At 56.9% G+C, this 56362-nt stretch carries 43 protein-coding genes and 1 pseudogene; 19 read left to right on the forward strand and 25 right to left on the reverse strand.

Annotated elements, in window-relative coordinates; genetic code table 11:
* A partial coding sequence (locus tag ACRDD5_RS05935; protein WP_438676183.1) for a LysR family transcriptional regulator occupies positions 1-784 on the reverse strand: 784 nt, incomplete at its 3' end.
* A 146-nt stretch (positions 785-930) separates the two neighbouring features.
* Here ACRDD5_RS05935 and ACRDD5_RS05940 point away from each other — a divergent pair.
* From ACRDD5_RS05940 to ACRDD5_RS05950, 3 genes are all read left to right on the forward strand, one after another.
* On the forward strand, positions 931-2049 hold the full coding sequence (locus ACRDD5_RS05940) for a metallophosphoesterase (RefSeq protein WP_438676184.1): 1119 nt from the start codon (positions 931-933) through the stop codon (positions 2047-2049).
* Between the two features lie 245 nt (positions 2050-2294).
* Positions 2295-3497 (forward strand): MFS transporter, encoded by a 1203-nt coding sequence (locus ACRDD5_RS05945; RefSeq protein WP_438676185.1) that lies wholly within the window; start codon positions 2295-2297, stop codon positions 3495-3497.
* Complete coding sequence (locus tag ACRDD5_RS05950; protein ID WP_438676186.1) at positions 3494-4333, forward strand: SDR family NAD(P)-dependent oxidoreductase; 840 nt, start codon at positions 3494-3496, stop codon at positions 4331-4333. Before ACRDD5_RS05945 ends, ACRDD5_RS05950 begins: the two co-directional genes overlap by 4 nt.
* Positions 4334-4660: 327 nt before the next feature.
* Here the strand turns inward: ACRDD5_RS05950 and ACRDD5_RS05955 are convergent, their stop codons facing one another.
* Positions 4661-5371: a class I SAM-dependent methyltransferase gene (locus ACRDD5_RS05955; protein WP_438676187.1), complete on the reverse strand. Its 711-nt coding sequence runs from the start codon at positions 5369-5371 to the stop codon at positions 4661-4663.
* Positions 5372-5453: 82 nt separating this feature from the next.
* Here ACRDD5_RS05955 and ACRDD5_RS05960 point away from each other — a divergent pair, with 82 nt between their 5' ends.
* Entirely contained in the window at positions 5454-6257 is an 804-nt protein-coding gene (locus tag ACRDD5_RS05960) for an AraC family transcriptional regulator (RefSeq protein WP_438676188.1), read from the forward strand.
* Between the two features lie 166 nt (positions 6258-6423).
* On the opposite strand, the gene ACRDD5_RS05965 is transcribed toward ACRDD5_RS05960, so the two are convergent.
* Positions 6424-7296, reverse strand: coding sequence for a LysR family transcriptional regulator (locus tag ACRDD5_RS05965; protein WP_438676189.1), 873 nt, complete (start codon positions 7294-7296; stop codon positions 6424-6426).
* Positions 7297-7470: 174 nt separating this feature from the next.
* Between ACRDD5_RS05965 and ACRDD5_RS05970 the strand changes: the two genes are divergently transcribed.
* Positions 7471-8568, forward strand: a complete 1098-nt coding sequence (locus ACRDD5_RS05970; protein WP_438676190.1) for an oxidoreductase — start codon at positions 7471-7473, stop codon at positions 8566-8568.
* Between the two features lie 299 nt (positions 8569-8867).
* On the opposite strand, the gene ACRDD5_RS05975 is transcribed toward ACRDD5_RS05970, so the two are convergent.
* Positions 8868-9086: a DUF7661 family protein gene (locus ACRDD5_RS05975; protein ID WP_438676191.1), complete on the reverse strand. Its 219-nt coding sequence runs from the start codon at positions 9084-9086 to the stop codon at positions 8868-8870.
* A gap of 321 nt (positions 9087-9407) precedes the next feature.
* On the opposite strand from ACRDD5_RS05975, the gene ACRDD5_RS05980 reads away from it, so the two are divergent.
* From ACRDD5_RS05980 to ACRDD5_RS05990, 3 genes are all read left to right on the forward strand, one after another.
* Complete coding sequence (locus tag ACRDD5_RS05980; RefSeq protein ID WP_438676192.1) at positions 9408-10790, forward strand: glycoside hydrolase family 28 protein; 1383 nt, start codon at positions 9408-9410, stop codon at positions 10788-10790.
* Between the two features lie 127 nt (positions 10791-10917).
* On the forward strand, positions 10918-11769 hold the full coding sequence (locus ACRDD5_RS05985; protein ID WP_438676193.1) for a hypothetical protein: 852 nt from the start codon (positions 10918-10920) through the stop codon (positions 11767-11769).
* A gap of 38 nt (positions 11770-11807) precedes the next feature.
* Positions 11808-12014, forward strand: coding sequence for a hypothetical protein (locus tag ACRDD5_RS05990; RefSeq protein WP_438676194.1), 207 nt, complete (start codon positions 11808-11810; stop codon positions 12012-12014).
* Positions 12015-12053: 39 nt separating this feature from the next.
* Here ACRDD5_RS05990 and ACRDD5_RS05995 read toward each other — a convergent pair whose 3' ends face one another.
* The 7 genes from ACRDD5_RS05995 to ACRDD5_RS06025 all read right to left on the reverse strand — a co-directional run bounded on the left by ACRDD5_RS05995 (position 12054) and on the right by ACRDD5_RS06025 (position 29016).
* On the reverse strand, positions 12054-13241 hold the full coding sequence (locus ACRDD5_RS05995; protein WP_438676195.1) for an OmpP1/FadL family transporter: 1188 nt from the start codon (positions 13239-13241) through the stop codon (positions 12054-12056).
* 58 nt (positions 13242-13299) lie between these two features.
* Complete coding sequence (locus ACRDD5_RS06000) at positions 13300-14406, reverse strand: DUF4056 domain-containing protein (protein WP_438676196.1); 1107 nt, start codon at positions 14404-14406, stop codon at positions 13300-13302.
* The gene (locus tag ACRDD5_RS06005; protein ID WP_438676197.1) at positions 14407-15537 is read right to left on the reverse strand and encodes a BamA/TamA family outer membrane protein; all 1131 of its coding nucleotides are present in this window, start codon (positions 15535-15537) and stop codon (positions 14407-14409) included.
* Positions 15537-16475, reverse strand: coding sequence for a hypothetical protein (locus ACRDD5_RS06010; RefSeq protein ID WP_438676198.1), 939 nt, complete (start codon positions 16473-16475; stop codon positions 15537-15539). The genes ACRDD5_RS06005 and ACRDD5_RS06010 overlap by 1 nt, the downstream gene beginning before the upstream one ends.
* Before the next feature lie 28 nt (positions 16476-16503).
* Entirely contained in the window at positions 16504-17601 is a 1098-nt protein-coding gene (locus ACRDD5_RS06015) for a BamA/TamA family outer membrane protein (RefSeq protein ID WP_438676219.1), read from the reverse strand.
* A gap of 14 nt (positions 17602-17615) precedes the next feature.
* On the reverse strand, positions 17616-19232 hold the full coding sequence (locus ACRDD5_RS06020) for a mechanosensitive ion channel family protein (RefSeq protein WP_438676199.1): 1617 nt from the start codon (positions 19230-19232) through the stop codon (positions 17616-17618).
* A gap of 106 nt (positions 19233-19338) precedes the next feature.
* Positions 19339-29016 carry an autotransporter-associated beta strand repeat-containing protein gene (locus ACRDD5_RS06025; RefSeq protein WP_438676200.1) on the reverse strand — a complete coding sequence of 3226 codons (9678 nt, stop codon included), beginning with the start codon at positions 29014-29016 and terminating at the stop codon, positions 19339-19341.
* A gap of 351 nt (positions 29017-29367) precedes the next feature.
* On the opposite strand from ACRDD5_RS06025, the gene ACRDD5_RS06030 reads away from it, so the two are divergent.
* Complete coding sequence (locus tag ACRDD5_RS06030; RefSeq protein WP_438676201.1) at positions 29368-31344, forward strand: alkyl/aryl-sulfatase; 1977 nt, start codon at positions 29368-29370, stop codon at positions 31342-31344.
* Positions 31345-31448: 104 nt separating this feature from the next.
* Complete coding sequence (locus ACRDD5_RS06035) at positions 31449-32357, forward strand: hypothetical protein (RefSeq protein ID WP_438676220.1); 909 nt, start codon at positions 31449-31451, stop codon at positions 32355-32357.
* Here ACRDD5_RS06035 and ACRDD5_RS06040 read toward each other — a convergent pair.
* From ACRDD5_RS06040 to arsH, 10 genes are all read right to left on the reverse strand, one after another.
* Positions 32354-33361, reverse strand: a complete 1008-nt coding sequence (locus ACRDD5_RS06040) for an HAD family hydrolase (protein WP_438676202.1) — start codon at positions 33359-33361, stop codon at positions 32354-32356. The two genes, ACRDD5_RS06035 and ACRDD5_RS06040, sit on opposite strands and share 4 nt — an antisense overlap.
* A complete protein-coding gene (locus ACRDD5_RS06045) occupies positions 33358-34374 on the reverse strand; it encodes an oxygen tolerance domain protein (protein WP_438676203.1) in 1017 nt (338 codons plus the stop codon). Before ACRDD5_RS06045 ends, ACRDD5_RS06040 begins: the two co-directional genes overlap by 4 nt.
* Positions 34371-35894 carry a tetratricopeptide repeat protein gene (locus tag ACRDD5_RS06050; RefSeq protein WP_438676204.1) on the reverse strand — a complete coding sequence of 508 codons (1524 nt, stop codon included), beginning with the start codon at positions 35892-35894 and terminating at the stop codon, positions 34371-34373. Before ACRDD5_RS06050 ends, ACRDD5_RS06045 begins: the two co-directional genes overlap by 4 nt.
* Positions 35891-36868, reverse strand: coding sequence for a VWA domain-containing protein (locus ACRDD5_RS06055; protein WP_438676205.1), 978 nt, complete (start codon positions 36866-36868; stop codon positions 35891-35893). Before ACRDD5_RS06055 ends, ACRDD5_RS06050 begins: the two co-directional genes overlap by 4 nt.
* On the reverse strand, positions 36861-37301 hold the full coding sequence (locus ACRDD5_RS06060) for a DUF4381 family protein (RefSeq protein ID WP_438676206.1): 441 nt from the start codon (positions 37299-37301) through the stop codon (positions 36861-36863). The genes ACRDD5_RS06055 and ACRDD5_RS06060 overlap by 8 nt, the downstream gene beginning before the upstream one ends.
* Positions 37302-38207 carry a DUF58 domain-containing protein gene (locus tag ACRDD5_RS06065; RefSeq protein ID WP_438676207.1) on the reverse strand — a complete coding sequence of 302 codons (906 nt, stop codon included), beginning with the start codon at positions 38205-38207 and terminating at the stop codon, positions 37302-37304.
* Positions 38207-39205 (reverse strand): AAA family ATPase, encoded by a 999-nt coding sequence (locus ACRDD5_RS06070; protein ID WP_438676208.1) that lies wholly within the window; start codon positions 39203-39205, stop codon positions 38207-38209. Before ACRDD5_RS06070 ends, ACRDD5_RS06065 begins: the two co-directional genes overlap by 1 nt.
* Entirely contained in the window at positions 39202-40497 is a 1296-nt protein-coding gene (locus tag ACRDD5_RS06075; protein WP_438676209.1) for an anaerobic sulfatase maturase, read from the reverse strand. Before ACRDD5_RS06075 ends, ACRDD5_RS06070 begins: the two co-directional genes overlap by 4 nt.
* A 49-nt stretch (positions 40498-40546) precedes the next feature.
* Entirely contained in the window at positions 40547-42130 is a 1584-nt protein-coding gene (locus ACRDD5_RS06080; RefSeq protein WP_438676210.1) for an arylsulfatase, read from the reverse strand.
* A gap of 449 nt (positions 42131-42579) precedes the next feature.
* Complete coding sequence (gene arsH, locus ACRDD5_RS06085) at positions 42580-43278, reverse strand: arsenical resistance protein ArsH (RefSeq protein ID WP_271284274.1); 699 nt, start codon at positions 43276-43278, stop codon at positions 42580-42582.
* Positions 43279-43363: 85 nt separating this feature from the next.
* Here arsH and ACRDD5_RS06090 point away from each other — a divergent pair, with 85 nt between their 5' ends.
* Genes ACRDD5_RS06090 through arsC form a run of 3 tightly spaced genes read left to right on the forward strand, consistent with a single transcriptional unit; the run spans position 43364 to position 45462 of the window.
* Positions 43364-43684 (forward strand): transcriptional regulator, encoded by a 321-nt coding sequence (locus ACRDD5_RS06090; protein WP_271284273.1) that lies wholly within the window; start codon positions 43364-43366, stop codon positions 43682-43684.
* Positions 43685-43728: 44 nt separating this feature from the next.
* Positions 43729-45018: an arsenic transporter gene (locus ACRDD5_RS06095; RefSeq protein ID WP_438676211.1), complete on the forward strand. Its 1290-nt coding sequence runs from the start codon at positions 43729-43731 to the stop codon at positions 45016-45018.
* Between the two features lie 12 nt (positions 45019-45030).
* Entirely contained in the window at positions 45031-45462 is a 432-nt protein-coding gene (gene arsC / locus ACRDD5_RS06100; RefSeq protein WP_438676212.1) for a glutaredoxin-dependent arsenate reductase, read from the forward strand.
* Positions 45463-45495: 33 nt separating this feature from the next.
* Here arsC and ACRDD5_RS06105 read toward each other — a convergent pair whose 3' ends face one another.
* Entirely contained in the window at positions 45496-47025 is a 1530-nt protein-coding gene (locus tag ACRDD5_RS06105) for a DUF1593 domain-containing protein (RefSeq protein WP_438676213.1), read from the reverse strand.
* 376 nt (positions 47026-47401) lie between these two features.
* Here ACRDD5_RS06105 and ACRDD5_RS06110 point away from each other — a divergent pair, with 376 nt between their 5' ends.
* Complete coding sequence (locus ACRDD5_RS06110) at positions 47402-47584, forward strand: general stress protein (protein ID WP_271284269.1); 183 nt, start codon at positions 47402-47404, stop codon at positions 47582-47584.
* A gap of 166 nt (positions 47585-47750) precedes the next feature.
* Here the strand turns inward: ACRDD5_RS06110 and cybB are convergent, their stop codons facing one another.
* Complete coding sequence (gene cybB / locus ACRDD5_RS06115) at positions 47751-48278, reverse strand: cytochrome b561 (protein ID WP_438676214.1); 528 nt, start codon at positions 48276-48278, stop codon at positions 47751-47753.
* Between the two features lie 186 nt (positions 48279-48464).
* On the opposite strand from cybB, the gene gap reads away from it, so the two are divergent.
* Together gap and ACRDD5_RS06125 are read left to right on the forward strand one after the other, a co-directional pair.
* Positions 48465-49466: a type I glyceraldehyde-3-phosphate dehydrogenase gene (gap, locus tag ACRDD5_RS06120; RefSeq protein ID WP_271284267.1), complete on the forward strand. Its 1002-nt coding sequence runs from the start codon at positions 48465-48467 to the stop codon at positions 49464-49466.
* A gap of 104 nt (positions 49467-49570) precedes the next feature.
* Positions 49571-50497, forward strand: coding sequence for an alpha/beta hydrolase (locus ACRDD5_RS06125; protein WP_438676215.1), 927 nt, complete (start codon positions 49571-49573; stop codon positions 50495-50497).
* A 59-nt stretch (positions 50498-50556) separates the two neighbouring features.
* Here the strand turns inward: ACRDD5_RS06125 and aldA are convergent, their stop codons facing one another.
* Entirely contained in the window at positions 50557-51996 is a 1440-nt protein-coding gene (aldA, locus tag ACRDD5_RS06130; protein ID WP_438676216.1) for an aldehyde dehydrogenase, read from the reverse strand.
* A gap of 198 nt (positions 51997-52194) precedes the next feature.
* Positions 52195-52998: a YdcF family protein gene (locus ACRDD5_RS06135; RefSeq protein ID WP_438676221.1), complete on the reverse strand. Its 804-nt coding sequence runs from the start codon at positions 52996-52998 to the stop codon at positions 52195-52197.
* 188 nt (positions 52999-53186) lie between these two features.
* On the opposite strand from ACRDD5_RS06135, the gene ACRDD5_RS06140 reads away from it, so the two are divergent.
* The 3 genes and pseudogenes from ACRDD5_RS06140 to ACRDD5_RS06150 form a co-directional block, all read left to right on the forward strand.
* Positions 53187-54839, forward strand: a complete 1653-nt coding sequence (locus tag ACRDD5_RS06140) for an MFS transporter (protein ID WP_438676217.1) — start codon at positions 53187-53189, stop codon at positions 54837-54839.
* A gap of 44 nt (positions 54840-54883) precedes the next feature.
* Positions 54884-55963, forward strand: a complete 1080-nt coding sequence (locus tag ACRDD5_RS06145; RefSeq protein ID WP_438676218.1) for an HlyD family secretion protein — start codon at positions 54884-54886, stop codon at positions 55961-55963.
* Positions 55960-56362 (forward strand): annotated as a pseudogene (locus ACRDD5_RS06150) (efflux transporter outer membrane subunit); the annotation flags it as partial. The gene ACRDD5_RS06145 and the pseudogene ACRDD5_RS06150, both read left to right, overlap by 4 nt.

Genomic DNA, 56362 nt, shown 5'->3' on the forward strand with positions numbered 1-56362 from the left:
CTACCCTGTCTTCCAGGCAGTAAAATATACCGACACCCGCCAGAGCAAGCTCTACTCCCATTGTGGTCTCGTTTACACAAACCTGTCCCTTTACATCGACAGAGAAATACTCGTCTGCTTTCCTGAACTCCCAGTTATAAATCGTTCCCTGACCTGTCCTGATCTGGATGCAGGAATGGCTGCGAAGATCATCAGGCATGACGGGCTGGGATCGTCGGTAAAGATAGCGTGGTGATGCCACTGCGACCCATTTGAGGTCAGGCCCTAAACGCACGGCAACCAGGTCTTCCGGTACGGTTCCGCCAAATCGAATCCCCGCATCAAACCCTTCAGAGACAATGTCGACCATTTTGTCATCCACACTGATTTCCACTTCTACTTCGGGATACTGACTTAAAAACTTAGGCAGGTATTTTGCCATTATCAGGCGTGCACCATCAGAGAGAACGTTAAGCCTCAGCCGTCCCAGCGGCCGATCGCGCATCTTGTTAATTTCGTCGAGGGCATCGCCAATTTCCCTGAAGCCCACATCAAGACGCAGAGCGAGACTGGCACCGGCTTCTGTAGGGGCGACTGTTCTGCTAGTCCGGTTGAGCAACCTGACGCCAAGGCGTGCCTCAAGATTTCGGATTGCATGACTGAGCGCAGAGGTGGTAATGCCAAGTTCTACGGCTGCTTTCGTGAAACTGCGCAATCGTTCAACAATACGAAAAGCATTCAGGTCGGCAAGGTCGCTACGTGAAAGCCGGGATATGGGTCTGGCGGGCATAATGCTTTCATCCATTTGTGATTTTTATTCAATGCTTTGATGAAAAAAATTGAATTGTGGCGGTTAACTCAGATGTTAAGTTTAGATTTATTCACAAATAAGATGCAAGCGATGCTGTTTTAAACAAACTGAATTGTCTCAACTACACCGGAGATCGACGAATGTTTCATGTATGGACGCTACTGCCAGCAGTATATGTGTGCTGGCGCTTTATCAAATTACTCACCATAAGCTTTAAAGCTAAGTTGCTGCTTGGTGTAGTGGCATTAACCGCGTGCGAATATCACTTACTCAGCCGAATGATTTTCGGAACCATGTTTTCCCCTGAACTTCCCGAACCTGTCATGCTTATGCTGGGCTGGGGATTTGGCAGCGTGATCTTTCTTGCATTAATGCTGTTGCTTCAGGACATCCTGTTAGTTATCTCAGGAAAATTTTTTGGCCGTCCGCTGTCAGGCAGGAATAGCGTCAGGATGGCTATGCTTTGCATATCGACAGTCCTTTCTGCGGTAGGGGTTTATAACGCAGTGCAAGTTCCGGAAGTTCACCGCTTAGAAATAAGGCTAAAAAAACTTCCTCGTGAATTCGACGGATTTACCGTTGTCCAGCTGACAGATATCCATACAAGCCGCCTCCTGACAGGCAGGTGGGTACAGGAAGTTGTAGATAAAACCGATGCGCTTCATCCAGACCTGATCGTGGTTACCGGGGACATGGCCGATGGCACTGTTTCCGCTCGTAAAGCTGACGTATCTCCACTGGCCTCTTTGAAGGCACCTTACGGGATATATGCTGTTACCGGTAATCACGAATATTATTTCAATGCGGATGCATGGATAAAAGAATATTCACGTCTTGGCTTTCGCTTTTTGATGAATAATCAGGTCCGGCTGACAAAGGATGATGCAACCATCGTCCTGGCGGGCGTGAACGATGATATCGGATCGCAGTATGGCGGTACAGGGCCTGACCTGAGCAAAACAATGAGCGGATTGTCAGGAAATGAAGCCGTTATTCTGCTGGATCACCGCCCCGGCAATGCGGCACGAAGCGCCCAGGCTGGAGTCAGCCTGCAACTCTCTGGTCACACCCACGGTGGCATGATCCGCGGACTCGATATTGCCGCTGGCCCCGTGAATAACGGATTTGTTTCAGGCCTATACCAGATCGGTGATATGACACTTTACGTCAGTAACGGTACAGGGCTGTGGAATGGTTTCCCCCTTCGTCTCGGCAAACCTTCGGAAATAACGCTCATTACGCTGCGTTCAGAAAGTTGAGTCGTTATAGGTTGAATTAAATTCAATAAAGCACCGGATTTATCTCAACAATTATCGACAATCCCTGCTTTATAGTGCACTTGATTTCAACTATATCACTGCATTATCGCTTATTGCCTCCAAGGTAAACGATAACATCAGCTTAATTAGCTGGGGACTGCTGCTCCGAAGGTACAGCAGTTTATTTTTAATGGTTCAACGGATACCTGCAGTGATTAATTATTGTTAACGGAGATACTCAGGTAATGTCTGAACGAACTGAAAGTCAGATTCAGGAGAGAGCGAATGCTCCTTCTGGGCTGTTTCCTGCCATGCTCGCCCTGGGTGCAGGCGGACTGTGCATAGGAACAGGCGAGTTTGCGCCCATGAGCCTGCTTCCTGACCTCGCACAAGGAACTCATGTTTCGGTGCCTGCCGCAGGCGGATATATCAGTGCCTATGCGGCTGGAGTGGTTATCGGTGCGCCGATGATTGCTGTTGCGGCGGCAAGACTTCCTCGCAAGGCACTGCTTATGATATTGCTGCTGATAGCCCTGCTTGGATATGCATGTAGTGCAGCTGCCTGGAGCTACACGTCAATGCTGACGGCCAGATTCATCGCCGGTCTGCCTCACGGTGCCTGGTATGGCGTGGCCGCGCTGGTTGCAGCCTCTATGGTTCCCGCTGGACAGAAGGCACGTTATATCGGGTATGTGATGCTTGGACTGGCCGTTGCCAATGTGGCAGGCGTACCGCTGGTCACCTGGGCCGGACAGTCTCTGGGATGGCGTGTTTCATTTATGATCGTCTCTGCCGGTCTGGTGGCGACCGGTGTACTGGTATCCCTGTTTATCCCTGAGGTGGCCGCAGATAAGAAATCCTCACCATTGAAAGAACTGGGTGCACTACGTCGTCCGCAGGTGCTGATGACATTTGCAGTGGCTTCAGTAGGCTTTGCCGGGATGTTCGCCGTTTACAGTTTCATCACCCCTGCCCTGACGGAAGTAAGTGGTTTTAATATGGCTGCCGTTCCTCTGATCCTTGTACTTTGGGGAGTGGGAATGGTCACAGGTAACATTATCGGCGGAAGGCTGGCGGACCGGGCCCTGATCCCCGCGATTTACGGGATGCTGGTCTGGAACCTGATTATGCTTGTTCTTTTTGCACTCGTCGCGCAATGGAAATTCCCTGCGCTGATTGCACTCTTCTTACTCGGCAACGGCTTTGCGCTGGTTCCGGCGCTTCAGTCACACATGATGAATATTGCAGGTGATGCCCAGACACTGGCGTCATCCCTGACGCACAGCGCTTTTAATATTTCAAATGCTCTGGGCGCGGCCTTTGGCGGGCTTGCCATTGCGGCAGGCGGATCGTGGATCTCAACTGGATGGGTGGGCGCCGCCTTCGCTGTGATTGCGCTTGTCCTGATGTATCTATCAGTTCATATCACCAGAAGGAGTCAGTTTTGAGTAAATCTGTCATCAAACCAGGTCGTGTGGCGGTTATTACCGGTGCGGCAAAAGGGATTGGTGCCGCAGCGGCACGACGCTTCGCCCGTGAGGGCATGCGACTGAGTCTGTTTGACCGCGATCGTGAGGCGCTGGAGTCCTTAGCCAGGACGTTGAGGGCTGAATGTTGCATTGTCTCAGGCGACGTCACGAGTGAGCAGGACCTGTTACGTTTGCGTGATACTACGCTGACTGCCTTCGGTGAAATCTCCCTGCTGATGAATAATGCGGGGATCAAGCAAGGCGGAGGCCCCTGGGATAACCCCTCAGACTGGCGCATTCAGCTTGAAACCAATCTGCTTTCAGTGGTGAACATGCAACATCTGTTTGTGCCTGTCATGCTGGACTCAAACAATAATGCAGCCATTGTTAACCTGGGCTCAAAAGAAGGAATCACAACCCCCCCGGGTAATGCGGCATACAGCGTAGCTAAAGCCGGGATGAGGGTGCTGACGGAGCAGTTGGCGCACGACCTCAGAATGAGAGCAGGCGGCAGAGTCACGGCACACCTGCTGGTTCCGGGGTATACGTGGACTGACATGAACTTTCCCGGCATGCAGGAGAATAAGGATCAGAAACCTGATGAAGCATGGACGGCAGATCAGGTCATCGCATATTTCATTGGACGTTATGAAAGAGGCGACTTTTACATTATCTGCCCGGATAACGCCGTCACGCCGGAGATGGATGCCAGACGTATTGCCTGGTCATACCATGATATTCTCGATAACCGGCCTGCACTGTCCCGCTGGCATCCGGACTGGAAAAATGCATTCAACGAATGGATGAAAAAATAAATCCCTGATTAAGAAACGGCTTGAATAATGAGCCGTTTTTTCTGTCGCGTTTATATGATCCTGTTGAAGGAAAAAGAATGAAGATCACTCAGAATCCTTTTAACTCTTTTTGCAATCAGACTCCTTTATCAACACTACTGATATGCTGGGCTGCTATCCGTCATTTAAATCGGCATTTGTGACTGCAAATGATAAATCGCAACTTCCGCTTTTCGCTCGCAGCAGTCCTGCAGGCGGACGATGACAACTAAAACGCTCATCCGCCAAAATACCATCAGGCCCCCGCCACAAATGCATCACTAAAGCCTGTTCCTCGGGTCGATCACTTCATCCCTGCGCACGCCGGGCCAGCCAGGCTCCCCAGAACAGGCTGGAAAAGAAGCGTACGGGATCCTCAAAGCCCGCGTCGCTAAGCAAGGCAAAAACGGCATTTTCCGACAGAGGTGGCTCTGCGCCCTGCAAAATTTTGTTCATTTTAGACTGGATCTCTTCCGCCCCCGCGCCGTTCATTCGCCAGCGATTTGCCCATGCCGCCATCAGCAAAGGTTGCGAAGCATACGCGCGATAGTTTCCCGCAACGACCAGCGGTGCGCCCGGTTTGAGACGCATGGCAATCTGGGCCAGAATATCGTGCTTCGCCTCATCTCCAGGTAGATGGTGCAGGACGCCGATCATGATGGCGGCATCAAACGCGGGGGAAGCATCCAAATCTTCGAGCGCACCGAGAACGGTTTCAACCCGGTTTGCCACCCCAGCTCCGGCTACATTCGCGCGAGCAAGTTCCAGCATCGGTTGCGAGGGGTCGACGGCGACAAAAGACCAGTGCGGCTCCAGTGTCGCAGAGGCGATGATTTCACCAGCCGTTCCTCCGGCACCTACCACTAACACACGCGCAGGCTTTCCTTCTCCCACTGCAGCTGAGAGCATGCAGGCAGAAAGTTCGTGGCAGGCATCATATCCGGCCAGGGCAATCCGGCTTTGTTGTGCGTATTCCCCTGCGCGAGTAGCGTCGAATTTAGCGGCAGAATCTTGTGTCATGGCTTCTCCAGTCAATCGTTTAGGTCATCATATGGCGTTGAAGTAGAATAAAAGATTCACGGTAAGGGAGTTTGAGAAAAGCATGATTGAAAGTCTGAATATGCCACGAAGATATGACCGGTTGACCGCCTTCCTGAAAGCCTTCCCCCTGCGGGTGGAGCATTGCGATTCGACCACTTCGGCGAACCTTCTTATCATCGATACCAATGGCACGGGCGAACCGAGCCATTTGCTCTACCGTGCCAGATCGTCAGGCAGCTTGCCCCTCGGGGCAACGTTATGCGCTGCCGCCAGGGTTGATTTCGGCGGTAGCGCTAATCCCCTGGTCGGTGCATTGCCAGACGAGCTTTGCTTTTCCATGGACGAGATGCCGCAATTACGTAGCCTGGCAGAGCTCATCGTCGCGGAGATCGACGTTGCCCGTTGCGGTGGCGGCACCGTGCAGACACGCCTGTGTGAGGTCGTCGTGGTGTTAGCCATTAGGCGAGCCATAGCGAGGGGAACCGTTAATGCGGGATTATTAGCGGGGCTTGCCCACCCCAGGCTGCATATGAGTCTTGTCGCTATGCACGATGATCCAGCGCGCAAGTGGCAGATCCCCGATCTCTCCACTATCGCGGGAATTTCCCGTGCGCAGTTTATTGAAGTCTTCAAGAAAACCGTCGGAGAACCACCCGGTGCGTATTTGACCAGTTGGCGTTTAGCCCTGGGGGCAGCCAATTTGCGATCCGGCCGAAGCGTCAAATCAGCCGCCGCGATGGTTGGCTTTGGCAGTGCCGAGGCCTTTTCTCGCGCCTTTATGCGTAAATTCGGCTACTCACCGGGCAAGTGTAAATTAGGCGGAGATAATGACGAAGGAAGCAATCTAACACCCGGCATGGAGTAATAGCGTGCTCGATGGATTGGGTCAACGTCTTGCCGCACTGTCTAACACAACAGCATTAATTTGGTGAAAGCTGGTCAACTCGATAATGCCTCGAAAGGTCAGAATGGCTCAACGCCGTCCAGGTGTTAGTTAACGCTTTATGATTTTGTGATCTGGCCATTTATGCTCAGTGCAGGGATGATTTCAGTTTTTCAATAAAAACATTTACACGCATTGGAAGATGTCGATTCGTAGGCAGTAAAGCCCAGACGGAGAGATGCTGAGGCAGGACATCTGACAAGCTGACTTCCACCAGTTTTCCTTCTGCGATCTCTTTTTTCACATCCCACAAAGTTAGCTGCGCCAGACCCAGCCCCTGTATACAAAGCTCCCTGACGCCTTCCACATTACTGGAGCTGAAACGCCCGTCGACGCTCATGCTGGTACTTTGCCCTTGTGATTCAAACGTCCACTGCAGAACATTTGTCAATCGCAGACAGTTGTGAAAGGCAAGGTCATTCAACACCTGTGGCACCCCGAACTCCCTCAGGTAAACCGGTGAGGCGCAAACTACCCTCGGATTATCTGAGATCTTTCTGGCAATCAAACTGGAATCCCGCAGGGGAGCCACGCGAATGGCCACATCGATACCCCGCCCAACGATATCAACAACGTCTTCGGTCAGTTGTAAATCAATACGTAAGTCCGGATTTTCACTGAGCAGTGCCGGTACAAGAGGCAAAATATTGCGCCGGCCAAAACCCGATGGCGCAGTCACTCTCAGCAAACCCGAGGCCCCCTTTGAATCCGGTGAAAACAATGCCCTGGCCCCCTCCTCCGTTTCGATAAGTGCGCGGGCATAAGGCAGAAACTCGGTGCCTTCCTGCGTCAGTGAGACTGAACGCGTAGTTCTCTGCAGTAAACGGGTTCCGAGCTCCTGCTCCAGACTGGCCAGCCGCCGGGAGACGGCCATCGGCGAGATATCTAATCGTCGGGCAGCCTGTGTCAGACTGCTTGTTTCCGTAATAATGAGGAAGAGATGAACATCGTTCAGGTTCATATGATTTCCATAATTTTCTGTCGTTCAGTGACTGGCGTTGAGCAATGAACTGAATATTTTACAGCACCATTATAACGATTACCGATATACAGGCTTATCACCTTAACGCATTTATGCTTTTTTTCGCGCATATTATATTCACTCCTGAACTTAATTGATTATCAGGAGGAGCCAGTGAGCTCATCAACTCTGTTTAACGAATACTCTATTGGCAATATGCTGCTTAAGAACCGACTTGTCGTTGCCCCTATGACGCGCGTGACCGCTTCGGAGGACGGGATTGCCAGCCCGCGAATGAAGGTTTACTACCAGGATTTTGCCCGGGGGGGATTTGCATTAACCATTACTGAAGGTATCTACATCGACAAAGCCTGGTCTCAGACTTACGCCTTCCAGGCAGGGCTGGTCAGTAGCGAACAGGCTATTGCATGGCATGCTGTCACCGATGCGGTGCATCAGCAGGGTGGACGCATCTTTGCTCAGCTTCAGCATTCAGGCGCGTTGTCCCAGGGTAACTATTACCTGGACGGAACGGTCGCACCCTCAGCCGTACGCCCGGTCGGGAAGCAGTTGCCGTTTTATCGGGGTGAAGGGGAATACCGTATTCCGCGCGAACTGACTGAGGAAGACATTCAGGGAATTATTGGGAGTTTTGCCGAAGCAGCTTCCCGTGCTGTTTGTGAAGCCGGTTTTGATGGTGTTGAGATTCACGGTGCTAATGGCTATCTCCTGGATCAGTTCTTTACCGACTATGCCAATCATCGTACCGATAAATGGGGGGGTAGCATCGCTGGCCGCCTCAGTCTTAGCCTGGCGGTTATCAAAGCCGTGCGCGAGCGCGTGGGTAAAGACGTCCCCGTAGGGATCCGCATTTCTCAGGGTAAAGTGAATGATTTTTATCATAAATGGGCGAATGGAGAAGATGATGCACGAATCGTCTTTACGCTGCTTGCTGAATCAGGCATAGACTTCATTCACCTGACTGAGTATGAGGCCTGGCAACCGGCATTTGAAGGTAACCCGCTGTCTCTGGTCGCCCTTGCCCGCAAATATGCGCCAGAGATGACGATCATCGCCAACGGTAGCCTCCATAACGTAGTCCGTGCAGAAGACGTTATTCAGGCCGGTGCCAATTTTATCGCGCTGGGGCGTGGAGCGCTGGCTAACCATGACTGGCCGGAGCGTGTCCGCCAGGGACTGGACACACGGGAATTTGATAGTGCCATTTTGGGCCCCATTGCCGACATTAAAGATTCTGAACTCCCGGCATGAGGAGTGGGTGGACACGCTGAAGGGTGTTAAACCGAAAATCATATCAAGTAAGAAGCATCTGCCAGTTTGAATCATGTATTTAAAAAGGGGTCTTTCAGACCCCTTTAGGTGAGTCTAACTTCGCATTTACATTACTGATGTCCGCTTCGCTCAAAGCAGCTCGTCAACTCATGCCTGCAAAAAAAAAGCTTAGCGTAGGATATTTGCCGTTTCCCGGGCAGCCCCCTTTTTCTTTGGCGTGCAGGGAGAAATACAAAAATTGAGGCTCATTTGCGAGGAACTATTGATCCCTCAATGCGTTACTCAATCCTTTTCACATCAGGATGTTTCCCGGTTGCGGCTTCGTGAAAAATATCATCCAGCCAGCCGGGGATCTCGCTTTCGGTCAGATCGTCAGGAATGATGACCTCGTAAAGCCGGGAAAACTTTCGTTCGGTCAGGTCAACGCGGAAGACTAACCAGCGTTCATCGTCACGCTTAACCCCTATATATCGACCAAACACGTCGTAAATCATCATGACCTACCTCACTCAGCCAGTGCGTAATTTAATGCCTTTGATCAACCCGCCCACCCTACATACAATCGCTTACGTATAGTGACCTGTGCCGACATTAACCAGAGATATAACGGACTTAAGAGGCTACTAATGACATTTGAAGAGAAAAAAAACAAGGCGCTGCCCAGCTGGAAAAACCTTATCTAATCAGACATCCGCCCAAAAATACCGCCCAATATTTAGGCAAAATAACGACATACGGCAAAGCGTGATCCCCGCACTCACAAAATAGAAACGGCGGTGCTATTTTTACAAAACAATAAACCATAAAAGGATAACCTTATGATCTCCCGCACTCTTCCTCTGTGGGCCGCTGCTGCTGTCGTCGGTATTTTGCCGCTTCATTCTGCACAGGCGGCAAGTTCCGTGAAGTTCCCCGATAAAGTCTGTGATGTTACCCAGTACGGCGCAGAGGGGCATCGACTGCAAATTGCGCTCAATACCGAGGCCATTCAAAAGGCAATTGATGACTGCGCGGCTGCGGGGGGCGGTACTGTGCTGGTGCCCAAGGGCAACTTTTTAACCAACCCGCTGTTCCTGAAGAATAATATTCAGTTAAAGCTGGAGAAAGATGCCACCCTGGTGGCCTCCACTGAAGTCGCCGCGTATCGCGCAGATGAAAAAACCAAATACGCCGAAGCGGAAAATGGCTGGCTGCCGTTTATCAGCGTCGCCGATGCACAAAACGTCGCGATTGTCGGCGAAGGCACCATCGACGGTCAGGGTGCGGTGTGGTGGGAACGCTGGCGGGAAAACATCCGCGCCACCGGCAAAAAAGGCGGTACCGATCGGCCACGACTGATCTACATCACGCGCTCGCACAACGTGCTGATCGACGGCGTCACCCTCACCCATTCGCCGAGCTTCCACGTGGTGACCCGCTACGCCCGCGATGTGGATATCAACGGCACGCGCATTCTCTCCCCATGGCATGCGCCCAATACCGACGCCATCGATCCTATCGACAGCCAGAATATTCGCATCACCAACAACTACATCGATTGCAATGACGATCATATCGCCATCAAAGCCGAAAAAGCCGACCCTCGCTTCCCGGATGGCGTGGTAGATAACATCTATATCGCCAATAACACCCTGAAACAGGGGCGCGGGATCTCCATCGGCAGTGAAAGCGCGGGCGGGGTCAATAACGTGCTGGTGGAAAACAACACCTTTGAAGGCTCGATGTACGGCATCCGTATCAAGAGCCCGCGCGGTAAAGGCGGCGAAGTGAAAAACATCGTTTACCGCAACACCAAAATGCACAACGTCGAGGTGCCGCTGGTCTTCTCTGCCTATTACAAAGCCGCGCCGATTGTCGAGGCCGAAGTCGATCAGTTGCTGAAGGCGGGCGGATTTACCCTCGGCGAGCAGATCTATCCGCCGGACAGCGATCCAAAACAGCCGTTCGACAAATACAAAACCCCGCATTTCAGTAATATCACCGTCGAGAACTTAACCTCCACCGGCGACAGCAAAGCGGCCGCCTATATTATCGGCACGCCGGAAGCCCCGCTCAGCGGTTTCCATTTTACCAACGTCAATATTGAGGCCGCCCAGGGCCTGCGTATCCGCAACGCCGAACTGGAGACCAAAGGACTGACCTTGACCGTGAAAGAGGGGCCGGCGATTAAGAAAGATGCCGGCGCGATCGTTCACGAATAAGTGTTAACAACGGCTGCGTGCGGGCAAAACGCGCGCAGTCTGTCATACGGTCCAAATGCACTCAGCCCGACGCGATATCAAACTACACTAGATTCACACGGTTTGGTTTAACGCAGGGAACTGACTCATGAGCCTGATTAACAGGATCCAGCTATTTCTTTGGCGAAAGTATTTACCCTGGTTACAGCGCAATGGCGCGGAGAAAGGCACCCCTCACGACTACTATTCGGTTTTTATTCAGGACACGACCAACACCCGCTACCGGTATAAAACCTTACAAGACGATCAAAACACCCTGGTCTTGTCTGTTTTGCTCCAGCAGACAGAGGTGAATAAAAACATCGCTGACCTGACTGAAATGGAATCGGAGATCGTTCACTATAAAAAGAATTATTCACTCCGTTATAACAGCATTCTTCTTTTTGCCCTCGACCGCACTCTGAAAATTATTACCTTGAAAACGGCCATCGCGCGGATTAAAGGCTGGCTGGTATCGGGCTTAAAATCAGATAAAGAGACCATCAGCCGGGATCGCTTTAACCTGCTCCGCCTGCTGGTCGCGCATTATGTTAATCAACGTCCATCGCGCGCATCGTCCGGGTTTAGCCTCGATGAGGTGATCACGCTCCTGCATGGGACGCTGTGGTATACACACATTAAAAATGAACCCTTCAGACGGAAGATAACGCTGCTGCTTGAGTCCCTGGTTATCACCGGTGACTTAACCGAACGCCAGGGCAGCTATTATGTTCAGGGTCAGGCGATCACCACCCTCGTGGAGCACGAAAAAGAAGAACGTCGTGTAATACAGCAGCAGAAGATGCATAAAAATATTGTCCGCTTTATGCTGGTTATCACTGTCGCCACTCTGCTTATCATTCTTGTGCTGCTTGCCATGGCCGGGATTGTCGATCTCCATGCCATCTGGCAAAAGATCCTGCAAATTAAGCCCGTCAGATTTCTGCTAAAGTTAATTTAACATTGCTGGCCGACTGACAAACCTGAAAGGAAATAACCATGCTTTCTAAACCGATCGTTATCGTTGCCGCGTTATTATTTTCCGTTAGCGTGCAGGCCAACGCCCTTTATGCAGAAAATAAGACCGACCCACAAACTCAGATCGTCACGACGGACGCAACATTAAAAACAGAACCTAAGGGCGAGTCTGAGCACGAGAGCGTGGTGTTGTTAGCGCAGGGCATGAGCGGGTTTCTGACTTTCTAGCAAAAAGCCGCCACTCCATCACGAAGTGGCGGCTTTTCATTAAAACTGATAGCTGTAGTTCAGGCTGGCAAACCACAGATAAGGATTATCGTAGCTCCCTTTTAACAGTTCCGGCGACTGGACGCGGGACGATTGCATATGCAGATACGAAACCGCGAAGCCGACGTTACTTTGCGGCGTCACCTGATATTGTGCCCCGGTGGCAAAGCGCCACTCATCCCCGGTCGGTAAAGAGAGCGCGACGTCGCTCTGCGATTCATAGATCGAACTGTCAAACGCCACCCCGGCATTCACCCGCCACTGCTCTGTCGGGCGGTACTGCACCCCCAATGCCGTATGCCAGGTGTCCTTGAGACGGTTGGTCTTATCGAGATCCTGCCCGACCACCGAGATTTGCGGGCTGCCAAACTGGCTCCAGTCCTGCCAGCCCAGATCGCCCATTACCGACCACTGTTTATTGAGGTCATGCACCAGGCTGAGCATAATTTGCTGCGGGGCCTGCACCTGGGCCGATATCGGCAGATCGTATTCGACGTTCGGCAAATTCGGGAAGCGGGCTTTGGCATCAATATTAAAGTCATATTTGGTTCTGCTGTTCCAGGTTAATCCCGCCCGGGTCTGGTCGGTAAGTTCCATTAATAACCCTAGCCGGTAGCTCATCGCCCAGTCGTGATCTTTTTCAGTTTTATCATCCCCGGCAACGTTGCGGGTCAGTGACAGGAGACCGTAGTTAACGTTGACCGAACCGCCCAGCGAGACTTTGTCGCTCAGCTTATAGGCCAGCGACGGACTTAACGTCAGGGCGACCATGGCGCTTTTCTTGAGCAGCCGATCCCCGGCCCAGTTACCGTAGTCGGTCGCCAGGCCATAGTTACCGTACATCCCGATACCGGCATAAAAATCATCATTCAACTTTTGTGCGTAAAAGCCGCTGGCGTTCGGAAACACGTTCATGATATCGCCGGGACTTTGTCGGCCATTCTCATCATCAAGCTGATACGAAATATCCCCGTCCATCGCCTGCAGTCCGCCGGTAAACATGTGGTCCGGGAGCCGCGTCATCCCGGCCGGGTTGGTGACAATGGTAGAGGCATCCTGGGCGCGTGCCGCCTGCCCCGCCCCGGCCAGCGCGGTATCTTCGGTGCCAATTTCATAAAAATAGAGCCCGCTGGCGTAAGTTGTGGGGGATAAAAACAGACCGAGACAAACCAGTGTAGATTTATTCATTTGCCACCTGCTTGTTTGCGTTATTGATATCGTGCGCTCACCGCTGCGCTGAATTTAGCTATTTCTGAAACCGACTCAGCTGGGTTTTATCCGCCTCCTCTGCCTGAGTTGCCAGAGGCTGGAACTGAGACGGACCATAAAATGTTGTGGGTGGCGGGAGTGATTCCATCGACGCCCCCGGATAAATTTGCAGCTCGCCGAGACGCGACAATTGATATCCCGCGACTACGCTGGGCAGCGTGAGCATATACGGCGGTGTTTTTTCGTACGCCACCGGAGTCGGCAGCCGATTGTGGTCGAGATTATAGTTACGCTTCAGGACCAGGAATTTATCCGGCACCCGGCGTTTGCTGTTCCACCAGTCGCCGTCCAGCTCGCGGAACTTCCGTTCGGTTTCAGTGTGGGTAGCGACCCCAAGCTGCAGCAGCGCATGGTGTAATTCCGCATCCATCGCCGCGTTATAGGCCTCCACCGTGCCAGCCTTGCCCTGCAAAATCACGTTGATGGCGAGCCGCGCGCCTAACAGGTTGGAATACAAATCTTCCGGCGAAAACGCGGAAATCTCTTCTGAAAAGCCGGGAACCGACTGGAAACCGTACCACTGGGCTATCTCGTGCCACTGGGCCAGCTGAAACGCCAGATGCCCCGCCAGCCAGGCCGCCAGCGTGTAGCGCTCGGACATAGAAGATGGCGGTGTAAACGCATTGAGCTGTAGTCTGCGCACGCCCAACTCTTCACTGTAAAAATAGCGCCAGCGCTGGCCCAGTTCCGGCAGCAGGCGGGAGAAGATATACAGCGTGTTATCGGCGGTATCGCGCACATGGGCGATATCAATAAAGCCGCCGCGACGGGTGTAAATCAGGCCGTCTTTTTCTTCACTGAGCCCGACGATATTTTTAACCGCCCCGAGCGCGCTGTCGTTGTAGTGATGGCGGCCCAGCGTCTGCAGGGTAAGGACGTTACCAATCTGATACACCGGGATCGGAACCCCCACGGCACGAACGTGAAGGTCGTAGCCAAACGCGCAGCACGGGCGTAACGATTCCGGTGGTGCCAACTGGCTGACCACCGGGTACACCTTACCCGCGCGCTTGATGGGGAACAGATCCGCATCCGCACAGGCGAAACCCGCCACCAGCCATAACAGCATCAACCCTTTCCCCATTCAGAACGCCTCCGCAACCTGAAAATAAAACCCTGCACTCTCTTTGCCGAACCCCAGATCCAGACGTACGTTCATCGCCGGTTTGACCTCAAAGCGGTATCCCACCCCGACGGTAGGCAACAGGGGATGATCGTCCAGCGCGCGGATGTTATGCCCCAGCGCTCCCGCCCCCAGCCACAGCACATACCCGTGCCGCCAGTTCAGCTTGCGACGGTACTCCACCTGCCCGCTGACCACGTCGTTATCCCGGTAACGGCCCTGATAGTAGCCGCGCATCCGCCGATCGTCCCCGGCCATCGACAGCCGATCCCAGGGCACATCGCCGCGGGTAAAACGGCCCCACAGATCGAAGGCCAGCACCGCCTTTTCGTTCAGCGAGTGGTAATAATCGTACTGCAGCTCGGTGGCGTTGAAATGGCTGTCAGACCCCACCGACGGGTCGAACCAGGTGTATTCCACTTTTAAAAAATGCCCGCGCTGGGGCCGGGTGATCACATCCCGGGAGTCGTAATGCAGACTGATGCTGGCCCCTGATGCCAGAGGCGACGTCCCGGCGTCATAGCGCGTAAATGTGTCATCCGGTCGCGGATCGTCCACATCCGCCTGCAGGGTCGAAACGTCCCAGCCCGCCCCGAGGTACAGGTTTTGCACCACCTCCCGCAGGACGACCGGGTGCACGCGGATGGCGTTACTGGTGTACTGCTGTTCATTACCCTGCGCCGCGTCGTAACCAATTCCCCAGAACCCCGTCGGCACCCGGTTCACCGACCCGTCGATGAACAGCCGCCAGCGATCGTCGGTAAAAAAGGTGTAACTGTTCAGCCCTAACCCTAATGCGCCGCTGGAACTCACATACCCGGTAAACGACAGCGATGAGTTCTGGGTGGTGGTGTCATTCGGATCAACCCGGTAAATCCCCGCCACCGCCATTCCCAGCCCCAGCCGCAGCTCCGGGGTATAAAAGGGTCCCGGCAGCACGCTCCAGTTTATGCCCTTCTCGGGATCGTACTGATTATCGGCCCCCAGTTTACCGAGCAGTTGATCCACGGATTTTTGGTCCAGCGCCACCGCCGCAGATGGCCATGCCGTCAGCGTCAGGGACAGTGCCAGCACGACGCGGCAGGCCGCCATCAGAAACGGTACTCTCCCGCCACAAAGAAGCTGTTGCGCTGGTTAAAGCCGAACTCGGTAAGGACGTTAAAGTTCGGCGTCATTTCGAACTGGGTGCCAATCAGCATATTCCACGGCGAGGTCAGCTTCTGCTTCACGTCAAACCGCCCGTCACCACTCTGGTTGACGGAATTAATCAGCGGCTGCAGTTCGGCGGGCATATGCAGATCCGCCAGGCTGCCGCGGAACTCCTGCTGCACGTCCTGGTACATGGTGCCCAGCCACACCCCAAGGTGAGACTGTCCCGCCGGGCCCTGGAAGCTGAAGCGATACCCCACCCGTGGTGAAACTGTCAGCGCCGAGATTTTTCCATCAAGGATGTCGAAATCGGTACGGGTGTAGTTGGTATCCACCAGCGCAAACCAGTTCTGATAGCCGCCAGCAAGGGTGATCCCGGTGCCCCAGGTGGTGCCTTTGAAGTCGAGAATAAAATCGATATCCTGCAGTTCGCCGCTCTGATACAGCTGATGCACCGACGAGGCAATCACCCGGTCCACGCCGGTATAGCGCGAGGGATCCGCATCGACAGAGACGTTCGACACCGACGAACCGCGGGTATGGCCGACGATGCCGTAAATATTGAGAAACGGAAACACCCACATATCGAGGCGCAGGTTTTCCGTTTTGCTCTGCTCCCGCGTGTGCCCGGCATCAATGTTGAACATATCGGTCGGGATGGCGTGATTCCCCAACGCCAGGCCGGAAAAACCGATGCTGTCGACGTCAATGTTCTGGCGCATATTCATGTAATTAATCCCGATGCCAAAGGGCAACGGAATGGAATACCCCCGCGCCCTCGCCTCATCCCCCCAGATGGGAAAGGTGCGCTCTTCGCTCTCCGCCGCGCAGGCCACGCCCGAGACCAGCAGTAACGGCACCATCGTATTAGTCCATCTCATTGACCCTCCTCATTGATATCTCGCGCCATTACAGGCCAGAGCCCACGTTGAAATAGACCGCCTGCTCGTGATCGCTGAAGGCCACATCCACGCCGGTATGCAGCCCGTACTCACGGGCGATCAGATAGCGAAATCCGGAACCCCAGGCCACTTCGGCACGGTGATACAGATCGCCGGTACTTCCGGCGGCGCTGCCTGCGCCGACAAATCCCTGAACAATCCAGCGTGGCGCCACCTGCCAGCCAAGCTGCGCCTGAACGGTACTGACCGCATCGTCCTGATAGCGATAGCTGGAGATACCGCGCAACTTGATGTAGGGCCGCGCCATCGGCGGCAGGTGCGCATCCTGCTGAGACAACATTTGATAGTTTCCGGCCAGCGACAGGGTCCAGGTTGGGTTCAACGGCAGGAAGAACTTGCCGTCGAGCGTCAGCAAATCGTAGCGGTAATCCCCACCGAGAAACTGGCCGTAAAACTGGTATTCACCGCTCAGGGCGACGCCGTTTCCCGGCCAGAAGAAGTTATCGGTAGTGTCATATTCCGCGACGATCCCTAAGCCCGAAGTGGTGCTGCTCTCGCCCAGCACCTGCTGCCAGAGGCGGTCAATCACGGGGTTGTTCTTGGCCGAGATATCCATCTTTGCCCAGAACTGGGACGCGCCGACAAACACCGGGGAATCCCCCACCCGGAACAGCAGCTTTTGTGTGCCGCCATAGCCCTGGGTTTCGGTATTGATGGCTTTGTTGCGGCTAAAACCCGTGACATCACCGGAATAGATATCGAGATTGATATCGGCATACCCGGCTGCAATCAGATAGCGAATGTGGTCATCCTGCCAGGTGCGACGGTGCCCGCCGCCAACAAACCAGGTGCCGTTTTCGGTGCCGCCACCGCCAAAGGCGCTCATCGCCGGAGGAATAAACTGCCCGTCCACCTGCTTGCCTTTGCCGTGCAGAAACAGGCCAAACAGCCCGCCGCCATAGCCGATGGCCGGCTCGGTGATCACCACCGGGATCGGCAGAAAGCCATACGGGTTCTCCTGCAACTGACGGCTCATATCGAACATCCCGTCCTCGGGGTCGAACAGATCAACGGCCTGCACCTGGCCGCAGAGAAGCAGCAGCATCAGCAGCGTTCTGTTCAAGGCGTTTTCCCTTCAGGCGGCGTGGCAGGCGCGGTGTACCAGTTTTCTTTCGCCACCATCACCGCGCCTTCGGGCTGCATCACGAAGTTCGGCGACATGATCTGGATATTGAATTCGTTAAACACATCCTGAATATGGCTGTGAAGCTCATTGCGCGCCGCTGCCAGCGACTGCCCCGGCAGGAGCCGGACCTGCAACTCATACGAGATGTACCAGTCCATCAGCCCCAGTTGACGCACCAGCGGAGGCACGGAAAGGTCGATGCCTGCGGCCCGTTTGGCGGCCAGCTCCAGCATGGCGTGAACCTGGCGCCACGGGGTGTCGTAGCCGATGGTGACGCCCACCGTCAGGTTGATGCCCCCCTCCGGATTGAGCGCGCTCAGGTTAGTGATTTTGCCGCTCACCACCACCGCATTCGGTACCGTGACGACGTAATTTTCGCGGGTGATGATTTTGGTGGCGAGCATACCAATCTCACTCACCAGCCCTTCGTTGTCGGCCACCCGAATCACGTCGCCTTTGCGCAGCGCGCGGGAATAGATCAGCACCAGCCCGCTCATGGCGTGGTTCATCACCCCCGCCGAGCCCAGGGTCAGCATTAAGCCAAAGAAGACGCTGATGCCCTTAAAGGCCAGCGAGTTGGCACCGGGCAGGAAGGGATACGCCGCCGAAAGGGCGAACAGCCACACCACCACCGAGATCAGTTTACGCGTGGCACCGACCGTTTCAGGGTGAATGCCCGGCAGCTGCAAACGCCCGGCTTCCACCTGATTGAGCACCACTTTCAGCAGTTTGAGGATAAAGGCGGTAATCAGGAAGATGATCAGGACAATCATGATCCCCGGGAAAGCAGAGGCAATCGACAGGGCGATCCCCCGCAGGACGCGGATCGTCCAGTCGCCCAATGACGCCCCCCAGACGCGCGTCCAGGGGAACAGGCTGAACACCCAACTTAGCCAGGCGTAAAACGCGAGGATACCCAGTAAAATCATTAACAGGGCATACAGGCGCGTTTCGATGGCACCAATAAAGCGCCGCCAGCGCTGGGGCACCCAGCTACGATTCTCCAGAATGCGTCGCCGATAAAAGCGCCGCACCACGCGCCAGGAGCGCCAGGCGCCATACCAGAAGAGTACCAGTGCCAGCACACCCGCCACCGTTTTCAGCGTGGACAACGCGAGCCAGCCCGAATCATATTGATCGCGCAGGGCCGTGCGCTGGGCTTCCATCCGTGTCAGCACGCGCTGGGCAGCCTGATCGAGAGTCAGATCATCGCCTTCATCCAGATCCGCTTGCGCCAGCAGCATCACCGGTTTGCCGTTCATGACAATCAGCCTTCCCTGCTGGTTGTAGCGGGTGATCGGCACAATTTTCAGCGGTTCGCGTAAATCTGCCTCGGTGAAGTTGCGCAGCGTATTGCGGATACGCAATACCCGCTCTTCCGGGGTGGTGAGGCCAAACTTCGCCTGCAGCATCACTATCGGCTGGTGGAAGATGTAAACGGTGCGGGCGCGCTCCTGCTCAGTCGGCTGCTGGCGCGGTTCCGCCGCCTGCGGCGAAAAGGCCAGTGACGCGAGAAAACACGTTAATAAAGCGAGCAGGATCCTTTTCATCACCACCACCCAAACGCGACATTATTGTTATTTTTCAGGCCACCCACGCCACGGATGGCCTGTGCTTTTTAGAGCGTAGTCCAGCGTTTCGCTTTCGCCATCACCCTCAGAAACGGATCTTCATCCCCAGCGACGCAGAGATGTCCGCATCAAGGCTGGTTTTACCGCTGTTATCCCAGGTTTTGCCCACTTCGGTGTAGGCCTGGACGTCGTCCGTCACCGTCCAGGTGGCGCCAATTGCCGCTTCGGTGGCGGCGAACTGCTGGTTCGCTTTCAGGGTGGTTTTGCCATCGCTGTTGGCGGTATTGCGGTAAGTCACTTCGTCCTGGCCGTCGGTCAGCTCCTGCCAGTAGTTCACCCGTACGTAAGGTTTTACTTTGCCGTAGTGAGTGTCGTAGTCGGCGGTAAGACGCGCGCCGAGTCGGCCAATCACCGCGCTGTCGGCATTGACGCTGACCCGGGTTTTCGCGGCATCGTTGAGCGTCACGTCGTCAAAGTTGCTCCACTGCCAGATCAGCTGCGCCTGGGGCTCCAGCGCCCAGCCGGTGTCGCCGAAGTACCAGGGTTTGCCCACCTCCACCGACGCGGTAATGGTGTTGCCATCCGGGTGGTAGGTTTGATGATCGGTCATGTTTTTCAGATCAACCGAGTGATAGCCATACTGCAGAACGTTATCGACGTAGAAGCCGTCGGTATCGGTCCAGGTGGCATACCCGCCGAGGTATGTCGAGAAGGTAGAGTTGTACGCCGCCCCGCCGCTCATGCCGGTGTTGCCATCAATCGAACTGTCGATGTCCATAAAGGTGGTGTACAGCCCGGCGCGCCATTTATCGTTTTGCCACAGATCGAGCCCCATCTGCATCCCGCTGTACTGGCTGTGGCTGGTGCTGCTGGTCGCATCATCCAGGGTCTGATCGATGGTTTTGGTCAGGTAACGGGCCCAGAAGCGCCCCTCCTGATCCGCCGGATTGTCGGCCCGATACGGCTGCTCGTCGCCCTGACGCAGGTGCAGGGTACCGAGCACAAACAGATCGGCCTGGCGGATAATTGACGGCAGAGTGTCAAAGCCCGGCACGTCCGGGCGATAGCCCGCACGCAGGAACCAGTCCTCGCCCGCGCCGTTGAGATCCCCGGCGAAGAGCTGGTACTCCCAGGCTCCCGCCGTCAGGTAATCGGACCCGATATTAAAGGCATCTTTGGTGGTTTGCGCGGTGGTGACGCCGCCGTTAATCGCCTCGACCACCAGTATGCCGTCGCCTTCGGTCGGTTCCCCAAGCTGGCTGACGTCGATATCCAGCAGCGTGCTGCCGCTGGCAGAGCCGCCGTCGATCACCAGATGGTCCGCTACCCCTGGGCTGTTCTGCCTGGCGGCAATTTTCAGCGTCCCGTCAAGGCCAACGTAATCGCCTGCCACCGTCAGGGTCGATCCGACGTTGCCGCCGCGCAGATTGACCGTCCCCTGGTTCACCAGGTTGGCCACGGTCTGGTTATGCCCGCCGGTATCGAGTGTGCCGTTGCTGCTGACGATATGGCTGGAGGTGCTACTGAACCGGTTGATCCCCCCCGCCAGTAAGGTGCCATTTTCCACCAGTGTGTAGCCGGTCCATTTATTGAGGCCATTCAGCACCGTGGTGCCTTCGCCGCGCTGTATAAAATCACCGGTACCGGTAATGATGCCGTTAAGTTCCAGGGTATTGGCACGGTTAACGACCAGGGTGGCCAGATTCACCACGTTACCCAGCACGCTGCCGCGGGTGCCGCCGTCGCCCAACTGCAGAGTGCCGTTGCGGATGGTGGTTTCACCCTGGAAGCTGCTGTCCTGGGTCAGGGTCAACACGCCATCGCCCTGTTTGGCCAGATTGCCGCTGCCGCTCACCGCCGTCAGGAGCGAAACATCATTGCCGTTGGTATCAATCGCGCCGCCGTCACCGGCGAGCGTCACTTCACGGGCGGTATCAAACGCCGCACCGTAGCGCAGGGTACCGCCGCTCAGGACGATCGCCGTGCCCGCCGCGCCGAGGTTCGCATCGCCGGAGACCTGCAGCACACCGTCGCTGAGGGTGGTCCCGCCCTGATACGTGTTGTTGCCATTGAGTACCAGGGTGCCGAGGTCGGTTTTGTTCAGCCCGCCGCTGCCCACAATTTGCGAGTTAAGGGTGGCGGTATACCCCGCCCCGCGCAGCGTGCCGTCCCCGACGCGAATGATCGTATCGGCAGTATCGGTGGTGATCACCCCGTCGTTAATCACGTAGCCGTCGGTCATAAACTGCGCGCCGCTGATGGTCACCGCCCCGAGGCTGTTATCGACGCTAACGTTACCGGACTCGCCGCCAAACACCGCGAAGGCACCATCGCTGAACGGGGTGTTAAAGGCCCCTTCAGGGGAGGTCTGATCGGTGGTCCAGTTGTCGTTGCCGTTGCTGTTTTGCCAGATGCCGTTACCGCCATCGATTGTGTCGTTGTTTTTCAACGAACCGCCTTCGCCGCCAAAGCCGTCCCAGAAGCGCATGGTGTAGCCGCTACGGTTGACCAGGTTCACCTGCCCGTCGATCGAGGTCTGGACATACAGATCGTCCGCCGCTGCTGGCGCGGTGCCGATCTGCAGAATGTTGTTGGTCAGCGCGCCGCTATAGTCGATCACCCGATAGACGCCGACGTCAAAATTCCCGCCCGGGGTCTGGGTAATATTGAGCGTGCCATCGAGATTCAGATCGCCGTTCACCGTCAGGAGATCGTTCAGCGCCCCGCCCGGCGTACCGGATTGCCCGAACTGGAAGTCCAGCTGCGCGTTTTGCGCCAGCGTCAGACTGCCCATCGTCAGTTCCCCGACGCTGCCGAGCGTCGCGCCTGGGGTCAGATGGCCATTGTCGGCCACGCTGACGCTGCCGCCTAAGGTCCCGGCCCCGCCCAGCGTGGCTTCGGCGACTACATTGGTTGCCCCGGTAGCAGCACTCTGATCGCCGTTCACCAGCAGCACGCCCTGCTGCACCGAGGTCGCGCCGGAATAGCTGTTATCCCCGGTTAAGGTCAGCGTGCCGCTGCCAGTTTTCACCAGCCCGCCGCCGTTGCCGCTGATAAGCCCGCTGATAGTGTCTGCCAGCCCGAGGTTGCCTTCGGTCAGCGTCGCGCTGCCAAGATTGACGTTACCGGCCCCGGACAGGGAGCCGATGGCGGTGTTGCCTGCGGAATCGACCAGCGAAACGGTGCCCCCCGCGAGGTTAGCAATGCGCGCAGACGCCGCCTGGGCGTTAGCCGCAAAGGCCACGGTGCCGCTGTTGGTGGTCAGGCTGCTGCCCGCGTCGGCATTGCCTGACAGCAGCATCCGCGAACCGGCATCGACGTTAATGTTTGCCGCGCCGCCGCTGCTGATATCCCCCAGTTCAAGCGTCCCGTCAACCAGATTGATGGTGCTGCTGTCTGCCGTCGAGGCATCGTTAAAGGCCAGCGTGGACTCTGTCACCGTGAAAATATGCGACTCTGCCGCGCTGGCGTTGTTGACATTCAGGCGTGCCGCGTCGGTCAACGTGACCGTGCTGTCGGCCCGGCCCAGCGCGCCGGTGGCGTTGGCATTGACGGTCAGGGTGCCCGTGCCGTTTTTGCCGGTAATCGTGGTATCGCCCTGATAGCTGTTGGCGATATTAAGATCCAGCACCCCGTCACTGGTGCCTGTGGAGGTGTCTTTCACCGCCAGCGGGCCGTCGCCACCAATCCCGCCCTGCGGGGTAAACGTATGGCCGTAGACGTCGAAGGTGCCGCCCGCCACGCCATCAAGCACAAACAGGCGCTCGGTGGTGTAATCGGCCCCGCTCTGGAAGGTGGCACCATTTTTAATCAGCACAAAGGTGTCAGCATCGCCGAGGCTGCTGTCTTTCGACACCTGCAGGATGCCATTCCAGATTGCCGTCCCGCCGCTGTACTGATTATCGCCGTTGAGGATCAGACGACCGGGGTCGGTTTTCAGTAGGCGGATCGCACCGTCGTCATTGTTGTCCTGCACCAGATCGACATTAAGGGTAGTAGTGACATCGGCACCCGCTGCGCCGTCGCCCACGCGGATCACAAAGAAACTGTCGCCGTGGGTGCCTCCCACCGCATCGTAGCTGTTATCGGGCGCTCCCGACAGATTGGTGGCGACGATGTGCAGCTGCGAGTCCGGGTTGGCAGGATCGGCCGCCAGCACGTAGCCGTCGGTGGTGAACTGCATCCCGCTGGTAAGGACATCGCCAAAGGCATTGCTGACCAGCACGTTATCGGCCGCCCCCTGGAAGACGGCAAAGGCAGTTTGCGACCAGGGGGCATTGCCCACCCCGTTGACCTGGGTCCAGTTGTTACTGGTCCCGGAAATTAACGCGGTCCAGAAGCCAAATCCGCCGTCAACGATGCCGTTGCCGGAGGTGCCATCGCCGTGGTTGGTGGCATTAAGGTCACCGTCCCAGAACTGGAGTTGATCCGCGGGCTGCGGGAAATCCAGCACCAGATTAACCTGGTTGGCAATGTTGGTCTGAACGGCATACAGCTCGGCGTCGTTCGGCGGCAGCAAGCCAATATCCATGGTGTTGTTGACCAGCGCCCCGCCGTAGTTGAACAGACGATAAACCCCGGGCAGGAAGGTGCCGCCGGCGGTCAGGGCCACATTGACCACGCCGTCGAGGGTCAGATCCCCGGCGACGTTCACCAGATCGTTTAGCGCCCCGCCTGGGGTATAGGCTTCCCCGAGTTGGAACTGGCTGTCGGTGTCATTCGCCAGGGTCAGGTCGCCGTTGATCGTCAGCACCCCGGTGCCGTTGCCCCGGGCATCATCCCCCGGACGCAGCACGGTGCCGGTATTGAACACCACATCGCCCCCCAGCGTGCCGTAGCCGCCGAGGGTGGTGCCGGACTGTACGGTAGTCAGCCCGGTTCCGGTCTGCACACCGTTAACCAGCAAGGTGCCTTGTTCCACGGTGGTCGTTCCGGCATAGCTGTTGTTGCCACCCAGGCGCGTCACGCCGCTGCCCAACTGACGGAAGTCCCCGGATCCGGAAATCACGCCGTTAAGCGCCACATCGTCTGCACGGTTAACCGTTAACAGGCCGTTGTCGGTGATGTTGGTGGTGGTAGACAAACTGCCGGTGGTGCCGCCGTTGCCCAGCGCCAGCTCGGAATCGGGGCCGATCAGCGTATTGCCGGTGTAGGTGTTATCCCCCAGCAATGTCGTATTCCCGCCACCGATACGTTCCATGCCGCCGGAGCCCGAAATCACTCCGCTGTAGGTTTGATCCGCTGCGCCATCAAACGACACCAGGCTGGTAGCACCCGAGGTGGCGATGTTGTACTGGCGTATTGTTGCTTCGCCGCTGGTCATCGCGTTATCGCCGGAGCGTAATGTCGCCCCGTTATTGACGTTGATTTGTGCCGCGCCAGAGAGGGCCAGGTCATTCACCACGCGAATATCCGTTGGATCGCCATCCAGGGTCAGCGTGCTCCAGCCGGTACCGATGTTGGTGCCCTGCGTCAAATCATCTGCCGCCAGCGAGCCTATGTTTGCCGATCCGGAACTGCTGCGGGTGCTGTTAAAGGTCAGCGCGTTGTTGCTGCCGCCTTCGCTCAGCACATGGCCGACGCGCGACAGGCTGACGTTGCCAAAGGTGGCGCTGTCATTGCCATCCGCTCCGGTGAAGGTCACGCCCCCGGCGAATTCCCCCGCCGTAAAACCAAACTGATCATTTCCGCTGCCGAGGGTGATTTCGCCCTGGGTGGTGCCGGCGTTAATTTGCATCACGTCGTTGCCGCTGCCGGTCAACACCACTTGCGCCGTGTCGCTGGCAGCACGCAGCGTGCCGGTGTTGGTAATGGTGTTATTGGCCGTGCCGGAGGCATCGATCACCGTCGCGTCTTCGCTCTGGCTGATGACGGTCCCGGTGTTGGTGACCGTGCGCGCGGCGGCGCTGCCGTTCAGAGCAATCAGCGATTGCGCATTGCTGGTGCTGGTGCTGGTGATAGTGCCGCTGTTGCTGAACGCTGCGCTGTTCTGCGCCAGGATGGTGCTGCCGGTGTCGCTGCTGGTGGTGATAATACCGCTGTTGCTCAGGCTGCTGGCGTTGGTGGCGTCAATCGCCGCCCCCGCCGTTGCGCCCATCGTAATCGAGGTGCCCGAGTTAACGCTGCCGCTGGTGCGCGCGAGGATCCCGGTGCTGTCGGTGCCGTCACCGTTGATGGTGTAGCCGGTGCCGATGGTCAGGTTGCCGCTGGTCTGTGATCCGTCGGCCTGCATAAAGGCAAAGCCACTGCCGCTGCCCGCCACGTTCAGAACGTTACCGCTGCCTTCGGCGCTGAAGGTCACCGCAGTGCGGATCGCCGGGCCATCGCCCGAATTAATCGTCACGTTGTTGAGGTTGATATCACTGGCGCTGGCGTTGTTGTTAATCCCCGCCCCGGTTCCGCTCACGTCGATAGTGGTATTGCTGGCGTTGAAAGAGGACGCCCCGGTACTGTCGATGCGCACCCCGTCCGCACCGTTGCTGGCGGTGATCTGGTTCCCGGTGCCGTTGACGGTGAGCGTCGCTCCGTTGCCTGCCAGCTGCACCGCAGCCAGCCCGCCGTTGGCGGTGACCGTACCGAGCTGACTGACCGTCGCGCCCGCGCCCTGGACCCGCAGGCCGATGTTACCGCTGCCGCCTGCCCCGGATACGGTGATCGCCCCGCTGTTGTTCAGCAGCCCGGCATTCTGAATATCCACGCCAATGTTGTTAGTTCCTGCGACGCTGACCGGGGCGGTCACCGTCGCCTGGCCGTTATCATGCAGGATAATCCCGGTGCTGCTGGTGCCCAGCAGATCGATGGCCGCCCCGGCGTTTAACGTCAGATTACCGAGATAGCCAACGTTGTAGCCCACAATCCCCGACTGCCCGGCCGCCGAGGCGATGGTCGCATCAGAGGTAACAAGCGTTGCCCGCGCGAGGGGATCAATGGTGGCATCGATATTGTAGTTACGACCATCCACCAACACCGCCGTGGTGTTGTTTCCGGCCAGGTTTATGGCCCCGTCGGTGATTGCACCGTTAGCCCCGCCGGTCACTTTGACCCCGACCGCATTGTTGCCGGAGACGGTGATGGTGGCGGCACCGGTGGTTAATTGGGTCGCAACATCATCGGCAGGATCGTCATTGTTCAGGGAATCCACGCCGTTGGCGAAGACCCCGGTGGAGCCTGCTCCGGAGACAATAAGATTGTAACTGCTGCCGGTACCGGTATCGCCGTTAAAGGTCGCTCCGTGATCGACGGCGAACAGAATAGACTGGATTTGCGCGTTATCGGTGATAGTGGCGTTGGTGATATTAATGCTGGCGCCCTGGCCCCAGGCGTAGTAGCCGATTTGCTGCGAGTTCTGGAAAGCCAGCGAGGCATCGGCACCGATGTCGATGGTGGCGTTGCCGCGGGCGTGTACGCCGATTGCCCCTGCCGACAGCAGATTGATGTCTGAGTCGAGTGTGACCTGTGCGCCATGCGTGTTCAGCCCTTCGGCATACACCGCGTAGTTGCGATAGGTATAGGGCTGGGCATCGGTTCCCCCCGCATCCCCGGCCGTACCCACGATGATGTTGCTGGCAGCGGTTGAGTTCAGAGAAGCGTCTGCGGTTTGCGCCAGAACGTTCAGGGCGATGTTGTTGTCGCCATTAACGAAAATCCTGCCGCTGTTGGTGACCACCCCGCCATTGTCTTTCACATACATGCCGTAGTTGGCCGCGGCTGACATCCCGCCGTCTGAAGTGGGCGTTAAGGTACCCAGCACATTCAACTGCCCGCTGTTGGTCACGTCTTCGGTACCGCCGTCAACCAACATCGCGGCGGCGTTGCGGGTTTTAGACTCTAGCGTGATCGTCCCGGTGTTAACCATGTTGCCAAGGCCTGTGGTGTACATCCCGGCAGTTAAATCCCCGCTGCCGACCAGATTAATGGCCTGCGGTACCGCGATGGTGGTGATTGGCGCGCCGCCAATAAAAATGCGCCCGGCGTTGGTGACCGTCCCGGTGGAGTCACTGTAGATCCCGTACCCGCCCGCGCGGCCATCGGGGTTTCGACTGTTGCCGGTGAGGTTAATGATCCCCGTATTGGTGAGCGTACCGTTGTTGCCCACCGCCATCCCCCATGCGGTATGCGACGCGCCGTCCGTGACCGCCACGTTGATAATGCCCTGGTTGTTGAGCGTGGCGTTGGTCAACCCGACCATCCCCACGCTGCCGGCATTGCTCACATTCTGGTTGACGGCATCTTTCTCGAGGAATAACCCCGCGTTAATCACCCCGGTGTTGGTGGCATTACCATAGTTTGCCAGCATGGCGACGGACGTTGGGCTGCTGCCGCTGCTGCGCCAGGCATTGATAGTGCCGTTATTGGTGATAACCCCACCATCAAAGGCCTCCATCACCGCCGACGCACCGTCGACCGCCAGGCTGGAATCTGAGGTGACGGTCCCGGTTGCGCCGTTGCCGTTGGCATAAATCACGCGAAGATAATCTGAGGTCAAGGTGGCGTTGTTGTTGTGGGCCAGCCGGTCTTCCCAGACGTTATAGGTCAAATTTATCTGGGTGCTTTGTGCCTGACCGAGCAGCCCGGTGATGATGCTGTTATAGACCGTCTGCGCTTCAACCGCCGAGTCAATGACTTCCCCGTTCACTTCTGCCCCGGCCGTCAACCAGTACTGAATTTGCGGGCTACCGGCATAGGCGCCCTGCCCGGTGAGGTAGTTATTCACATCCGCAATATCATCTGAGGACGTAATATCAAAATTGCGGGTTCCCAGCTGGATCACCCGTCCGCCGGGCAATTCAGTGTAATTCGGTAACGTCAGGGTGTAGTTGTACTGAGTGCTCTGCGCGCCCACGCTCTGCTCTTGCGTACTCACCACTGCCGCAGGACGGAAATGGATGTAGTTATCAGACTGCCAGTTGACCGCGCTGGTGGCGGAGCCATCCCCGTCGGCGCGGGCCAGGGTAGAGTTTTTGGTCAGCAGATCGAGAGTATTGGCCGTCGCGGCAATCGGCGTGGTGCCGAGGGTGTCAGCGCCGATATTAATATTCGCCGTGCCGCCGTCCGTGCCCACCTCGACAATGCCAAACTGATTCATGATCCGCACGGAGTTGGGGTTATACACCGAGAGCTGCATATTGCCGACGGCGGTGTCGTCAGCGGAGACAAAGGTTGAGGAGTCGTAAATACTGATGACCTGGAAGCTGCCGTCCAGACCTGGCACCTCAACGTTGAGCTCCTGATTTTGCTGCGGGTTGGCCGGGTTTGGCGAGTAGGTAAACTCAGCGATATTGTCGGCGGTAATCGGCGTTACGGCCCCTTGCGAATCGGTCGCCGTGATGGTCAGAATGCGATCCCCTTCCGGGGCAATCGCACCCGGCAGGGCATTTACCACCGCCACGGCCCGGCCGGTAACGCCATTTCCCGTGGTGACATCCGGCATTTGCGGGATCGGGCCGAGAATATTAAGCGTGGTGCCTGGCGAATAATGATTCGGTAAAACCTGATTATCAATGCTGAATGCTATTCCCGTATCGATGACGGTATCAAAATTATAGGCGGGGTCAGTCGGGAATAAATAACTGGGATACGCTGTCGCCCAGTTCACATCATCTGCATACGCCACGCCGGATAAGCCAGAGAGTATTACCGTAACGGCGCTGGGGATTATCAGACGGCGAGGACTTTTTTTGCCGGAGTGCGCGGTAGAGAGTTCGCTGACTGCGACAAAACAGCCTGCAACGTGGCTCCATACATGACGATATATTTTATTCATAACAGACCCTGTTTAATCCATGGGTTTGAAATCGATGGAAATACGGAGAAAAGTTAAGAAACATTCATGGGAGTAGTACGATAAGATTAGCTTAATATTTAATTTTCACGAATAGTCACTATTGAAAAATCAAATAAATTACATTGACGAAGTGCTGATTATAATCTACCTGCGCTAACGTATTAAATACCTTGATCAATTTGAAAACAATTAGCCTGCACGCCTATTTATTTAATTGCGCGTCTCACTTGCCGATTACACACAACGGTTTATATTTTAAAGCAGGTTACAGAATGTAACTTTCGGGAAATTGACAATTTTCGTCGAGCCGCTAAAAGTGCGAGGATGTAAATGAAACTGAAACCTATAGCCAGAGGACTGGCGCTCGCTGGTCTTTTGACCACATTTATTGTTCCAGCGTATGCCGATGTTTCTCCTAAAGACGCCACCGCAGCCACTAAACAAGCCAACGACCAGCTTTATAATCAACTGCCTTTCTCTGACAACACTGACTTTACCGATGCGCATAAAGGCTTTATTGCCGCACTGCCCTCGGAAGTGATTCACGGTGAACAAGGCAATGTGGTCTGGAACCCGCAACAGTACGCCTTTATTAAAGAAGGTGAAAAAGCGCCGGACACCGTTAACCCCAGCCTGTGGCGACAGTCTCAGCTGATTAATATCAGCGGGTTATTTGAAGTCACCGACGGGGTATATCAGATCCGTAACCTCGACCTGTCGAATATGACCATTATCGAAGGGACCACCGGCGTGACCGTCGTTGACCCGCTGGTCTCGGCCGAAACGGCGAAAGTCGGGATGGACCTCTATTTCAAACAACGGGGTAAAAAACCCGTCGTTGCCATTATTTACACCCACAGCCACGTTGACCATTACGGCGGCGTACGCGGCGTGGTCGATGAAGCCGATGTAAAAGCGGGCAAAACCAAAATCTATGCTCCGGCAGGCTTTATGGAAGCCGCCGTGGCAGAAAACATTATGGCCGGAAACGTGATGAGCCGCCGCGCCAGCTATATGTACGGCAACCTGCTGAAACCGGATGCTAAAGGCCAGGTCGGGGCGGGTCTGGGCACCACCACCTCGGCGGGTACAGTGACGCTGATTGCCCCAACCAATATCATCGAGAAAGACGGTCAGAAAGAGACCATCGACGGCCTGACCTATGACTTTATGCTGGCACCGGGCTCAGAAGCCCCGTCAGAAATGCTGTGGTTTATCGAAGAGAAAAAACTGATCGAATCCGCAGAGGATGTGACCCACACCCTGCACAACACCTACTCCCTGCGCGGAGCGAAGATCCGTGAGCCGCTGCCGTGGTCGAAATACATCAACGAAGCGATTGTGCGCTGGGGTGATAAAGCCGAGATCCTGATGGCCCAGCACCACTGGCCGACCTGGGGTAACGAAAACGTCAATAAACTGCTGAAAAGCCAGCGTGACCTGTACCGTTACATCAACGACCAGACCCTGCGCATGGCCAACCAGGGCCTGACCCGGGATGAGATCGCCGCCAACTTCAAACTGCCGGATTCGCTGGCCCACACCTGGGCAAACCGTGGCTACTACGGCTCGGTGAGCCACGATGTGAAAGCCACCTACGTGCTGTATCTCGGCTGGTTTGACGGCAACCCGGCCACCCTCGACGAACTGCCGCCGGAAGAGTCGGCGAAGAAATTCGTTGAGTACATGGGCGGGGCCGATGCCATTCTGCAGAAAGCCAAAACCGACTTCGACCAGGGTAACTACCGCTGGGTGGCACAGGTGGTGAGCAAAGTGGTGTTTGCCGATCCGCAGAACGAGGCCGCGCGTAATCTGGAAGCGGATGCGCTGGAGCAGCTGGGCTACCAGGCGGAATCGGGCCCGTGGCGTAACTTCTACCTCACCGGCGCGCAGGAGCTGCGTAACGGCGTGGTGAAAGGCCCGACCCCGAACACCGCCAGCCCGGATACCGTCCGTGCGATGACCCCGGAGATGTTCTTCGACTATCTGGCGGTGCACATCAACGGCGAGAAAGCGGGTAGTGCTAAGTCGGTGTTTAACATCGATCTCGGCAGCGACGGCGGCAAATATAAGCTGGAGCTGGAAAACGGGGTGCTGAACCACACCGCCAATGCCGAAGCGACGAATGCCGACGCCACCATTACCCTTAGCCGCGACACGCTGAACAAAATCATCCTGAAAGAGACCACCCTGAAACAGGCTGAAGACAGCGGTTCGGTGAAAGTGACCGGCGACGGCACTAAACTCGACACCATGCTCGGGTATATGGATAAGTTCGAGTTCTGGTTCAACATTGTGACACCGTAACTCACTGGCACCCTCGCGCCCTAATCGCGAGGGTGTTATCCCTCTGGCCTGGCTGCGCTATGGCGACAACACCTCCCTTCCTTCTCATCCTGCTGCTCACCTCGATGGCCTTTAGCCCGTCGGGTATCGCTGCGGACGGCCATCGCATCAAGCAACGCGCGGACGCGGTACTGACGCTGATGAGCTATATGGCGATCCCGGATATCACCGCCAGCGATCTGAACATCGGGACCGGCACCAGTGAAAGCAACGAACTCACGGTCACTCAGTTTGGCGGCGGCGCGACGATGGGCGAGACCTTCCCGCTGTACCTTGAAGGCGCGCTGGGCTACAGCCGCTACGATCCGCAATTTCTGATTAGCAATGGGACGGAAACGCGACGGATACCGACCAAATGGAACAGTCTCACTGCGACCGGTGGGATCGGCTGGGATGTTACCCTCTGGCGCGATGGCCGGGGAGGCAATCTGGTGTTGCGCCCGATTGCCAATGTGATGCTCGGCACCATGGCCAGTGATGCCCGCATCGGGGCGTGGGTCATCGACCGACGCACCAACGCTGACTTTGATTTTCTGGACGGGGGGCGCTTAAACGCCTATGGCCTCGGCGGGTCGCTGATGCTCGATTATGAGCTGGTTTCGAAGCCGCAGGATGTGGATATTGAACTGCGCTATTCGGGCATGAAAATAGAGACCTTTGCCAATACCTCCCGCGCCGTTGAAGGGCATGCGAAAGCGCATAATCTGGGCCTGTACCTGCGCCGTCGGGCACCCATCTCCGACTGGACGCTGTTAAAAAGCCCGGTCCGCTACGTGCTGGAAGGGGCACATACCGAATATCTGGGCGACCAGCGCGGTACACTTGGGTTTAACAGCCTGAGTTCGGTCGGCATGGGGATTGAGCTGGACAGCAGCAAATACCCGGTCTTTATCACCCGGACCCGGCTGGTGGCACGCTATATGTTTGGGGAAGACACCAGCGGATACGGGATTGGCCTGGCAATGAGTTTTTAATCTCCGGGTGACTGGGAACATTGCGCCGGGTCAAACACCGTCTTCCAGTCTTTTTGCATATCCACCACCGTCCAGCCTTTCTCTTTTGCCACGGTCAGGCCTTCCACCAGTTTTCCGCTGGCGGGCGGATGGCTGTCGTAGGCATATTCCCGTTTGTCGTCGGTATGGTGAACGATCAGCCCAAAGGTTTTGAAGTCCGGGTTGGCGGCGGTGTACTGCATCATGGCTAAATCGCCGTCGCTATTGCCAAACGCCGCCACCGGGCGTTGCCCCATAAACAGATGAATAGCCACCGGCTTGGCGGCGGCATCGTCGTTGAACGCCCCTTTCATCGTTTTGCGCAGCTGGGTGCCGTTATCGGTCAGGGAAAACTCGCTCAGGGAGAACGATCCGACCACCTGCTCCGGCGGGATGCCGTACATTTTCTGGCTCAACACGCGCATAAAGTCGATGCCACCGCCGGAAATAATCCAGGTTTTGAAGCCGTTGTCGCGCAGGTAGTCCAGCACCTGGCGCATCGGCTGATAGCCCATGCTGTCGTAGCGGCAGCCAAAGCGTTTATCGCGCTGGTTATCTACCCACTGGCTGACGCGCCGGGCGAACTCCTCGGTGGTGATGTCGCTGTGGGTGGCGGCCAGCAGCTGCATCAGCCCTTTTTCACCGGAGGCGGCGACCGCCTTAAGGTCGTTATTCAGCACCGCGCCGAGCACCGGATCGTTCTTCCACTCCGGGTGCTGGGGCGCAAGGCGTTTCACTTCATCCACCGCAAACTGCAGCTGGAAAGTGAGCGGCGCTTCCGGCCACAGGGTGCCGTCGTTATCAAACACCACGTAACGCTTGTCCGGCGGAATATAGGTGGAGCGATCCTGATTGGTGGCATTCTGCACCCACTGCACAATGGCGTTTTTCGCCGCCGTCTCGTTCCAGGCAGAGAGCGGATCCGCCGCCTGAGCGCCGCTCACGGCACCGAACAGCAGCACGCTGAGGACTAACTTATTGTTCATCGTTCACCCCTTTTGTCAGGCGTCAGTTTGGGCAGGTGGACCGGCGCCCAAAAACGACGCCAGATGTGATGGAGATACTTCAGGCTGCGCCACAGCAGGCGTCGCGCCAACCAGACAACCATCGCCAGCGCAACGAAGGCCGCGATAATCAGCGCCGTGCGCCAGTGGTTTTCCGTCGTGGTGCCGCGCAGGGCCGACTCGCTGCCCGCCGCACGCGCCGCCGCCACCTGCAGGGTCGCCCCCGGTAATTCGGCCACCTGCCACTGCTGATGGGTGGTGTCCCACCAGCGCAATTTGACCGGGGGCATAACAATGCTGCCCGCCTGTGACGGCAGATAGCGCAGTTTCTCCACCCGCCGGGCACCGTCGATCTCACCGCGCCCCGACTTGAGCAAGGTATTCTCCGGGGTCAGGCGTTGGGTATCGGTTCCCGGGATCGCATACAGAATTTGCGGGATCTGGGTCGCCGTAATTCCGCCCGCGTCTACCGTCACGGTGCGTTCGACCACATCCCCCGCATGGAGCGTGTCGTCGTTACTGGCGTGAAACTGGGTCATTTTCTGACTCAGGGTTAAGCGGCTGGCGGGCAGGAAACGGTCGGGTTGCTTCACCCCTTGCGGCCAGACGATGGCCTTTTTCAACTCCGGCAGCGGCACGGTGACCGGGGCCTGGCTGGCGGACGTGAGGGTGATTTCCGTGGCCGGGAGCAGCAGTTCGCCCTGATCCCACGCCATTACCTGCCTTTCGAGACGCACCCCGCTCCAGCTGAGGCCGTCTTTATGGCGGCTCAGGAGTTGGTTGGGCAGCGGCGTGGTCATTAACGCCCCGTTTTTAATCTCAAATTCAGGCCATTCCGGCGGCGGGTTAAACCAGCTGTCGGTCCAGAAGGTCACCGCGATGGTCATCGGCTGGCCCGGCGTGACGTGCTCGGGTGCCACCAGTTCGCGGGTGATATCCATCGCCGCCCGGGCAGGCAACACGGCCACTAACAGCAGCAGAAACAAGGCTTTCATGGCGTCGGCTCCGTGGTGGATCGGTACAGGTTTTCCAGCAGGCCGGACGGCGAAACCTCGAGGTTTTCAAACCACTGATTCACCTGCGGGCTGCTGCTGGCAACAGGCTGGATATCCTTTTGATTGACCCCCTGACCTTTCTTCAGATCGTTTTTGATCTCGTCGGGCTTGTAGTCCTGCTCTTTGCCCTGCGCCCCCTGCCGGTCGCGCTCTTTCTGCCTCAGTTCCATGATGATGCTGGCAATTGCGGCGCGATTGCGCTGCGCCATCGCCCAGTCCGGGCGCAGGCTTAAGGCGCGATCGTAACTGTTCAGCGCCTGCTGCCACTGTTTTTGCTGGGCGTAACTGTTGCCAAGCCACAGCAGGGTGTCGGGTGTTTGTGGTGCCTGACGAAACGCCGAGGCGGCGGCAACATAGTCTTCGGCGCGATAGTACGCAATCCCCTGCCAGAGCGGATCCCGGAAGCGTTGCGCCGCCTGTTGATAGTCGCCGTGGTTAAAGGCGATTTGCCCCTGCATATCCGGGCGGATCCACGCATCCTGCCAGGCCGCCTGGCTCTGGGGGGCATACAGCAGCGGCATCAGCACCACCAGCCAGCAAATCAGCTGTCGCCGCCCGAACAGCAATAACAGCAGCATCGGGATCACCAGCAGATAGCCGCTGTTTTTCCAGTGCAGATCGCCCCGGGCGTTATTCTGCGCCGCCACCGACTGCTGAATGTGGCTGGCAATGACCGCCAGATCGCTGTCGTCGCTGGTCACCAGCGTCACCGGAATGCCGCTATCGCGGAGTTGACTGAAGCGCTCGACGTTAAGGCGGGTGTCTATTCCGCGCTGGGCGTAACTTTCCGGCAATTCCCCGCCGCGTGCCGTACCCGGCACCCAGATCTGGATCGGCATTTTTTGCTGCGCCAGCCAGTCGGCATCCTGCATAGAGAGGGTATCGGCCACCAGGATGATGTTGCGCGGTGCATCGGGAGATTCAGGCATGTTTTTCAGCGCCAGTTCCAGCGCCTGCTTCAGACCGGAGCCAACGCCCGCGGGTAGCAGACCGGGGGTTTGCGCATGCAAAAACAGGGAGTAAAAGGTCGGGTCGCTGGTCAGCGGCGTGGTGAGGTACGCGCTGGCGTTGTATACCACCAGCCCAAAATGGGTGCCCGTCGAGCGCGACATTAGCTGCATGATTTTGCTCTGCATCCGCTGATGACGACTGGGGGCCAGATCCTGCGCGTACATCGCCGGATCCTGCTGCAGTATCACCATCAGATTGCTTTGCGGCGTCAGAGCGGCGGGCAGTTCGCGCTGCCAGGTGGGGCCGGCCAGCGCGATCACGCCCAGCGCGCACAGCCACGGCAGCACCCGGGTCAGGCGTTTTTTGCGCCCGATTATCAGCGCCCGGGCAAAGGGTTTGTCCATAATCTGCAGCCAGGCGCTGCGCTGACCGCTGGCCACAAACCACAGCAAACCGCACAGGAGAAGACCGGTTAACCACCAGGGATGGGTGAAGTGAAAATCACTCATGCTGTTTTCTCCCGAATAAATCGCCCAACAGCGAGCAATATCAGTAGCCCCAGCGCCAGCAGCAGCGGCCACTGGAACAGCGGCAGATGCCACGACCAGCCAATCGACTTCACCTGTACCGGGGTCATGGCGTCGATCTCTTTCCAGACGCTGTCCAGCGCAGCCCCGCTATTGGCGGCGGTCCAGGCTTTGCCCCCGGTAATCTGCGCAATATTCTGCATCAGGGACAGATCGACTTTGTCGTCGCCGGTACTATTCGGGTCGCCAAAGGCAATGGTGTGTACCTGAACGTGGTGGTCGGCAGCCAGCTGCGCCGCCAGCGCCGGTGCCAGCTGCGAGGCCGTATCGTTGCCGTCGGTGAGCAGGATCGCCAGTTTGCTGGCGTCGGTATGGGTCGTGCTGTCGAGCAGCTTCACGCCCACGCCCAGCGCATCGCCGATGGCCGTTTGCTGGCCGATCATGCCAGGTGCCAGCTGGTCAATGCGCGTTTGCAGGGCCTGTTTATCTTCGCTGACCGGTGCAAAAGGCCAGGCCTGGCTGGCAAAAATCACCAGCCCGATGCGGTCGGTTTTGCGGCCTGCCACAAATTTTCTGACAGAATCCTGGACTGCCTGCAGGCGCGTCTCGCCGCCCTGAACGTCGTTTTTGGCCATTGAGCCGGAGACATCCAGAATCAGCACCAGGTCGCGCATTGGCTTCTGGATATGCTGCGGCGGGGTCAGGTACTCCGGGCGACACAGGGCGATAACCAGCAGGATCCACACCAGCCAGAACAACAGGCTGGAGACTTTGCTGACGCGAACCGGCTGGCTGTTTAGCTTCAGCTCGTCAATCAGTTCCGGTAAAAAGGGAACGCGCACCTGCTCATTCACTTCGCGATCCTGCGACAAGAAATAGCGCCCGATCAGCGGCAGAAAAATCAGTACCCCCGCCCATGGCCAGGCGAAATCAATGCGGCTCAGCAACTCAGACATAGGGCAGCGTCTCCAGCCAGTGTTTAAGCTGAACCTGCAGACGCGCGCTGTGGCGGGCGTCGAGCTGGTTGTCGGGCTGGCAATATTTCGCGTTCAGCTGCTGACGCAGATCGGGGTCGATTGCCACCTGCTGCAAAAATTGTTCGGGGGAAAGGGTGTGGCTCAGCGCAGTGCGCGGCTGGTGCATCAGCAGGATGCGTTTGATCAACGCCAGCCAGCTGTCCACGCTGTGCGGGTGTTGCAGGGCGGCCAGCGCTTCTCGCCGCCACGCGTTGCGTCGCCAGCGGGCAAAGCGGAACAGCGCCAACACCAGCACGGCGATAAGTATCGCCCCGCCCGTCAGCCACCAGCCGGGGGGCAACGGCAGCCAGGAAATAGTCGGGGGGAGCGCCGGAACGGCAAGCTCCGGCACGCTAAAGCCTTTCTCCAGCATTCAGACTCCCTTTTGTAGCTGTTTGATCAGATCCTGGGCGACCACAATCTGATTGACGCGCACACCGAGTCGCGTCAGGCGATTTTCGAGACGCGCCAGCCGGGCAGTGATGCTCTGCTGGATCGCCTCCTGCAGATGCGGTGACAGGGAAAACGCCGCGTCATGCCCCTGATAGCGGGCAGCCAGGTCGCCGTGCGACGGCAGCCGCAGATGCAGATCGTCAAGGGTGACAAAGGCGCTGATCTCGCAGCGGCGTCGTAGGGCGGCGAGTAGCGCTTCACCGGCAGGATCCAGATCGTGAAAATCACTGACTACCGCCACCCACGCGCCGCTGGGGATCAGCTGACTGGCGCGTTGCAGCACGTGAGTTAAGGTGACGGAGGCCGGGACATCTTCGGGATAGCGTCCGGGCAGCGCCTGGTTGTAGCGCAGCACATCGTCCAGTACCGCGTGTAAATTGCTGGCAGGCGAGCGGCATTTTTGCAGGCTGAGATCGTCGTCGCTGAACACCAGGCTGCCGATGCGGTCGCCGTCGTGCCAGCTTCGCCAGGCCAACAGCCCGGCAATGTTGGCGGCGGCGACGGATTTGGTCTGCCCACGGGTGGAAAAGTACATATCCAGCCGCTGGTCGACAATCAGAAACACCGGGCGCTCGCGCTCTTCGTTATACAGGCGGATCCACGGCGTTCGCAGGCGCGCCGTGGCTTGCCAGTCAATCAGGCGCACGTCGTCCCCGGGCTGATAGCGGCGCAGACTGTCAAAATTCAATCCCCGCCCCTGCTGGCGGGAGACGCGTTCACCGGCCAGCGCCCCAGGCGGGATCTGCCCCGGCGGGTTCGACAGCAGCCGGGCAGCACCTGCCAACGCCATTAAGGTTTCGCGATCGACCTGCAATGGGCTGCCCATTACGCCACCACGGCGTCGAGCAGCATACGTACAATGTCATCCGGCGAGCAGTTATCGGCATTGGCCTGATAGCTCAGCATCAGACGATGGCGCAACACCGCCGGAGCAACTTTTTGAACATCTTCCGGCATCACCGCGTCGCGCCCTTCCAGCCAGGCCAGCGCCCGGCCGCAGCGATCCAGTGCCAGGGTGCCGCGCGGGCTGACGCCAATCGAGATGTAACCCGCCAGCGTATCGCTGACCGCCTGCGGATGGCGGGTCATGTTCACCAGATTGACAATGTAATTTTCGACGGTCGGCGCAACGTAAATGGCCGAGATCTCCTGCCAGCAGCTGGCGATATCCTGTTGGGACAGCATCAGAGTGTCGGGCTGGGCAGCGGCAGGCTCCGTGCTTTGCGCCTGATATTTTTGCTGCTGTTCGGCACGCACCATCTGCATCACTTTCTGTTCATTCTCGCCGGACGGGTAATCCACCAGCACTTTCATCAGGAAACGGTCAAGCTGGGCTTCCGGCAGCGGCCAGGTGCCCTCCTGATCCACCGGGTTTTGCGTCGCCAGCACCATAAATACGCCGGGCAGCGGCCAGGTTTTGCCGGCCACGGTGACGTGGCGCTCTTCCATTGCCTCCAGCAGCGCGGACTGCACACGCGCCGAGGCGCGGTTTATCTCATCTGCCAGAATGATATTGCCGAACACCGGCCCCGGACGGAAACGAAACTGATCTTCCTCGCGGGTGGCGTTTTGCTGGTAAATCTCACTGCCGGTGATATCTGACGGCAGCAGATCCGGGGTGAACTGAATGCGGCGAAAATCCCCTTCCACATGGCGGGCCAGCTCGCGCACCGCGCGGGTTTTTGCCAGCCCCGGCAGCCCTTCGAGCAGCACGTGGCCGTCGCACAGCAGGGCCACAATCAGCATCCGCACCAGCGCTTCCTGGCCTAACACCTGTTGATTCATGCGCTGCTCAAGCTGCAGCAGCTTTTCTCTGTTGGTCATTTGCGCAATCCCGTGAAGTCACGTTTCAAAAGCGTGGCGAGACCGACGAGGATCGGCTCGGCATAGTTGAAGAAAGCTTTGATGCCAGGACACAGATAATTAAGGCCAGCTTCACCGTCCGGGGTGCGGACAATGCGGTTTTTCGGGCACTCCCCCCAGCACAATTTCAGGTATGGGCACTGCTTACAGTAGTCCGGCAGGGTCTCTTTTTTGCCTAATCCAAAGGCTTTCTGGCGCTCGGAAAAGGCCATATGCGCCAGTTTGGTGTCGGCGATATTGCCGATCTGGTATTCCGGGTAGACATAGTGGTCGCAGGAGTAGATATCGCCGTTTTTCTCTACCGCCAGCCCTTTGCCGCAGAATTCCGAGGCGGTACAGATTTGAGCTGGCATCCCCATGGTTTGCGCCACCGCCGTTTCGAACAGGTTCACCTGCACACGGCCCAAATCGTTATTGACCCACTCCTCGAACACCGTTTTCAGGAAGGTGCCCCAGTCATCGGGATCGACTGACCAGTCGGTGACGATCGAATCTAAATCGCCCGGCCGCGCGCGGCGGGAGCCGGTCACCGGGATGGTTTCATCACGCCAGAACTGCGGCGCAGTGACTTTAAAATCGACGGGTTCAACGCAGGGGTTGAACTGCACGTAGGTCGCACCCAGCTCCCGGGTGACGAACCGGTACACCTCCAGTGGGAAACGCGCGTTGGTGCGGTTGACCGTCACCAGCGCGTTAAACGGCACCTTGTACTTTTTAAGCGCTTCGACGCCCTTCATCACTTTATCGAAGGTTGGTTTGCCGCTGCGCGTCACGCGGTAGCGGTCGTGCAGTTCTCGTGGGCCATCGATCGACAGTCCCACCAGAAAGCGATGCTCTTTAAGAAATTCCGCCCACTTATCGTTAATCAGCACACCGTTGGTTTGTAAGTCATTTTCAATGCGCTGACCGGGTTTCTGATACTGCTTCTGGAATTTAACCACTTTTTCATAAAACTCGAGCCCCATTAAGGTCGGCTCACCGCCCTGCCAGGAGAACACCACCTGCTCGCCATCCTGACCGTCGATGTACTGGCGGATAAAGTTTTCTAATACGTCGTCGCTCATGCCGGTGTGCCGGTCCTGATGCAGCAGCTCTTCTTTGTGCAGATAAAAACAGTATGAACAGTCGAGATTACAGGTCGAGCCTGTGGGTTTCGCCATCACATGGAAGCGTCTTTTATACTCTGGCCCCTTGCCGTCGTACTTCTCGGCAGACGGTAACGCTTTAACCGGCAACGTGGTGCTGTACTTCATCGCGAACCCCCGATTACCGGGTGGTTGCCCACCCGGGTTATGACAGCAATTAGTTACTCTTCGCGCCTTGCTCAATCAGCGACTGGACGTCGGACACGGTGAATGAACCTGGTTTCTGACGCGGCGGGAACTCCTGGAAGCTTTGCAGCATATCGCCTACGTATTTCTGCGCCCCACCCAGCAGGAACAGACGGCTGTAGAACCAGCTGTTGTAGTCCATACCGGTATCGCCTTTTTCAAGCGGGTCGATTTCCAGATCGAAAATCATCGGCACACGCAGCTTGGTAAACGGATAGCGCCAGACGTCCATGCCGGTGTGTTCCTGGATCATAAAGTGCGCTTTCCAGCGGCCGTAACGGATGGCCAGCAGATCACCGTCATCGCTCCAGTAGAAGAACTCTTTACGCGGGTCTTCGCCTTTACCCTGCAGGAAGTCGAGTTGGTTATACCCATCGAGGTGAACTTTGTAGGTCATCGAGGTGGTTTTGTAGCCTTTTAACAACTGCTCTTTGATATCCGGAACGCCAGCGGCTGCCACCAGGGTTGGGAACCAGTCGTTGCTGCCGAAGATATCGTTGATCAGCGTCCCCGGCTGGATATGGCCTGGCCAGCGGATCATCGCCGGGACGCGGAAGCCCCCTTCCCAGCCGGTGTTTTTCTCACCGCGGAATGGCGTCATCCCCGAATCAGGCCAGGTCGCGAGCATCGGGCCGTTATCGGTGGTGTACACCACGATGGTGTTATCTTCGATGCCGAGATCTTTAATCTTCTTCAGCACCTCGCCTACCGTCTTATCATGCTCAACCATGCCGTCGGCATAGGTTCCAAGCCCCGTTGCCCCGATGCTGGCATCCTTCAGGTGGGTTTTGTTGTGCATGCGGGTGGTGTTGTACCAGGTAAAGAAAGGCTTACCGGCTTTAACCTGACGTTCCATAAAGTCGTTGTTGGCGGCCAGGGTTTCATCATCCACGGTGCCCATACGTTTGATGGTGAGTGGCCCGGTATCTTCAATTTTGCCGTCGGCGCTGCTCTTAATCACGCCGCGTGGGCCAAACTGTTTACGGTATTCCGGATCTTTCGGGTAATCCGGGTTTTCAGGTTCTTCTTCAGCATTCAGGTGATAAAGGTTACCGAGGAATTCATCAAAACCGTGGGCGGTCGGCAGGAATTCATCCCGATCGCCGAGGTGGTTTTTACCAAACTGCCCGGTGGCGTAGCCCAGCTGTTTAAGGATATTGGCGATGGTAGGATCGTCTTTGCTCAGTCCCTGCGGCGCACCCGGCATCCCCACTTTGCTCATCCCGGTACGGAACGGCATTTGTCCGGTAATAAATGACGAACGTCCTGCGGTGGAGCTTTGTTCGGCATAATACGATGTGAACTTCGCACCTTCATTGGCAATACTGTCAATATTCGGGGTCTTATAACCCATAGTACCTTGGTTATAAGTGCTTATATTCCAATAACCGACATCATCACCAAAAATGACAACAATGTTAGGCTTCGTATTCTGTTGTTCTGGAGCAGTGGTGGTAGGCGTAGCGGGCGCTGCATAGGCTGCTGTGATTGCACTCGATGCAAGTGTAAGCATACTGGCCAACACTGTCCGCTTAAATGGAACGGTCTTGAGCATGGTGGAACTCCTTTCATTAGAGGCAAAAAAAGTATAGGAAACATATTCCTGATGCGATGCGTAATTCATTTAAAAATAAATATCAGTTAGCCCGCTAATGAAGTGTTTTATTCAGGAAGCCATGCCCGTCCCCTGGCGGGAAAGATGTAATTTTGAATTCCATTTCACTGACATAAGGCAGGCGCTGCGATTAATTTCCCCGGTTATGTCAGTTATTCAGGAGAGTACATGGAAATTCAGGCGGTTCCGGGCGTAAGGCATAAGCCTTCGTTCGATAAGGGATAGGGTTCCTGTTATTGACGAAATCAGACAGCATTGCCGCTGTTTGCTAATTATTGCAGCAATGCCTTAGTAACAACTCATTGAACTCACAGCGCTAAATAAAGGTTACGTTGCCGGTGATTAACTGCGTTAAGCGCAGAATCAAAGGCAACGGATATTTGACCTGGTCAGATTTTTGCCTGATTTACCCGCTCTGACAGCGCCTGATGGCTCTCTTTTCGTTCGCTGTAGCGATCGGCAAGGTAACCGGTTTGTCCCTTGAGCAGCAGCGTGATTTTAAACAACTCCTCGGCGACATCGACGATACGATCGTACCAGGATGAGGGTTTCATGCGCCCGTTCTCATCGAATTCCTGCCAGGCTTTGGCCACTGAGGACTGGTTGGGGATAGTAAACATCCGCATCCATCTGCCCAGAATGCGCATCTGGTTTACAGCATTGAACGACTGCGAACCGCCACAGACCTGCATTACTGCAAGGGTTTTTCCCTGAGAAGGTCGAACCGCGCCTTCACTTAAGGGTATCCAGTCGATCTGCGCCTTCATAACCGCGCTCATAGCCCCGTGCCGTTCCGGGGAGCTCCACACCATTCCGTCACACCATCTGACCAAACCACGTAGTTCGGTGACTTTAGGATGCGTGTCCGGGGCATCATCAGGCAGAGGCAAACCGGAGGGGTTAAAGAGTTTCACCTCCGCGCCCATCGCCGTCAGCAGGCGCCCTGCTTCCTCTGCGGCAAAGCGGCTGTAGGAACGCTCCCTAACGGAGCCATACAGGATCAGGATCCGTGGCGGCTCCTGCAGGTGGAGCCGTCCAGCGATATGTTGATCAAAGCATTCAGTATTCAGGGCCGGAAATTGTTCCATTTTTCTCCTCCGGAGAGAACAGGTGATTTCAAAATAAATACATATGATTTACCATATGTATATTCTAAAGGGAACGGAGTGAAAAATGCTACAACCTGTTCAGCTTTTCAAAATTCTGTCGGATGAAACACGACTCGCCATCGTCATGCTTCTCCGGGAGTCCGGAGAACTGTGCGTCTGCGATATCTGCGCGGCCACCTCTGAATCGCAGCCCAAAATCTCGCGACATATGGCTATCCTTCGCGAGGCTCAGCTGGTTCTTGACCGTCGGGAAGGCAAATGGATCCACTATCGTCTGTCACCCCACATACCGGCGTGGGCAGCGGAGACAATCACGACGTCCTGGCAGTGTCTGCGTGAGGACGTGCGTGAATGGCTGGAAAAATCAGCCTGCACCTCCTGCTGAGACAGGTAAATACATTTACATAATCATATATGATGGAGTCTGAGATGCTTTTGGCAGGGAGTATATTTTTACTGACGCTGGTACTGGTGATCTGGCAGCCCAGAGGCCTGAGCATTGGCTGGAGCGCGAGTATCGGGGCTGTGCTGGCTCTGGGAACCGGTGTCATCGATATTGCTGATATTCCCGTTGTCTGGAATATCGTCTGGAACGCGACAGCGGCATTTATTGCGGTGATCATTATCAGCCTGCTGCTCGATGAGTCCGGTTTCTTTGAATGGGCCGCACTGCATGTCTCCCGCTGGGGTAACGGGCGTGGCCGCCTGCTTTTTACCTGGATAGTGTTGCTCGGTGCCGCTGTTGCTGCGTTGTTTGCCAATGACGGTGCCGCGCTTATCCTGACGCCGATTGTGATTGCGATGCTACTCGCACTGGGGTTCAGCCAGGGCACGATGCTGGCCTTTGTCATGGCCGCAGGATTTATTGCGGATACGGCCAGCCTGCCGCTCATTGTTTCTAACCTGGTGAATATCGTCTCAGCGGATTTCTTCGGTCTGGGCTTTACGCAGTACGCCTCTATTATGATCCCCGTGGATGTGGCAGCGATTGTGGCCACGCTGGTTATGCTGCATCTCTTCTTCCGTAGGGATATTCCGGCCTCGTATGACGTTTCTCTGCTGAAGTCCCCTGCCAGTGCGATAAAGGATCCGGCGACCTTCAGGGCGGGCTGGGTTGTCCTGTTATTGCTGCTTGTCGGTTTCTTTGTTCTGGAGCCGCTGGGGATCCCAGTCAGTGCGATAGCGGCTGCCGGCGCTGCAGTGCTGTTTGTGGTGGCGAAAAGAGGTCATGCCATCAACACCGGGAAAGTCCTGCGCGGTGCGCCATGGCAGATTGTTATTTTCTCGCTGGGCATGTACCTGGTGGTCTATGGTCTCCGCAATGCCGGGCTCACGGAGTACCTGTCTGGCGTACTGAACCTGCTGGCAAACAAGGGGTTATGGGTCGCGACGTTCGGCACCGGCTTCCTGACGGCATTTCTCTCATCAGTGATGAACAACATGCCGACGGTGCTGATTGGCGCGCTGTCAATTGACGGGAGTACGGCGACTGGCGTCGTCAAAGAGGCAATGATTTATGCCAATGTGATTGGCTGCGATTTAGGCCCCAAAATCACCCCGATTGGCAGTCTGGCAACCCTGCTGTGGCTGCATGTGCTTGCCCAGAAAAATATGACCATCACCTGGGGATATTACTTTCGTACCGGCATTGTCATGACTGTGCCCGTGCTGTTTGTCACTCTGGCCGCGCTGGCGTGGCGGCTCTCTGTCACTTTGTAATGAGATACTGATATGAGCAACATTACCATCTATCACAACCCGGCCTGTGGCACCTCGCGTAACACGCTGGAGATGATCCGTAACAGCGGCAATGAACCGACAATAATTTATTATCTCGATACGCCCCCGACCCACGATGAGCTTATAAAGCTTATTTCAGATATGGGCATTACGGTGCGTGCATTGCTACGTAAGAATGTTGAGCCTTATGAGCAACTGGGACTTGCTGAAGACACGTTTACCGATGAGCAACTGATAGAATTTATGCTGCAACATCCCATCCTGATTAACAGGCCAATTGTTGTCACACCTGCAGGAACCCGCCTGTGCAGACCTTCAGAGGTTGTACTGGAAATCATTCCGGAGCCACAGCAAGGTGCTTTCTCGAAGGAAGATGGTGAAAAGGTTATTGATGAAACAGGGAAGCGGGTGAAGTGTCGCTAATCCAGACCCTGAAAAGGGCCTGGATTATGCGCCTTATTTTACCGTAACAATCACCCGTCGATATGAGGTTAATGCCGGTTTGCCGTTGTCGGTGACGGCGAGGATCACGTGTTCGGTACCCGTCCGCAGCGCTTTGACGTCCGCGGTTTGCTTACCGTTTTCCCCCATCGCGAGCACGGCAGGTGCGGTGAGGTTATCTTCACCCCGGCGGCCCTGCACATCCTTAACCTCCACGGCGCTTGAGCTGGCGGCACCCGCTTCCGGGTAGAGGAACCAGTTATAGCTCAGCGTGTTGCCATCGGGATCTTTACTGCCCGCCGCGCTCAGCGAGAGTGCCTCACCCACGTTGGCGTCGAGGTAAATCACCCCCTGCCCGGCCTGGCCGTTTACGACGACCTGCGGATTGTGGTTGGCTTCGGCATACGGCTTGATGCTCCACTGCATACGCGCGGCAAAATCGTGCTGGAAGGCTTCGCGCCAGCGCCAGATGCTGGCCTGATTCGAGGTGTACTGCTTGCCGTCCACGCCGGTCACCGTATCGGCGGCATTCGGGTTGCCAGGATAGAAATCGCCGCCGCTGCTCCAGATTGGCCGCGTTTCATGCTGTGGCTGGCGCACGATATAGCGCCCGCCCCAGCCGCCCCAGCCCGGGTTGCGCTCGCTGTTCAGGCCGTTGCGGATCAGGCCAAGGAACGCAGGGGTATCGCCTTCCATGATAAACAGATACTGCAGGTAACCTTTGCCCATCGGGCCAAGGCCTCGGATATTTTCATCCAGCCAGAGCTGCGACACAGTGGTGAAATCGGCCCCTGGCGCATTGCGATAATACTTGTCGCCGCTGATCCCGGTCCAGGTGGCACGGGCATAATCCTCGCCGTTCTGGCTGGATGGATCGACAATATAGGTGATGTGCGGATAGTGCTCGCGCACCCAGAAACCGGCATCATCCTGGTCGGAAATTGCGTAAACCACCAGATTTTTGGTAAGCGCCTGCACCGCGTCTGCCGGGTGTTTTTTCGACAGATCCTGCAGGGCCTGCGCCAGCGTATTTGCCCCGCCCCACAGGTTGATGAACAGCGGATGCGCCGCGTCGGTGCTCTTCTCAATCGCTTTCACCAGCAAATCGGATCCAGCGGTATTTTTTCCGTCACCGGTTGCCGCCATCCCGTAGCTCGCCAGGCCCGGCGCAACGACCGCATTAAGCGCGGCAAGGGTCGGGAACCCGGCGGCATGTTTCAACAGATTTGGCTGAACGTCGCCGTAGTGACCGAGCACCAGCGCGATCATATCGGTATGCACTTTTTCCCGCTGCCAGGTTGAGGTGGTCGCCACCAGTCCTTCCACGTTCATCTCATTCGCATACAGCAAAAAGCGTGTCAGAGACATCTGATCGTCCGGCTCATTACCGATATCGGTCAGCACAAAGACGCGCGGTTTTTCCTGCGCGGGCAACACCTGATTTGCCATCTGCGTTATTGCCGTGTCGGCGTGTACCGTGCCAGCCAGCACCCCGGCCATCGCAAGAAGTACCCCTTGCGCAATGGTATGTAGACGTTGTTTCACTGCTTTCACCCTACCCTGTTCCTGCCAATGTCGGCGTTTTTTTTAACATAGTTAACTACGGAAACAAAGTAAAAGGATAAAGCGGGATTGTGTGATGCAGGTTTCATTTTCTGGCAAAAATGGCCGATCGCTGACGGCAGCGGTTAATCGCCCGAACGTGACTTGACAAATATAGTATTAGCGACAGGGTTTTCACCCATTCACTATATTTACGCCCCCCCTCAGAACAGTCTGGAAAATAACTAGCACGCGGGTAATAAAAAGAGCCAACAGGCTTATTGACGTTTTTATTGCACTGGCTACATTTATTTTTGCACGGACTAAAGGGATTAATTTCCCCGCAATAAATATCATCACCAAAAACGGGAGACATGTTATGGCAAAACATCGAGGTGGTTCTGGCAATTTCGCAGAAAACCGGGAGCGTGCAGCCGAAGCAGGACGCAAGGGCGGACAGCGCAGCGGTGGCAACTTTAAGAATGACCCGCAGCGCGCATCAGAGGCCGGAAAAAAAGGGGGGCATAATAGCCACGGCGGTGGGAAAAAGCCCGAAGAGTGAGTCGTGAAATAAAGCCCGAATCTGCGAGGTTAATATGTACGACAATATCCTTTCCTGAGGCTGAGTAGTTGATTTAAGAAAACGCATGAGTCGCGTGCGTAATAATTATCGTCCTGACGATAATCTATTCGCCCGGAGTATTTCTCCGGGCATTTCTCTCAGCGGTTTAACGCTTTTTCGGCATCATGCGCAGCAGGGTATTGTCTTTCCAGACGTAATGGTGAAGCAGCGCGGCCAAGGCGTGGATGCCGATAATAAAGTAGCCGAGGTTCGCCAGGGTGACGTGCCAGGCCTTCAGCATATCCACCAGGTCAAAATTCGACTCGGCGGCGTGCGGCATTCCCAGCCCGAAGGCAAACCAGGTGTTGCCCCGGTTATACATCATCACCAGGCCAATCAGCGGCAGCGCAATAAACAGCAGGTAGATCGCCAGGTGGCCGAGGTGGGATAAGCCGATGTACATCGGTTTCGGTTTTGGCACGATCGGCGGGGCCGGATACTTAAGCCGTACCAGCAGGCGCGCCACCATCAACACCAGAATCGCGATCCCGCAGGAAACGTGGATCATGTTAATCAGCGGGCGGTCGCTGCGTGGGAAAAAGCCGCGAAACTCCATGGCACAGTAGGCCACGATCACCAGCACGAAAACCAGCCAGTGGATACCGATTTGCAGGCCGGTGTATTTATTGCGCATAGTCATTCCTGAATGTAGAGCGTAGAAAAACTCAAAATAACCACCTTTAGTTAAAAATTCATTAAGTTTTGTCCATGCGTTTTCAAAAACTTCCCGCTAAATGAAGCATCGTCAATTGCCTCGTTGGGGTTGATGGTCTAATCCTGGAGGAGTTCAACGTCTCATACGTCCATTCAGGAGAACATCATGAGTAAGATTGGCATTAACGGTTTTGGCCGCATTGGCCGACTGGTACTTCGTCGATTACTGGAAACCCAGGACACGAACACCGTGGTGGCGATAAACGATTTAACGTCGCCGAAAGTGTTGGCCTACCTGTTAAAACACGACTCTAACTATGGCGTTTTCCCGTGGAGCGTGGACTTCACCGAAGATTCGCTGATCGTTGATGGCAAATCGATTGCGGTGTATGCCGAGAAAGAGGCCAAACATATCCCGTGGCAGGCCGCCGGGGTGGATCTGGTGGTGGAATGTACCGGGTTCTATACCTCACAGGAGAAATCGCAGGCCCATCTGGATGCCGGGGCGAAAAAAGTGCTGATCTCTGCCCCTGCCGGTGAGATGAAAACCATCGTCTTTAACGTCAACGACGACACGATCGATGCCAGCGATACCATTATCTCGGTCGCCTCCTGTACCACTAACTGTCTGGCACCGCTGGCCAAGGTGCTGCACGACGCCTTTGGCATCCGGGCGGGCACCATGACGACTATTCATGCCTATACCGGTACTCAGGCGCTGGTGGATGGCCCGCGCGGGAAGGATCTGCGCGCCTCGCGGGCGGCGGTGGAAAATATCATCCCCCACACCACCGGGGCGGCCAAAGCCATCGGGCTGGTGATCCCGGATCTGAACGGCAGGCTGAAGGGCCACGCCCAGCGCGTGCCGGTAAAAACCGGCTCGGTGACCGAGCTGGTGGCGATCCTGAACAAGAAAGTCACCGTGGATGAGATCCACGCGGCGCTGAAAAAGGCGACGGAGGGCAATGACTCCTTTGGCTATACCGAGGAGGAGATTGTCTCATCGGACGTTATTGGCTCGCAGTTTGGTTCGGTGTTCGATGCCACCCAGACCGAAGTCACCGACGCGGGCGACGTACAGCTGGTGAAAACGGTCGCCTGGTACGACAACGAATACGGCTTTGTCACCCAACTGGTGCGTACCTTAGATAAATTCGCTGCCCTGTAATTTCACCGCGGACAGCCCTGCTGTCCGCAACCTGTGAATTTGTTCCGGTTTTCATTTCGTTAACCCTGATATAACAAACGCTTTCCACAAGAGGGAGCGTTATCATGGAAGCATTGAGCCGCGACATTTTAGAACAGCAGATGGCGCAAGCCGTTGCCCGTTCAGCCACTTTCCCCATCTGGCCCACCCCTGAAGCGCCAGGCGCGCATTCCAGCGATGCCGTTTTTACCCCCGAGCCACGCCACAGCGGCACCTCCGCCTTCGATCGCGCCGTCACCGGCGTGCGGGCACCCGAGGTAACCGTCTATGCGCCGGACAGACCTAACGGTATCGGTATTCTGGTCGCCCCGGGCGGTTCGTACCGTCGCGTGGTGCTGGATAAAGAGGGTAGCGCGCTGGCGGCCTTCTTTAACCCGCGCGGCTATACCCTGTTTGTGATGACCTACCGCGCGCCGGGCGACGGTCATGAAGAAGGTGCCGACGCGCCGCTGGCCGACGTGCAGCGGGCGATGCGGGTCATCCGCGCCAGTGCGCAGGAGTGGAAGCTGGATCCGGCGCGTATCGGCGTGCTGGGCTTTTCCGCTGGCGGGCACGTGGCCGCCAGCCTCGGCACCCGTCACGATGAAGCGGTGTATGCCCCGCTGGACGCCGCCGACGAATTCTCCGCCCGTCCGGCGTTTATGGCGCTGGCGTATCCGGTGATCACCATGCACAGCGGGCCGCACCATCCTGGCTCACGCCACGAGCTGATGGGCGACACCCCAACTGACGCGCAGGTGCGGCACTATTCGCTGGAAGACAGAGCCACCCCCGACGCGCCGCCAACCTTCCTGCTGCACGCCATCGACGATCCGGCGGTGAAGGTGGAAAACAGCCTGATGATGTTCAGCGCCCTGCGCCGCCATGGCGTACCGGTCGAGATGCATCTGTTTGAGCGAGGCAAACACGGGTTTGGCATTCGGGATGCCCAGGGATTGCCGCTGGCGGTCTGGCCAGAGTTGAGGATGAACTGGATTGCGACCAAGGTGTAAGGTAAAAGCAAAACGGCAACCAGGTTGCCGTTTTGCTTATCTGCCAGAGACACTCAACATCAGGACTGCAAGTACACCACCTGGGTTTGCAGATATTCGTGCAACCCGTGTTTACCGTCTGCCCCGCCAATACCGGATTTACGCCAGCCCGCGTGGAAGCCCTGCATTGCTTCAAAGTTCTCGCGGTTAATGTAGGTTTCGCCGAACTTCAGTCCTTTAATCGCTTTCATCGCCACGTTCAGATCGCGGGTGTAAATGGAGGATGTCAGGCCATAGTCGCTGTCGTTGGCCATCTTCAGCGCCTCTTCCAGGGTGTCAAAGACCACCACCGGCAGCACCGGACCAAAGGTCTCTTCGTGCATGATCGCCATATCCTGGCGCACGTCGAGCAGCAGCGTCGGCGGATAGTAATAGCCTTTGCCCTCGACGGCTTTGCCGCCCAGCACCACTGTCGCCCCTTCCTGCACCGCGCGAGCCACCTTTTGCTCCACACGCTCCAGCGCCGCGGCGTTGATCAGCGGCCCCATCGCAATGTCGTTGCGCTCGGCCGGGTTACCAAACTGCACCGCTTTCATCGCTTCGCCCAGACGGTTGGCAAAACGGTCATAAATGCCTTTCTGCACATACACGCGCTCGGCGCAATTACACACTTGTCCGGTGTTGATCACGCGAGAGTCGACAATCGCCTTCACCGCCAGCTCCAGATCTGCATCGTCCATCACGATGGCCGGGGCTTTACCGCCCAGTTCCAGACACACTTTGGTGATATTTTTAGCCGCCGCGGCCATGATCTTCTCGCCCGCCCCCACGCTGCCGGTCATGCTGACCATCGCCACTTTCGGGTTGCCAGCCAGCTCCTGACCCACGGTTTCGCCGCGGCCCAGCACCAGGTTAAAGACCCCTTTCGGCAGACCGATGTCGTCGACAATTTTGGCAAACGCAATGGCATTGTTCGGCGTGAATTCGCTCGGTTTAATGACGATGGTATTGCCGGTAATCAGCGCGGGTGCCAGCTTGCGGGCAATCAGGAAGAACGGGAAGTTCCACGGCAGAATGCCGGTGGTGACGCCTAAAGCACGCTTAAACAGCAGAATGTTCTCGCCCGGACGGTCGCTCTGAAGAATTTCGCCTTCGTAGCGACGGGCCCACTCGGCCATGTAGTCAAGGTAGTCGGCGGTAAACGCCACTTCCACGTCGGCCAGCTGCTGAATTTTGCCGCCTTCGGCCACAATCAGGGCGCTGATCTCGCTGGCGCGTTCGCGAATGCCTGCCGAGATTTTACGTAACCAGCCCGCACGCTGGATAGCAGGCAGGGCCTCCCAGTCAGCCTGCGCACGGTCGGCTGCGTCAATGGCCTTGCGGGCATCTTCGGCGCTGCCATCGGGAATACGGGAAATGACCTCTTCGGTAGCCGGGTTGATCACATCAATCCAGGCTTCACCCTGCCAGGCGACAAACTGTCCATCGATATACATAGGATGTTGTACGGGTACTGTCATGACCTGCTCCTGTAATTAGACTGTTTTTAACACGTAAAATTATTGTTAAAAACTACAGTTTCAGATCCGCATTCCTACTCTATCGTGCTGTTTTTGTGAGATCTCTCATAAAAGAATCGGGTCAGCAGAACATTTTTATTACAACCCGACAACATAGCCTGCCCGTTTGCGCAAAAGCCAGCGCAAACGGGCAGCCGTTTACAGCAGAGAGCGACTGACCAGCGCTTCGGTGAGAATGGTGTCGTTGCGCAGCACCTGCCAGGCCGCCTCGACCTCTGCCGGGATGCTCACGTGCACGATAAAATCCCGCCCGGCCGGGCCGTAGCCATTGATGTCATCGCGCAGTCGCGGCAGTTCACCCAGCACCAGCGACAGGTAGCGCTCGACGGGCCACAGCCCCTCGCCACCGCCGCTGAACACCAGCCCGTCTTCGCTGTTTTGCAGCTGCGGCACAATCCCCGGCTGGCTTATCCACTCGGGCGCAGCAGGCGCGTCGCGGCACACCCGGGCGAAGGTCGCCATGGTGCGGCGCTGCATGGTCGGGTCCTGCACCACAATTACCCGCTTCGCAGGCAGCGGATGGTGCTGCATCAGCGACCAGCTAAAGCGCGCGTTCTCGCCGCAGTTGGTGGATTGATCCTCCACCAGCACCCGCTCCGGCGGAATGTGCCAGAATTCACGGCCGATCTCCGCCAGAATAGTGGCTTCGGCTTTACCGGTGGTGCGCACCCGGTTGTAGTGCGGATGGCGTGCAATAGCGGCATACAGGAACGTGGTTGAATGACCGATACCGCCGCTGATAAGCAAAGGTACGGCAAGCTCTGCCGCCAGACGGCAGGCGGTGTCGATGGTGGGGATCACCGCGTTGCCTGCCAGCACCACCCCTTCTGCCTGCGGTGCCGGTTGGGTGGGGTCGAAATCGGTTTCGGCAAGCCAGCTGCCGACGGTGTTTACCGCTGCCAGGGTTTTATCCGGCAAACATGGGAAGATTGCGAGTGTCATCATTACCTCCTTCCAACTATTACGTTCAGCGTAACGCGCGAGTCGCCGGTTAACAGAGGATCTCTCTGAAATTTACCGCATCACATTTGATTAACCCGGCGTTATCATATTCACTTGAAAAGTGATTTGAGTCAGACTTAGAATCATTAGCCCACTAACTATTCATTAATTTTATAGGTATCACGGTTATGCGTCTGCCTCAACGCGACCCCTATTCGCCTCGCGAGTGGCAGCCTCACGAAAAGCCGATGCTGTTAGGCTCCCCGTCCACGCCCTTGCACAGCACGCCCAAACGTATCGCCTATGGCGTGGTAGGCCTGCTGGTGTGCCTGACCGGCGCACTGGGCAATGCGATGGTGGCCGCCAACCTGCAGAATTTACAGGGCACGTTTGCCGCCTGGTCCACCGAGATCGCCTGGCTGCCTGCGGTGTACGTGATGACCAACGTGTCGATTAATCTGCTGTTGGTGAAGTTTCGCCAGCAGTTTGGCCTGCGCGCCTTCACCGAAGGCTTTCTGGTGCTGTACGTGCTGGTGACCTTTTTCCACCTGTTCGTCAACGATCTCAGCTCTGCCCTGATGGTGCGCGCCGCCCACGGGATGGTCGCCGCGGCCCTCAGCTCGCTGGGGATCTACTATCAGATCCAGGCCTGGCCCGCGAAACACCGCCTGAAAGCCCTTACCATCGGCATCACCGGCTCGTCGCTGGCGATCCCCATTGCGCGTCTGTTCTCCACCGAACTGCTGCAGCTGGATGAGTGGCGCGGATTGTACCTGTTTGAACTCGGGCTGGCGTTGATCTCGCTCGGCTGCGTGATCGCCCTCAAGCTACCTCCCGGCGATCGGCGCAAAGTGTTTGAGAAGAAAGATTTTATCACCTTTGTTCTGCTGGCGCCGGGCATGGCGATGCTGTGCGCTGTGCTGTCCCTCGGGCGGCTGGACTGGTGGTTTGAAGCGCCATGGATCGGCTGGTCACTGGCGATGTCGCTGGTGCTGATCGTCTCGGCGATTGTCTTCGAGCATAACCGCAGTAATCCGCTGCTGAACACCCGCTGGCTCTCCAGCGGCAGTATTTTGCGCCTCGGGTTGATCATGCTGCTGATCCGCATCGTGCTGGCGGAGCAGAACACCGGAGTGATTGGCTGGCTGACGCTGGTCGGCCTGCAGAATGAACAGATGACATCGCTGGCGTGGTCAATTTTTGCCGGGATCGCTTGCGGCATCGTCGCCAGCTGCCTGACCATAAAACCGACGCGCCTCGGCTGGCCGATTGTCACCTCACTGGTATTGATGATTATCGCCTCCCTGCTCGACAGCCAGTCCAGCAGCCTCACCCGCCCGGCCCAACTGATGGTGAGCCAGTTCCTGCTGGGGTTCGGCAGCGCCTTTTTCCTCGCCCCGGCGATGCTGGCCGGGATTGGCGGCGTGATTGCCGACCCGCGTAACCTGGTCAGCTTTTCGGTACTGTTTGGCATGAGCCAGAATATTGGCGGCCTGCTGGGTTCCGCCATTCTGGGCACCTTCCAGACCTGGCGCGAGAAGTACCACTCCAGCCTGCTGGCCGATCAGCTCAGCACACTCAATCCGCTGGTGAACGAGCGTTTGCAGGTCTATAGCCAGATGTACCGGAGCCTGATAGGCGACAGCGCCCTGCTGAATATCCAGACCACGCTCCAGCTGCAGACCGCCAGCACGCTGGAGGCAAATATTCTCGCTTACAACGATACTTATCTTCTGACGGCGGGCATTGCCAGCGTCACGCTGGTGTGGATTTTATGGCGCTTGCTGCGCCTGCGCATCACTGCCCATATGGCGCTGAAACGCGCCACCGGCAGCAAATAACGGTTTTATACAATAATGATTAACGTGTTTTCCCAGGAGTGGTTATGAGTCAGCAGGATGCCGCCAAAGAGCAGGCCAATACCCGTAACAATCTGCGCGTGGTGTCGATGTTCGCCGCCGCCGCGATCGGCATCGTTGGCGTGCTGGTGATCCTCTACGCCTGGCAACTGCCGCCGTTTACCCGTCACACCCAGTTCACCGATAACGCCTACGTGCGCGGCCAGACCACCTTTATCAGCCCGCAGGTCAACGGCTACATCACCAGGGTCAATGTCCAGGATTTTGAGCAGGTAAAACAAGGCGACCTGCTGCTGCAGATTGACGATCGCATCTACCGCCAGCGCGTGCACCAGGCCGAAGCGCAACTGGCGATGAAAATCGCCGCGCTGAATAACAACCTGCAGCAGCGTAAAAGCGCCGAAGCGGTGATTGCGCGTAACGATGCAGCGCTGAAAAATGCCCGTGCCCAGAGCATGAAAACCCAGGCCGATCTGAAGCGGGTGAAAGACCTGACCGCCGACGGGTCCCTGTCGATTCGTGAGCGGGATGCCGCCCTGGCGAGCGCCGCCCAGGGCAGCGCCGATATCGACCAGGCGAAAGCCACGCTGGAGATGTCGCGCCAGGACCTGCAAACCGCCATCGTCAATCGCGGCGCGCTTGAGGCGGACGTGGATAACGCCAGGGCCGCGCTCGAACTGGCGCAAATCGACCTGCAAAATACCCGCATCGTTGCCCCACGCGGCGGCCAGCTCGGACAGATTGCGGTACGTTTAGGCGCTTATGTGACCGCCGGAACCCATCTCACTACCCTGGTGCCGCCGCAGCACTGGGTGATCGCCAATATCAAAGAGACGCAGCTGGCAACGCTGCGGGTCGGCCAGCCGGTGACATTCACCGTTGATGCCCTGAACGACCGCGCCTATGAAGGCCGGGTGCAGAGCATTTCACCCGCGACCGGGGTGGAGTTCAGTGCCATCACGCCGGACAATGCCACGGGGAACTTCGTCAAGATTGCCCAGCGCATTCCGGTGCGCATCGAGGTGCTTGGCGAGCCGGACGCGTCTGCCCTGCTGCGCCCGGGCATGTCAGTGCAGGTCACTATTGATACCCGGGAGGAAAAATGATCCTCCGCCCGGTAGCCGCGTTAATGATTGCCCTGTCCCTTGCGGCCTGTCAGTCGGTGGATGTCGCCCCGGCGAAACCGACGCTGGCGATCCCCGCCAGCTGGCGCGCCAGCAGCGGCCCTGCCAGCCCGGCGGAACAGCAGTGGTGGCGCAGCTTTCACGACAGCCATCTCAACCGCTACGTTGACCAGGCGCTGGGCAATAACAGCGATGTGTTGATCGCCCGGGAGCGGATTAACGAATATCAGGCCCGGGTGTACGCCGCCGACGGCAGCCTGTTTCCGTCGCTGGATGGACAGGTGAGCGCCACCCGCGCCCGCTCTCAGTCTGCGGCGACCGGACTACCGGTGTACGGGGCACTGTACCGAGGCAGCCTGACCGCCAGCTATGACGTGGATA

Origin of the sequence: Silvania sp. (assembly GCF_051656365.1) — a bacterium.
Taxonomy (GTDB): Bacteria; Pseudomonadota; Gammaproteobacteria; order Enterobacterales; family Enterobacteriaceae; genus Enterobacter; species Enterobacter hatchlandensis.

What these genes read in the sequence shown, in the direction of transcription:
- gap (WP_271284267.1), top strand. Translation starts at nt 48,465, where the DNA reads ATGAGTAAGATTGGCATTAACGGTTTTGGCCGCATTGGCCGACTGGTA.
- ACRDD5_RS06095 (WP_438676211.1), top strand. Translation starts at nt 43,729, where the DNA reads ATGCTTTTGGCAGGGAGTATATTTTTACTGACGCTGGTACTGGTGATC.
- ACRDD5_RS06000 (WP_438676196.1), bottom strand. Translation starts at nt 14,406, where the DNA reads ATGGGGAAAGGGTTGATGCTGTTATGGCTGGTGGCGGGTTTCGCCTGT.
- ACRDD5_RS06065 (WP_438676207.1), bottom strand. Translation starts at nt 38,207, where the DNA reads ATGGGCAGCCCATTGCAGGTCGATCGCGAAACCTTAATGGCGTTGGCA.
- ACRDD5_RS06110 (WP_271284269.1), top strand. Translation starts at nt 47,402, where the DNA reads ATGGCAAAACATCGAGGTGGTTCTGGCAATTTCGCAGAAAACCGGGAG.
- cybB (WP_438676214.1), bottom strand. Translation starts at nt 48,278, where the DNA reads ATGCGCAATAAATACACCGGCCTGCAAATCGGTATCCACTGGCTGGTT.
- ACRDD5_RS05990 (WP_438676194.1), top strand. Translation starts at nt 11,808, where the DNA reads ATGCTTTCTAAACCGATCGTTATCGTTGCCGCGTTATTATTTTCCGTT.
- ACRDD5_RS06005 (WP_438676197.1), bottom strand. Translation starts at nt 15,537, where the DNA reads ATGGCGGCCTGCCGCGTCGTGCTGGCACTGTCCCTGACGCTGACGGCA.
- ACRDD5_RS06030 (WP_438676201.1), top strand. Translation starts at nt 29,368, where the DNA reads ATGAAACTGAAACCTATAGCCAGAGGACTGGCGCTCGCTGGTCTTTTG.
- ACRDD5_RS05975 (WP_438676191.1), bottom strand. Translation starts at nt 9,086, where the DNA reads ATGATGATTTACGACGTGTTTGGTCGATATATAGGGGTTAAGCGTGAC.
- ACRDD5_RS06035 (WP_438676220.1), top strand. Translation starts at nt 31,449, where the DNA reads ATGGCCTTTAGCCCGTCGGGTATCGCTGCGGACGGCCATCGCATCAAG.
- ACRDD5_RS05945 (WP_438676185.1), top strand. Translation starts at nt 2,295, where the DNA reads ATGTCTGAACGAACTGAAAGTCAGATTCAGGAGAGAGCGAATGCTCCT.
- ACRDD5_RS06070 (WP_438676208.1), bottom strand. Translation starts at nt 39,205, where the DNA reads ATGACCAACAGAGAAAAGCTGCTGCAGCTTGAGCAGCGCATGAATCAA.
- ACRDD5_RS06060 (WP_438676206.1), bottom strand. Translation starts at nt 37,301, where the DNA reads ATGCTGGAGAAAGGCTTTAGCGTGCCGGAGCTTGCCGTTCCGGCGCTC.
- ACRDD5_RS06080 (WP_438676210.1), bottom strand. Translation starts at nt 42,130, where the DNA reads ATGCTCAAGACCGTTCCATTTAAGCGGACAGTGTTGGCCAGTATGCTT.
- ACRDD5_RS06010 (WP_438676198.1), bottom strand. Translation starts at nt 16,475, where the DNA reads ATGAGATGGACTAATACGATGGTGCCGTTACTGCTGGTCTCGGGCGTG.
- ACRDD5_RS06050 (WP_438676204.1), bottom strand. Translation starts at nt 35,894, where the DNA reads ATGAGTGATTTTCACTTCACCCATCCCTGGTGGTTAACCGGTCTTCTC.
- ACRDD5_RS05985 (WP_438676193.1), top strand. Translation starts at nt 10,918, where the DNA reads ATGAGCCTGATTAACAGGATCCAGCTATTTCTTTGGCGAAAGTATTTA.
- ACRDD5_RS06075 (WP_438676209.1), bottom strand. Translation starts at nt 40,497, where the DNA reads ATGAAGTACAGCACCACGTTGCCGGTTAAAGCGTTACCGTCTGCCGAG.
- ACRDD5_RS05965 (WP_438676189.1), bottom strand. Translation starts at nt 7,296, where the DNA reads ATGAACCTGAACGATGTTCATCTCTTCCTCATTATTACGGAAACAAGC.
- ACRDD5_RS06025 (WP_438676200.1), bottom strand. Translation starts at nt 29,016, where the DNA reads ATGAATAAAATATATCGTCATGTATGGAGCCACGTTGCAGGCTGTTTT.
- ACRDD5_RS05960 (WP_438676188.1), top strand. Translation starts at nt 5,454, where the DNA reads ATGATTGAAAGTCTGAATATGCCACGAAGATATGACCGGTTGACCGCC.
- ACRDD5_RS05980 (WP_438676192.1), top strand. Translation starts at nt 9,408, where the DNA reads ATGATCTCCCGCACTCTTCCTCTGTGGGCCGCTGCTGCTGTCGTCGGT.
- ACRDD5_RS06140 (WP_438676217.1), top strand. Translation starts at nt 53,187, where the DNA reads ATGCGTCTGCCTCAACGCGACCCCTATTCGCCTCGCGAGTGGCAGCCT.
- ACRDD5_RS06015 (WP_438676219.1), bottom strand. Translation starts at nt 17,601, where the DNA reads ATGCTGCTGCTTCTCTGCGGCCAGGTGCAGGCCGTTGATCTGTTCGAC.
- ACRDD5_RS06090 (WP_271284273.1), top strand. Translation starts at nt 43,364, where the DNA reads ATGCTACAACCTGTTCAGCTTTTCAAAATTCTGTCGGATGAAACACGA.
- ACRDD5_RS05940 (WP_438676184.1), top strand. Translation starts at nt 931, where the DNA reads ATGTTTCATGTATGGACGCTACTGCCAGCAGTATATGTGTGCTGGCGC.
- ACRDD5_RS06055 (WP_438676205.1), bottom strand. Translation starts at nt 36,868, where the DNA reads ATGTCTGAGTTGCTGAGCCGCATTGATTTCGCCTGGCCATGGGCGGGG.
- ACRDD5_RS06040 (WP_438676202.1), bottom strand. Translation starts at nt 33,361, where the DNA reads ATGAACAATAAGTTAGTCCTCAGCGTGCTGCTGTTCGGTGCCGTGAGC.
- ACRDD5_RS06045 (WP_438676203.1), bottom strand. Translation starts at nt 34,374, where the DNA reads ATGAAAGCCTTGTTTCTGCTGCTGTTAGTGGCCGTGTTGCCTGCCCGG.
- ACRDD5_RS05995 (WP_438676195.1), bottom strand. Translation starts at nt 13,241, where the DNA reads ATGAATAAATCTACACTGGTTTGTCTCGGTCTGTTTTTATCCCCCACA.
- arsC (WP_438676212.1), top strand. Translation starts at nt 45,031, where the DNA reads ATGAGCAACATTACCATCTATCACAACCCGGCCTGTGGCACCTCGCGT.
- arsH (WP_271284274.1), bottom strand. Translation starts at nt 43,278, where the DNA reads ATGGAACAATTTCCGGCCCTGAATACTGAATGCTTTGATCAACATATC.
- ACRDD5_RS06125 (WP_438676215.1), top strand. Translation starts at nt 49,571, where the DNA reads ATGGAAGCATTGAGCCGCGACATTTTAGAACAGCAGATGGCGCAAGCC.
- ACRDD5_RS05955 (WP_438676187.1), bottom strand. Translation starts at nt 5,371, where the DNA reads ATGACACAAGATTCTGCCGCTAAATTCGACGCTACTCGCGCAGGGGAA.
- ACRDD5_RS06135 (WP_438676221.1), bottom strand. Translation starts at nt 52,998, where the DNA reads ATGACACTCGCAATCTTCCCATGTTTGCCGGATAAAACCCTGGCAGCG.
- ACRDD5_RS06020 (WP_438676199.1), bottom strand. Translation starts at nt 19,232, where the DNA reads ATGAAAAGGATCCTGCTCGCTTTATTAACGTGTTTTCTCGCGTCACTG.
- ACRDD5_RS06145 (WP_438676218.1), top strand. Translation starts at nt 54,884, where the DNA reads ATGAGTCAGCAGGATGCCGCCAAAGAGCAGGCCAATACCCGTAACAAT.
- aldA (WP_438676216.1), bottom strand. Translation starts at nt 51,996, where the DNA reads ATGACAGTACCCGTACAACATCCTATGTATATCGATGGACAGTTTGTC.